The 54937-nt window shown below is 62.1% G+C and carries 62 protein-coding genes (1 of these 62 cut by a window edge); 24 read left to right on the forward strand and 38 right to left on the reverse strand.

Going from position 1 to position 54937, the window contains the following annotated elements; all coding sequences use genetic code 11:
• The first annotated feature begins 497 nt into the window (after positions 1-497).
• From EB235_RS24355 to EB235_RS24365, 3 genes are all read left to right on the forward strand, one after another.
• On the forward strand, positions 498-905 hold the full coding sequence (locus tag EB235_RS24355) for a hypothetical protein (protein ID WP_027028534.1): 408 nt from the start codon (positions 498-500) through the stop codon (positions 903-905).
• Between the two features lie 404 nt (positions 906-1309).
• Positions 1310-1564: a hypothetical protein gene (locus EB235_RS24360; protein WP_051429552.1), complete on the forward strand. Its 255-nt coding sequence runs from the start codon at positions 1310-1312 to the stop codon at positions 1562-1564.
• Between the two features lie 287 nt (positions 1565-1851).
• Positions 1852-2019 (forward strand): hypothetical protein, encoded by a 168-nt coding sequence (locus tag EB235_RS24365; RefSeq protein WP_167334835.1) that lies wholly within the window; start codon positions 1852-1854, stop codon positions 2017-2019.
• A gap of 402 nt (positions 2020-2421) precedes the next feature.
• Here the strand turns inward: EB235_RS24365 and EB235_RS24370 are convergent, their stop codons facing one another.
• The gene (locus tag EB235_RS24370) at positions 2422-2934 is read right to left on the reverse strand and encodes a YbaK/EbsC family protein (RefSeq protein ID WP_051429551.1); all 513 of its coding nucleotides are present in this window, start codon (positions 2932-2934) and stop codon (positions 2422-2424) included.
• A 182-nt stretch (positions 2935-3116) separates the two neighbouring features.
• The gene (locus EB235_RS24375) at positions 3117-3401 is read right to left on the reverse strand and encodes a helix-turn-helix domain-containing protein (RefSeq protein WP_027028533.1); all 285 of its coding nucleotides are present in this window, start codon (positions 3399-3401) and stop codon (positions 3117-3119) included.
• 286 nt (positions 3402-3687) lie between these two features.
• On the opposite strand from EB235_RS24375, the gene EB235_RS24380 reads away from it, so the two are divergent.
• Positions 3688-4302, forward strand: coding sequence for a hypothetical protein (locus EB235_RS24380; protein ID WP_027028532.1), 615 nt, complete (start codon positions 3688-3690; stop codon positions 4300-4302).
• A gap of 124 nt (positions 4303-4426) precedes the next feature.
• Here the strand turns inward: EB235_RS24380 and EB235_RS34615 are convergent, their stop codons facing one another.
• Positions 4427-4765 (reverse strand): hypothetical protein, encoded by a 339-nt coding sequence (locus tag EB235_RS34615; RefSeq protein WP_027028531.1) that lies wholly within the window; start codon positions 4763-4765, stop codon positions 4427-4429.
• A gap of 268 nt (positions 4766-5033) precedes the next feature.
• On the opposite strand from EB235_RS34615, the gene EB235_RS24390 reads away from it, so the two are divergent.
• Positions 5034-5906: an ATP-grasp fold amidoligase family protein gene (locus tag EB235_RS24390; protein WP_167334842.1), complete on the forward strand. Its 873-nt coding sequence runs from the start codon at positions 5034-5036 to the stop codon at positions 5904-5906.
• Positions 5907-6007: 101 nt separating this feature from the next.
• On the forward strand, positions 6008-6991 hold the full coding sequence (locus tag EB235_RS24395) for an ATP-grasp fold amidoligase family protein (RefSeq protein WP_080680691.1): 984 nt from the start codon (positions 6008-6010) through the stop codon (positions 6989-6991).
• Positions 6992-7062: 71 nt separating this feature from the next.
• Here EB235_RS24395 and EB235_RS24400 read toward each other — a convergent pair whose 3' ends face one another.
• The 7 genes from EB235_RS24400 to EB235_RS24430 all read right to left on the reverse strand — a co-directional run bounded on the left by EB235_RS24400 (position 7063) and on the right by EB235_RS24430 (position 11926).
• Complete coding sequence (locus EB235_RS24400; RefSeq protein WP_027028530.1) at positions 7063-7365, reverse strand: hypothetical protein; 303 nt, start codon at positions 7363-7365, stop codon at positions 7063-7065.
• A gap of 121 nt (positions 7366-7486) precedes the next feature.
• A complete protein-coding gene (locus EB235_RS24405; protein ID WP_027028529.1) occupies positions 7487-8026 on the reverse strand; it encodes a MerR family transcriptional regulator in 540 nt (179 codons plus the stop codon).
• Positions 8027-8240: 214 nt separating this feature from the next.
• Positions 8241-8564 carry an integration host factor subunit alpha gene (locus EB235_RS24410; RefSeq protein WP_010915609.1) on the reverse strand — a complete coding sequence of 108 codons (324 nt, stop codon included), beginning with the start codon at positions 8562-8564 and terminating at the stop codon, positions 8241-8243.
• A gap of 102 nt (positions 8565-8666) precedes the next feature.
• Positions 8667-9638: a beta-ketoacyl-ACP synthase III gene (locus EB235_RS24415; RefSeq protein WP_027028528.1), complete on the reverse strand. Its 972-nt coding sequence runs from the start codon at positions 9636-9638 to the stop codon at positions 8667-8669.
• A 9-nt stretch (positions 9639-9647) separates the two neighbouring features.
• Entirely contained in the window at positions 9648-10718 is a 1071-nt protein-coding gene (plsX, locus tag EB235_RS24420; protein WP_027028527.1) for a phosphate acyltransferase PlsX, read from the reverse strand.
• Between the two features lie 113 nt (positions 10719-10831).
• Entirely contained in the window at positions 10832-11380 is a 549-nt protein-coding gene (locus EB235_RS24425; RefSeq protein ID WP_027028526.1) for a YceD family protein, read from the reverse strand.
• A 3-nt stretch (positions 11381-11383) separates the two neighbouring features.
• A complete protein-coding gene (locus EB235_RS24430) occupies positions 11384-11926 on the reverse strand; it encodes a ubiquinol-cytochrome C chaperone family protein (RefSeq protein ID WP_027028525.1) in 543 nt (180 codons plus the stop codon).
• A 114-nt stretch (positions 11927-12040) separates the two neighbouring features.
• Between EB235_RS24430 and EB235_RS24435 the strand changes: the two genes are divergently transcribed.
• From EB235_RS24435 to EB235_RS24445, 3 genes are all read left to right on the forward strand, one after another.
• Positions 12041-12553, forward strand: a complete 513-nt coding sequence (locus tag EB235_RS24435; RefSeq protein WP_027028524.1) for an outer membrane protein assembly factor BamE — start codon at positions 12041-12043, stop codon at positions 12551-12553.
• A gap of 192 nt (positions 12554-12745) precedes the next feature.
• A complete protein-coding gene (locus tag EB235_RS24440) occupies positions 12746-13255 on the forward strand; it encodes a dTDP-4-dehydrorhamnose 3,5-epimerase family protein (protein WP_032925313.1) in 510 nt (169 codons plus the stop codon).
• A gap of 55 nt (positions 13256-13310) precedes the next feature.
• Positions 13311-14255 (forward strand): glycosyltransferase family 2 protein, encoded by a 945-nt coding sequence (locus tag EB235_RS24445; protein ID WP_245268726.1) that lies wholly within the window; start codon positions 13311-13313, stop codon positions 14253-14255.
• An 87-nt stretch (positions 14256-14342) separates the two neighbouring features.
• On the opposite strand, the gene EB235_RS24450 is transcribed toward EB235_RS24445, so the two are convergent.
• A complete protein-coding gene (locus EB235_RS24450) occupies positions 14343-16484 on the reverse strand; it encodes a sodium-translocating pyrophosphatase (RefSeq protein WP_027028521.1) in 2142 nt (713 codons plus the stop codon).
• A 455-nt stretch (positions 16485-16939) separates the two neighbouring features.
• Between EB235_RS24450 and EB235_RS24455 the strand changes: the two genes are divergently transcribed.
• A complete protein-coding gene (locus EB235_RS24455; protein ID WP_051429548.1) occupies positions 16940-18127 on the forward strand; it encodes an AGE family epimerase/isomerase in 1188 nt (395 codons plus the stop codon).
• A gap of 78 nt (positions 18128-18205) precedes the next feature.
• Here the strand turns inward: EB235_RS24455 and EB235_RS24460 are convergent, their stop codons facing one another.
• From EB235_RS24460 to EB235_RS24525, 14 genes are all read right to left on the reverse strand, one after another.
• The gene (locus tag EB235_RS24460; RefSeq protein ID WP_027028520.1) at positions 18206-18955 is read right to left on the reverse strand and encodes an ABC transporter permease; all 750 of its coding nucleotides are present in this window, start codon (positions 18953-18955) and stop codon (positions 18206-18208) included.
• Positions 18952-19890: an ABC transporter ATP-binding protein gene (locus EB235_RS24465; RefSeq protein ID WP_027028519.1), complete on the reverse strand. Its 939-nt coding sequence runs from the start codon at positions 19888-19890 to the stop codon at positions 18952-18954. Before EB235_RS24465 ends, EB235_RS24460 begins: the two co-directional genes overlap by 4 nt.
• Entirely contained in the window at positions 19887-21050 is a 1164-nt protein-coding gene (locus EB235_RS24470; RefSeq protein ID WP_027028518.1) for an ABC transporter permease, read from the reverse strand. The genes EB235_RS24465 and EB235_RS24470 overlap by 4 nt, the downstream gene beginning before the upstream one ends.
• A gap of 55 nt (positions 21051-21105) precedes the next feature.
• Positions 21106-22017, reverse strand: a complete 912-nt coding sequence (gene osmF, locus EB235_RS24475; RefSeq protein WP_027028517.1) for a glycine betaine ABC transporter substrate-binding protein OsmF — start codon at positions 22015-22017, stop codon at positions 21106-21108.
• A gap of 180 nt (positions 22018-22197) precedes the next feature.
• The gene (locus tag EB235_RS24480) at positions 22198-23415 is read right to left on the reverse strand and encodes an MFS transporter (RefSeq protein WP_027028516.1); all 1218 of its coding nucleotides are present in this window, start codon (positions 23413-23415) and stop codon (positions 22198-22200) included.
• Positions 23412-23912: a transcription antitermination factor NusB gene (gene nusB / locus EB235_RS24485; protein ID WP_027028515.1), complete on the reverse strand. Its 501-nt coding sequence runs from the start codon at positions 23910-23912 to the stop codon at positions 23412-23414. The genes EB235_RS24480 and nusB overlap by 4 nt, the downstream gene beginning before the upstream one ends.
• Positions 23909-24403, reverse strand: a complete 495-nt coding sequence (gene ribH, locus EB235_RS24490; protein ID WP_027028514.1) for a 6,7-dimethyl-8-ribityllumazine synthase — start codon at positions 24401-24403, stop codon at positions 23909-23911. The genes nusB and ribH overlap by 4 nt, the downstream gene beginning before the upstream one ends.
• Before the next feature lie 109 nt (positions 24404-24512).
• Positions 24513-25130 (reverse strand): riboflavin synthase, encoded by a 618-nt coding sequence (locus EB235_RS24495; RefSeq protein WP_032925311.1) that lies wholly within the window; start codon positions 25128-25130, stop codon positions 24513-24515.
• On the reverse strand, positions 25130-26260 hold the full coding sequence (gene ribD / locus EB235_RS24500; protein WP_027028513.1) for a bifunctional diaminohydroxyphosphoribosylaminopyrimidine deaminase/5-amino-6-(5-phosphoribosylamino)uracil reductase RibD: 1131 nt from the start codon (positions 26258-26260) through the stop codon (positions 25130-25132). The genes EB235_RS24495 and ribD overlap by 1 nt, the downstream gene beginning before the upstream one ends.
• Before the next feature lie 2 nt (positions 26261-26262).
• Entirely contained in the window at positions 26263-26745 is a 483-nt protein-coding gene (gene nrdR, locus EB235_RS24505) for a transcriptional regulator NrdR (RefSeq protein WP_027028512.1), read from the reverse strand.
• Between the two features lie 95 nt (positions 26746-26840).
• Positions 26841-27170 carry a GlpM family protein gene (locus EB235_RS24510; protein ID WP_027028511.1) on the reverse strand — a complete coding sequence of 110 codons (330 nt, stop codon included), beginning with the start codon at positions 27168-27170 and terminating at the stop codon, positions 26841-26843.
• Between the two features lie 32 nt (positions 27171-27202).
• Positions 27203-27682: a hypothetical protein gene (locus tag EB235_RS24515; RefSeq protein ID WP_245268725.1), complete on the reverse strand. Its 480-nt coding sequence runs from the start codon at positions 27680-27682 to the stop codon at positions 27203-27205.
• Positions 27683-27881: 199 nt separating this feature from the next.
• Complete coding sequence (gene glyA, locus EB235_RS24520) at positions 27882-29195, reverse strand: serine hydroxymethyltransferase (protein ID WP_027028509.1); 1314 nt, start codon at positions 29193-29195, stop codon at positions 27882-27884.
• Positions 29196-29371: 176 nt separating this feature from the next.
• The gene (locus EB235_RS24525; protein WP_027028508.1) at positions 29372-31018 is read right to left on the reverse strand and encodes a Na+/H+ antiporter; all 1647 of its coding nucleotides are present in this window, start codon (positions 31016-31018) and stop codon (positions 29372-29374) included.
• A 406-nt stretch (positions 31019-31424) separates the two neighbouring features.
• Here EB235_RS24525 and EB235_RS35140 point away from each other — a divergent pair, with 406 nt between their 5' ends.
• Positions 31425-32150, forward strand: a complete 726-nt coding sequence (locus EB235_RS35140; protein ID WP_051429547.1) for a helix-turn-helix transcriptional regulator — start codon at positions 31425-31427, stop codon at positions 32148-32150.
• 60 nt (positions 32151-32210) lie between these two features.
• Here EB235_RS35140 and EB235_RS24535 read toward each other — a convergent pair whose 3' ends face one another.
• The 4 genes from EB235_RS24535 to EB235_RS24550 form a co-directional block, all read right to left on the reverse strand.
• Complete coding sequence (locus EB235_RS24535) at positions 32211-33464, reverse strand: L,D-transpeptidase family protein (RefSeq protein ID WP_027028507.1); 1254 nt, start codon at positions 33462-33464, stop codon at positions 32211-32213.
• Between the two features lie 336 nt (positions 33465-33800).
• Complete coding sequence (ldtR, locus tag EB235_RS24540) at positions 33801-34316, reverse strand: transcriptional regulator LdtR (RefSeq protein ID WP_013896002.1); 516 nt, start codon at positions 34314-34316, stop codon at positions 33801-33803.
• A gap of 238 nt (positions 34317-34554) precedes the next feature.
• The gene (locus EB235_RS24545) at positions 34555-34977 is read right to left on the reverse strand and encodes a DUF6163 family protein (RefSeq protein ID WP_027028506.1); all 423 of its coding nucleotides are present in this window, start codon (positions 34975-34977) and stop codon (positions 34555-34557) included.
• Positions 34974-36017 (reverse strand): enoyl-CoA hydratase/isomerase family protein, encoded by a 1044-nt coding sequence (locus EB235_RS24550; RefSeq protein WP_027028505.1) that lies wholly within the window; start codon positions 36015-36017, stop codon positions 34974-34976. Before EB235_RS24550 ends, EB235_RS24545 begins: the two co-directional genes overlap by 4 nt.
• A gap of 187 nt (positions 36018-36204) precedes the next feature.
• Here EB235_RS24550 and EB235_RS24555 point away from each other — a divergent pair, with 187 nt between their 5' ends.
• Both EB235_RS24555 and hemB read left to right on the forward strand, forming a co-directional pair.
• The gene (locus EB235_RS24555; RefSeq protein WP_027028504.1) at positions 36205-37026 is read left to right on the forward strand and encodes a DUF2066 domain-containing protein; all 822 of its coding nucleotides are present in this window, start codon (positions 36205-36207) and stop codon (positions 37024-37026) included.
• 123 nt (positions 37027-37149) lie between these two features.
• Positions 37150-38181 carry a porphobilinogen synthase gene (hemB, locus tag EB235_RS24560; RefSeq protein WP_027028503.1) on the forward strand — a complete coding sequence of 344 codons (1032 nt, stop codon included), beginning with the start codon at positions 37150-37152 and terminating at the stop codon, positions 38179-38181.
• 50 nt (positions 38182-38231) lie between these two features.
• Here hemB and EB235_RS24565 read toward each other — a convergent pair whose 3' ends face one another.
• On the reverse strand, positions 38232-38933 hold the full coding sequence (locus EB235_RS24565) for a glutathione S-transferase family protein (protein ID WP_051429833.1): 702 nt from the start codon (positions 38931-38933) through the stop codon (positions 38232-38234).
• Between the two features lie 124 nt (positions 38934-39057).
• Between EB235_RS24565 and EB235_RS24570 the strand changes: the two genes are divergently transcribed.
• From EB235_RS24570 to EB235_RS24580, 3 genes are all read left to right on the forward strand, one after another.
• Positions 39058-40266, forward strand: coding sequence for a polyhydroxyalkanoate depolymerase (locus EB235_RS24570; protein WP_027028501.1), 1209 nt, complete (start codon positions 39058-39060; stop codon positions 40264-40266).
• A 257-nt stretch (positions 40267-40523) separates the two neighbouring features.
• A complete protein-coding gene (locus EB235_RS24575; protein WP_027028500.1) occupies positions 40524-41066 on the forward strand; it encodes a glyoxalase superfamily protein in 543 nt (180 codons plus the stop codon).
• Between the two features lie 181 nt (positions 41067-41247).
• The gene (locus EB235_RS24580) at positions 41248-41892 is read left to right on the forward strand and encodes a dihydrofolate reductase family protein (protein WP_027028499.1); all 645 of its coding nucleotides are present in this window, start codon (positions 41248-41250) and stop codon (positions 41890-41892) included.
• 46 nt (positions 41893-41938) lie between these two features.
• Here EB235_RS24580 and ppk2 read toward each other — a convergent pair whose 3' ends face one another.
• On the reverse strand, positions 41939-42859 hold the full coding sequence (ppk2, locus tag EB235_RS24585) for a polyphosphate kinase 2 (RefSeq protein ID WP_027028498.1): 921 nt from the start codon (positions 42857-42859) through the stop codon (positions 41939-41941).
• Between the two features lie 281 nt (positions 42860-43140).
• Here ppk2 and EB235_RS24590 point away from each other — a divergent pair, with 281 nt between their 5' ends.
• The gene (locus tag EB235_RS24590) at positions 43141-44184 is read left to right on the forward strand and encodes an aldo/keto reductase (protein WP_027028497.1); all 1044 of its coding nucleotides are present in this window, start codon (positions 43141-43143) and stop codon (positions 44182-44184) included.
• A gap of 26 nt (positions 44185-44210) precedes the next feature.
• Here the strand turns inward: EB235_RS24590 and EB235_RS24595 are convergent, their stop codons facing one another.
• Together EB235_RS24595 and EB235_RS24600 are read right to left on the reverse strand one after the other, a co-directional pair.
• On the reverse strand, positions 44211-45182 hold the full coding sequence (locus EB235_RS24595) for a glycosyl transferase family 90 (protein WP_027028496.1): 972 nt from the start codon (positions 45180-45182) through the stop codon (positions 44211-44213).
• A gap of 181 nt (positions 45183-45363) precedes the next feature.
• Complete coding sequence (locus EB235_RS24600; RefSeq protein WP_027028495.1) at positions 45364-46335, reverse strand: glycosyl transferase family 90; 972 nt, start codon at positions 46333-46335, stop codon at positions 45364-45366.
• A 197-nt stretch (positions 46336-46532) separates the two neighbouring features.
• Between EB235_RS24600 and EB235_RS24605 the strand changes: the two genes are divergently transcribed.
• A complete protein-coding gene (locus tag EB235_RS24605) occupies positions 46533-46685 on the forward strand; it encodes a hypothetical protein (RefSeq protein ID WP_080680689.1) in 153 nt (50 codons plus the stop codon).
• 54 nt (positions 46686-46739) lie between these two features.
• Here EB235_RS24605 and EB235_RS24610 read toward each other — a convergent pair whose 3' ends face one another.
• Positions 46740-47000, reverse strand: a complete 261-nt coding sequence (locus tag EB235_RS24610) for a DUF982 domain-containing protein (RefSeq protein ID WP_027028494.1) — start codon at positions 46998-47000, stop codon at positions 46740-46742.
• A gap of 105 nt (positions 47001-47105) precedes the next feature.
• Entirely contained in the window at positions 47106-47771 is a 666-nt protein-coding gene (locus tag EB235_RS24615) for a GntR family transcriptional regulator (protein WP_027028493.1), read from the reverse strand.
• A gap of 116 nt (positions 47772-47887) precedes the next feature.
• On the opposite strand from EB235_RS24615, the gene EB235_RS24620 reads away from it, so the two are divergent.
• Together EB235_RS24620 and EB235_RS24625 are read left to right on the forward strand one after the other, a co-directional pair.
• The gene (locus tag EB235_RS24620) at positions 47888-49141 is read left to right on the forward strand and encodes a multidrug efflux MFS transporter (protein WP_027028492.1); all 1254 of its coding nucleotides are present in this window, start codon (positions 47888-47890) and stop codon (positions 49139-49141) included.
• A gap of 30 nt (positions 49142-49171) precedes the next feature.
• Positions 49172-49531, forward strand: coding sequence for a DUF423 domain-containing protein (locus EB235_RS24625; protein WP_027028491.1), 360 nt, complete (start codon positions 49172-49174; stop codon positions 49529-49531).
• A gap of 12 nt (positions 49532-49543) precedes the next feature.
• Here EB235_RS24625 and EB235_RS24630 read toward each other — a convergent pair whose 3' ends face one another.
• Both EB235_RS24630 and EB235_RS24635 read right to left on the reverse strand, forming a co-directional pair.
• On the reverse strand, positions 49544-49693 hold the full coding sequence (locus EB235_RS24630; RefSeq protein WP_080680688.1) for a hypothetical protein: 150 nt from the start codon (positions 49691-49693) through the stop codon (positions 49544-49546).
• 56 nt (positions 49694-49749) lie between these two features.
• Entirely contained in the window at positions 49750-49893 is a 144-nt protein-coding gene (locus EB235_RS24635) for a hypothetical protein (protein WP_080680687.1), read from the reverse strand.
• A 163-nt stretch (positions 49894-50056) separates the two neighbouring features.
• On the opposite strand from EB235_RS24635, the gene EB235_RS24640 reads away from it, so the two are divergent.
• The gene (locus EB235_RS24640; protein ID WP_027028490.1) at positions 50057-51127 is read left to right on the forward strand and encodes a LacI family DNA-binding transcriptional regulator; all 1071 of its coding nucleotides are present in this window, start codon (positions 50057-50059) and stop codon (positions 51125-51127) included.
• A gap of 8 nt (positions 51128-51135) precedes the next feature.
• Here the strand turns inward: EB235_RS24640 and EB235_RS24645 are convergent, their stop codons facing one another.
• Positions 51136-52335, reverse strand: coding sequence for an OpgC family protein (locus tag EB235_RS24645; RefSeq protein WP_027028489.1), 1200 nt, complete (start codon positions 52333-52335; stop codon positions 51136-51138).
• A gap of 200 nt (positions 52336-52535) precedes the next feature.
• Here EB235_RS24645 and EB235_RS24650 point away from each other — a divergent pair, with 200 nt between their 5' ends.
• From EB235_RS24650 to EB235_RS24660, 3 genes are all read left to right on the forward strand, one after another.
• Positions 52536-53195 (forward strand): alpha/beta hydrolase, encoded by a 660-nt coding sequence (locus EB235_RS24650; RefSeq protein WP_027028488.1) that lies wholly within the window; start codon positions 52536-52538, stop codon positions 53193-53195.
• 176 nt (positions 53196-53371) lie between these two features.
• Positions 53372-54451, forward strand: a complete 1080-nt coding sequence (locus tag EB235_RS24655) for a toxic anion resistance protein (RefSeq protein ID WP_027028487.1) — start codon at positions 53372-53374, stop codon at positions 54449-54451.
• Positions 54452-54462: 11 nt separating this feature from the next.
• On the forward strand, positions 54463-54937 hold the 5' portion of the coding sequence (locus EB235_RS24660) for a substrate-binding domain-containing protein (RefSeq protein WP_080680686.1). 1097 nt of this gene lie beyond the right edge of the window; 475 of the gene's 1572 nt are visible here — the first part of the coding sequence; it begins with the start codon at positions 54463-54465; its stop codon lies off the right edge, out of view.

The raw sequence follows: 54937 nt of genomic DNA on the forward strand, positions 1-54937 counted from the left end.
ACAAGGACTTACCCCCAAAGTCCGCCTCAATTTCCCAGCCCATTTTCTTCGAGGGTCACGCAAGGGGTAACTGCCCCTCCCAATTCGCTCGCGTTCCTGCGACTACCGACTGGTTCTGCATGTGGGGCGCGTAATCCGTCTCCTGCAAAACGGCGCCTGAACATCATGCTCTTTTGGTCTGACCCGTAGAGACCCGCGCCGAAGCTTTTGGAAGGCGCAGGCCGAGTTTCCAATTCAGATCGAATATGAAGGTTGGTTCGGAGAGAAATATCAAAGGGACCAGCCAAACGTCCTGCAGATCGCCGATTCCGACAGCTTTACAGGCGGTATGTGGGGGCCAGTCAAAACAGCCGGAGGAAATCGTGAAGGTAAATGAGAAAGCCCGCCACTGTGAGGCACACGGTCGGGGCGTTGTGGGTGTTCCTTGATTTCGATTGCATTGTTACTTTAGGAAACCCTAACATCGAGTGTGTTGAATCGGTTTGGGGACTAATGTCATGCCGAAGGTTTCGGATCTCTTTTGTAAGACAGCTGTTGTGTGGCTCATTCTGGGGATCGGGGCCGGCTTACAGATGGCGATCTCGGGCGACCACGGTGCCTTTCCGGCGCATGCCCACATCAATCTTTTAGGTTGGGTCACAAGCGCAATCTTCGGCGGCTACTACGCCCTTAATCCGGCAAAGGCAGCGCGGAAAATGGCGATGATCCACTACGGCCTGTATAACGTCGGGTTGGTGATCATGCTGCCGGCGCTGTATTTGATGCTGCAAGGCAATACGGCGCTTGAGCCGATCGTCGCCGTCGGTTCGCTTATTGTAGCTTCTGCAGTGCTGTTATTCGCCTTCGTAGTGTTCTCAAACGCAAACGTGCGCTTGGCGTCCGACTTATCGCCAGCAACCCGCTGAACATCGACTGAAGTCATTCAACGGGAAAGCTCGCCACCCGGGAGGAGGCGGGCGCTACCCTGCGTGCGGGCGGTTAGGAATTCTTGTCGCCGTTTGGATTTGGTGCCGGTGCCTCTCGCACGTCTCGCGGTGGCGGATCGATATGTTTCGGCTCAGGGGATGCCTCGTCATCATGATGGACATTCGGGCTTGGCACCGGCCGTGGCTCTTTGGCTTTATTTGGCATCAGTTCCTCCGTTACCTGAAAGCAATGGCCGATCTCTTTGTTCCGATGGCGCCAAATTAAAGACCCGCCACCAGCGGCAGCGGTCCTAACACGCCACGGTGGCATGGCGAGCGCGGTGAGGCAGCGGGCTTAATTTTGCCGACCCAGGAACCCAGCGTGGGCCAGCGCGTTCTCCGGAATGGTCAAGAACATCGCCTTTGCTGCCTTCCTCGCTCAAATCGCCCTGGTGTCGGCCCTCATCACTCAAACCGTGCTTTTTGCTTCCTCGGCCAGCCAGGCAGCGAGCTCGCAACCGGCGGTGACGCCAGTTCCCGCTATCGCCACTGATGAGGAATGCGCCAAGGCAACATGGCCGGATATCCCCAAACATTGCCTTTTACGGGTCGAGGCGCGAAAGCACATCACAATGATCGCTCTGACGCCCGCTAAGTAGAACACCTGCCACCAGCGGCAGCGGGCCAAACTCGCCTCGGTGGGCCGTGCCAGACAGGAATGACTGCCCGCCGCTGTGCCCCCATCCGAGCGATGGCTCGTCGTCTGCCGTGTCCTCCAAGTCGCAATCGACATCCGTCAGGTCGAGCGCGGTGATGAGCGACATGGCGCAAGTCCTGCGCGTCAAGCCGCCTCAACCCAAGATGCACCCAGAAAAAGTCAAGATAGGTTCTTGAACGCTTTACTTGAGGGGGCGTACCGTCGATTCAATCTGGGGTTGGTGACGCAATGCTGAAGGACGACGACGGCGAACAGCTTTGGGCTTTTGACCTTGACGCTCTGCGCAAGGCTTTTGACAAATACGTCGAAGAGCACAAAACCACTGCTGCTGAGTGGGGCGAACACGCCAAGCGGTTCCTCGAAAAACAAAGAGTTCGTCAGCGCGAAGTGAGCTGACCTCCCCGGCGGGCGCCGGCATCTCCTCGACCCTCACCTCGTCGCCGATCTCCTTGGCCATGTCGGAGGCTTGTCCTTGGTCAGGACCGTGCGCCAGTGCGGCTTCTCGAAGACGCTCATGACGTAGGGTGTTGCAGGCTTGTCGGCCATTGCCTCGCCTGGAACAAATTGAAAGCCCGCGCTCTCGGCCAGAGGTGCGCGGGCCGATCGGAGGCCCGATCTACGGCAGGCGATGGAGGGCACCACCTGCCGCACGCATCAACCTTTAGGGATGGCTAATGTTCCGTCAAGCACCACTAGGCGACATCAAGTCTGGGTGAAGCCAATGAATTAGCCCGCCGCCCCATTCACGGCAGCGGCGGGCGCCCCTACGATGACGGGACTTGCTGGGGCGTTGGAACCCTAGCCGCCATGGAAACTCTCAGGGCGCCCTGATGTTCCGGCCGAGCTACTTAACCCTTGGCACACATCCACCCATTCAGCGCCGGTCAGCTCAACCATCCGCTGCGGTGCAATCCGCACCGCCGCGTTGGTGGCTCCAGCAGCCGGCACCACCTCGGCGAATTCGCGCAGCGACACGTCGCAGTAGACCCGCAGCGGTGCCGGTAGGCCGAATGGGCAGACGCCGCCGACCGGATGGCTGGTGGCGGCGACAACTTCCTCGGCGTCCAGCATGCGCGGCTTGCCGCCGAACTGGTCCTTGAACTTGCGGTTGTCCAGCCTGGCGATGCCGCTGGTCACCACCAGCATGGTGCGGTCGCCGACGCGCAGGCAGATGGTCTTGGCGATCTGCGCCGGCAGAACGCCATGCGCTTCCGCCGCCAGCGTCACCGTCGCGGAACTTGCTTGCGTGACGATGACCTCGATATCGGGCGCATGAGCGGCGAAGAAGGCACGAACGGAGTCCAGGCTCATATCGGAAAAACCATGGGTCAAACCCTATTCAGGCTAGGCGATTGGCAGGGATTTGGATGCAGCCCGTATAAACACGTGCGATCGGCAAATGGGCAAGCCCGGCCTGCCGGAGAACACTGTCAGATCAACAAGAAACCCGCCAAACGGGCCTTGGCGGGTTCTCTTGCATGACTTGTACTGATCTATGCCTGCGGTCGGCCTTGCGCGGCCGGCGTCGGTGCGGCGGAAGCGATGAGAGCGTCCTGGGGCAGTCCAAGCGCGGACGCGATACGGCGCAGCTTCGAGGGATCGGCCGCCCGGCCGTTCTCGATATCCTCGATCTCGCCGACCGAGAGGCCGCAAGTCAGGGAAAGCTCTTCCACGCTGTATCCGCGGGTTTCCCGCATGGCTCTGAGGGTGGTGTAATCCGGCCCGATCTCACTGGCTAACGGTTCGGAGAGGGCATGGCTTGTTGCATTGTAGGGCATTGGCAACTCCGGTGGCTGAAAGCGTTTGATCAAAATGGAGTGTTGCCTGAGACGGCCGGAACATGCCCGCTCGCCAGCGATTTGCCAAGAGCCAAACAGGCCGTCACGCTATCGTGAACCTCTGGCATGCGACGCGGCGGTTTCACGCATATCGGCGCCATCAAGTTCTTTTGAACACGCCAACACCTTTTTGCCCGGAGGTTTGGACCCACCTGTTCGTTGTTCTGATGCGCTGGGGTGAAAACCATCCGGTTCCAGCCAGCCCGTTCCCAGAAGGATCCCTGCAATGAACCTCAAGATTGTCATGGTCGTGCTCGGCACGATCTCAAGCCTTTCCGTTGCCGCCGTGAGCGGCGCTCAAGCCGCGGACGCGGTGCGCGTGCGTGGTACGGTGGTCAGTTTCGACCCATCGCTGTTGACTGTAAAAACCCGCCAAGGCGAGACTTCCGCGATCAAGCTCAATACCGGCTGGAAGATTTCGGGCGTCGCCAGCGCCTCCGAAAAGGACATCAAACAGGGCGATTTCCTCGGCATTGCTTCCGTTTCGAAGGCGGATGGCGGCAGCGGCGCACTGGAAGTGGTGATTTTCCCGGCCGCCTTGAAAGGCACCGGCGAGGGCGACCGTCCCTGGGACCTGCAGCCGAACAGCCGTATGACCAATGGCACTGTCGCCGACGTCACCGACATCAACGGGCGAGCCGTGACCCTGACCTACGACAACGGGCAGACCAAGAAGATTTCGATCCCCGACAGCACGCCAGTCGTGACCTTTGCCCAGGCCGAAACGACCGATCTCAAGCCGGGCGCGACCGTCTTCGTCAACGCTCAGCGTGAGGCTGACGGCACGCTGAGTTCCAGCCGCGTGGTTGTCGGAACCAATGGCGTGGTTCCGCCGATGTAATTTTCCGCCTGCCGGTGGTGGCGACCAACCTGGATTTCCCAGAAACAGTCCAGAAACAAAATTCTACAATCGGGAAATACTGACGAAAAAAATTGGGTGCGTAATCCCATTCGCGGCGGTCGGGCTATCGACCCGATTTATATATGCCTGCGAAAAAAGGAAACGATCCATGAAGAAGTCCCTCGTCTCGGCCCTCGGGGTTGCAGTTGCAGTTGCTTTCACGGTTCCTATGATCGGTGCAACCAGCGCGGAAGCGGCCCCGATGGCAAAGCATCATCATCATCGTCACCACCATCATCATCGCCACCACCACTGGCACCACCACCATCATCATCACCACCACCACCACCACATGAAGAAGATGGTGAAGAAGGCCTAATACCAGACCGCCAACGAGAAGACCGGCCTTGGCTTCTTGTTCAAGGCTGGTCTTCTCCTGGCTGTGCAATGCCAGGCCCGACATGAATCGGGCCTATCGAATTTCGCCTGATGACATTGCTGGCCCAGGATTTTCGGCGCCGCTCCGATACCGCAACGATCAGCGAAATCTTTCACGCGGAGCCAAATCGCGATACGGCAAGGGATGTTTCTGACCGGTACCTGCACCGATCAGCCTTCGCCAACCAGGTATCCCGATGACGGCCAATGTTTCTCGGACAAACCGCCTTGTCCTGTCGGTCGCGCGATTGTGGCTGATGCTTCGCCACCCTGCCCTTATCGTGCGATTTGTCATGAAGATGGGCTATCTGCCCAATCCGGCGGCGCCCGTGCGCTACCATGAGCTTTTGCTCTGGCGAAAGATTCTCGATCACAATCCGCTGTTCGTGACGCTGACCGACAAGCTCGCAGCCAAGGCTCATATCCATGACGCCTGTCCCGGCATCGCCGTGCCTCGGACGCTCTGGTCCGGACGCAACCCTGCCGACATCCCGCCGGGCTTGCTGGCCGGCGACGTCGTGGTCAAGGCAAACCATGGCTGCGCCATGAATATGTTCGTTGCCAACGGTGAGCCCGATCGCGCTGCCGTCGTTCGCAAGGCGAGGCACTGGCTCAATAAGACTTATGGCCGGCGCGATGGCGAATGGGCCTATTGGCCCATTGTCCCGACCGTTTTCGTGGAAGAGCGGCTGCCGCTTTGCGGCGGGACGATCGCCACCGACATCAAGGTCCATATCTGCAGCGGCGTGATCTCCCATGTCTGGGTCGAGGATAAGCACGCCGAGCGTTCACTGCTGTTCGACCGGGAAGGCAACCCATTGCCCGGCCGCGATCCGGACTATCCCCGCGAAGATCAGGCCTTGCCTGTCAATGCGCGGCTCATCGACTATGTCACCCAGGCGATCTCGATGGCACCCGGCATAGCCGGGGACCTCGACTATGTCCGGATCGACTTCCTGGTCACCGACGAGCGGCTCCATGCCGGCGAAATCGTCATCTATACGGCCGCCGGCTATGGCACATGGACGAACCCGGCGATCGCCGCGGAGATCGAGCGGCTCTGGCGGCTCGATCAATCCGCATTCCTGCGCCGGCGGCACAGAGGAGCGATGCGGCTTTATGCGGACGCCCTTCGCGCCAGATGTCGGAGCGGCGCAAACCGCTGACAGGAGCCTTTTACGAAAGCACAAATCGCGATACGGAATGAATGCATCTGGCCGGCGATCCGCCCGGATCGGAATGAGCCAACAATGGCCGGGTATGCCTGATGACTGCCGAGGCCAGTTCTTCCTGGACAGGAGGCTTTATTCTGTCGGTCGCAGGGTTGTTGCTGACCCTTCGTCACCCCGCGCTCACGGTGCGCTTCCTGATAAAACTCGGCTATCTACCCAATCTGGCCACGCCCGAAACGTACCATGAAATGTTGCTCTGGCGGAAAATCGTCGACCGCAATCCCCTGTTCGTGACGCTGACCGACAAGCTCGCAGCCAAGGCGCATATTCGCAGCGCCTGCCCCGAACTTGCCGTGCCCCGCACACTCTGGTCCGGGCGCGACCCTGCCGACATTCCTCTCGACCTGCTGGCCGGCGATGTCATCGTCAAGACAAACCACGGCTGCGCGATGAACATATTCGTTGCCAATGGAACCCCCAATCGCGGCCTCATGATCACCAAGGCGAGGCACTGGCTGAGAAAAATCTATGGCCGCCGCGATGGCGAATGGGCCTATTGGCCCGTCGTCCCCACCGTTTTCGTGGAAGAGAGGCTGGCGCTCTCCGGCGCGAGGATCGCGACCGACATCAAAGTACATGTCTGCGGCGGTGTGGTAACCCATGCCTGGGTCGAGGATAAGGCCGCAGCGCGTTCGCTGCTTCTTGACCGGGACGCCAATCCATTGCCAGGGCGCGATCCGGACTATCCCCGCGAGGATCAGGCGGTGCCCGTCAACACGCAGCTTCTGAACTATGTCCGTCAGGCGATATCGATCGCCCCGGTCATCGCCGGCAACCTCGACTATATCCGCATCGACTTCCTGGTCACCGACAATTGCCTCTATGGCGGCGAGATCGTCGTCTATCCCGGCGCTGGCTATGGCACCACCACCAATCCGGCGTTCGCCGGCGAAATCGAGCGGCTTTGGCGGCTCGACCAGTCCGCATTTCTGCGGCGGCAGCACAAGGGCGCCGTGCGACTCTATGCCGACGCGCTTCGCGCCAGATGCCGGGAGCGACAGCAGGAATCGCTGACATGAATCGGAATGGCGGCCGCGCCCGAAGGCGGGCCGCCATTTTCTTCCATAAATCACTCGTTCCGGGCTAGTAGTCAGCGCCGGCTGAACAGCAGGCTGGCGGCCAGGCCGAGCACCACGAGCCCAACCGCAGCGGCGGCCGTCGGATGGTCGCGGGCCGATTTCTCGATCACCCTGCCCTGCTTGCGGATTGCCGGCATTGCATCGCGCAGACGTCCGGCAAGATCGGAATAGGTGTCGAGCGCCGCATCACGACCATCTTCGTAATATGCGCCGCCCCGCTTCGAGACTGCCTTGCGCAACGCCGCGAGTTCTTTCGAGAGAACCGCGATCTGCCTTTCCAGGTCGATGTCCGAAAGGGTGGAAAATGATGCCATCATGCGTTTCCTTGTCTTGCTGAACAACGTCTTCTTGCTGGACGACGTCTTGCAGAAGGAAACGTAACGCCCCACCCTAAGGCGGGTTCCAGTTTCAAGGCTTTAAAGCGCTTCGCGGTGGTCAGCGCACCTGGTCAAGCAGACGCTTGCATTCCAGGAGGTCGAACAGCGCCTCCTGCAGCAGCGCGCGATTGTCGCGCGACAGTTTCGACGCGTCCGGCGTAACGGGACCTTCCTCGTCGCTCTTGCCCAGGCCGAAAAAGCGGCGGCTGGGCTTGACCCTTGGCTGGCCAACCAGCTCATCATCGCCGCCACGCGGCTGCGCTGCCGGTGTCAGTGGCACCTGGTCTGCCTGCTTTCGTTGCGAAATCGCCTCGACGGCGGCCATATCGCCATTGCCGATGGCGACCAGGAAATGATTGCCGTTTTCGCGCAGCAGCTTCTGCACGCCTTTGATCGTATAGCCCTGGTCGTAGAGCATGTGACGGATGCCCTTGATCAACTCGACATCCTGCGGCCGGTAATAGCGACGGCCGCCGCCGCGCTTCATCGGCTTGATCTGGTTGAAGCGCGTCTCCCAGAAGCGCAACACATGCTGGGGCAAGTCGAGATCTTCGGCGACCTCGCTGATGGTGCGGAAGGCGTCAGGGCTCTTGTCCATGGGCGAAATCCTCACGCTGGAGCGTGATCCGGAACGGTCTTCAGGCGAGATCAATCTCAACCAAGAGAGAAACGCATTCCGTTTGCGCGGAATGGATCATACGCTGAAAACCAATCCGGCCATGCTGCCGAATCGGGCCTTATTTCAGCGGTTTGTGAAGCAATATTCAAGCCCGGCGTCATGGCGGAGCCGGTTTTCAACCGTACAATGGAAGCTATTTGCCGCCCTTGGCCTTGCTGTTCTGGTGGGAGCGCAGGATCCGGTTCTTCAGCACGTTCGACGATTTGAAGGTCATCACCCGGCGCGGCAGGATCGGCACCTCTTCACCGGTCTTGGGATTGCGCCCGATCCGCTCGTTCTTGGAGCGGACATGGAATGTCGCAAAGGACGACAGTTTTACCGTCTCGCCGCGGACGATGGCTTCGCAGATTTCGTCCAAAACGGCTTCGACGAGTTCCGCGGATTCAGTGCGCGACAGACCGACCTTTCGGTACACGGCCTCGGCAAGGTCGGCGCGCGTAAGTGTCTTTCCCCCCATGCGACCGTCCCATCAGTTCAAAACACAAAATCGGCACAACAACGGCAGAGCCTAAGTAATTGATCCGGCAAGGTCAAGGACCGAAACCGGACTGTTCGGCACTTACCAGCGAACCAGAACCGCACCCCAGGTGAAGCCGCCCCCCATCGCTTCCAGGAGAACGAGGTCGCCCTTCTTGATGCGGCCATCGGCAACGGCGACCGACAGTGCCAGCGGCACGGAAGCAGCCGAGGTGTTACCGTGCAAATCGACCGTAACCACCACCTTTTGTTCAGCAATCCCGAGCTTCTTGGCCGAAGCGTCAATAATTCGTTTATTGGCCTGATGCGGCACGAACCAGTCGAGATCGTCGGCGGTAATACCAGCCTGTGAGAAGGTCGCCTCGATGACGTCGGTGATCATGCCGACCGCATGCTTGAAGACTTCACGGCCCTCCATCCTGAGGTGGCCGACCGTACCCGTCGTCGACGGTCCACCGTCGACGAAAAGCTTGTCCTTGTGCGCGCCGTCGGAGCGCAGGCTGGCCGCCAGGACGCCGTGGTCGGCGATCGTACCGGTCCCCTCACCTGCTTCCAGGACCAGGGCGCCGGCGCCGTCGCCGAAGAGCACGCAGGTCGAACGGTCGCTCCAGTCGAGAATGCGCGAGAATGTCTCCGAGCCGATCACCAGCACGCGTTTGGCAAGGCCGCCGCGAATGTAGAGATCAGCCGTCGTCACCGCATAGACGAAGCCCGAGCACACCGCCTGCATGTCGAAGGCAAAGCCGTGATGCATGCCGAGCCGGTTCTGGATTTCGACCGCGGTCGCCGGGAATGTGTTGTTGGGCGTTGACGTCGCCAGCACGATCAGGTCGATATCACCAGGCGTCAGCCCCGCATTGGCAAGAGCGGCGCGGGCCGCGGCCTCGCCTAGCGAAGCCGTCGTCTCGTCGTCGGCCGCGATATGACGCTGGCGGATGCCGGTGCGCTGGGCGATCCACTCATCCGAGGTTTCGACCATACCTTCGAAATCGGCATTCTTCATGATGCGGCGGGGCAGCGCGGCACCCGTGCCGCGCACGACTGATCTGATCAAAGTTCTTTCCTATTCCTTCACGTCGGTAACGACGTCGGATTTCCGAGATGACAGGGCATGCGGGTTGCGCGCATGAAACAGGTCGAGGTCGGCCTCGATGCGGTCGAGCAGATTGTTGCGCACCATGTCGTAGCCAAGTTCGATCGCAGCGGCGAAACCGTCCGAATCGGCACCGCCGTGGCTTTTGACGACAATGCCGTTCAGCCCCAGGAACACGCCGCCATTGGAGCGGCCGACATCCATCTTTTCGCGCAGACGATCAAAGGCACCCTTGGCGAAGATATAGCCGATCTTGGCCATCAGGGTTCGGCTCATCGCGGCGCGCAGATATCCTGCTATCTGGCGCGCGGTGCCTTCCGCCGTCTTCAGCGCAATATTGCCGGCAAAGCCTTCCGTCACCACCACGTCGACCGTGCCCTTGCCGATATCGTCGCCTTCGACAAAGCCATGATAGTTCATCGAGGCCATGTTGGCCTCGCGCAGCATGCGTCCCGCTTCCTTGACCTCTTCCTGGCCCTTGATCTCCTCCACGCCGACATTGAGCAGGCCAATGGTGGGCCGGGCGATGCCGAATACGGAGCGCGCCATGCCGGTGCCGAGAATGGCGAAATCAATGAGTTGGTGCGCGTCGGCGCCAATGGTGGCGCCAACGTCCAGAACCACGCTTTCGCCGCGCAATGTCGGCCACAATGCGGCGATCGCCGGGCGATCGATAGTGTTCATGGTTCGCAGGCAGAATTTCGACATCGCCATCAGCGCGCCGGTGTTGCCGGCGGAGATGCAGGCGTCCGCGGCGCCCAACTTGACCGCCTCGACCGCCTTCCACATCGACGACTTCCAGCGGCCATGGCGAAGCGCCTGGCTCGGCTTGTCGTCCATCCTGACTGCGATCTCGCAGTGGAAGAATTCGCTCACCTCGGCCAATTTCGGAAACTTGGCCAGTTCAGGACGCACCAGTTCCTCGCGCCCGTAGATGACGAAGCGGATGTCGGGTCGACGGGTCGCGACCGTCATGAGCGCCGGAATGACCACGGCTGGTCCGTGATCGCCGCCCATGGCATCGATGGAAATCCTGATCACGCGGTATTCATCTCACGGTTAGGCGGCAGATCGCTTTAGCGGTCGCGAAGTTTCGGCGAAAATAGCGGTTTTGGCTTTTCACACAACCGACTTTTCCATCGCGGAGGAGGATTTCAGGATTTTCCCAGCAAGGATCGCAGTTTTTGCTGAAATTCATTCTCAGCCGCATCGGTCTTGTCGCCGGCATCCAGCGATGCGCCCGGCTTGCGCGGATAGGGGTCGATCGCCAATCCGAAGAACTGTTCGGCCAGCGCTCCGACATCGATGATGTCGCCGGAGAATGTTTCGGGACTGTCGGGGCCGTCCGCATCGAGCAATATCTCGCCACCGCCTTCAAATCCCTGCCGTCCAAGCTTGGAGTCCTCGGGCAGCAACAGCGCCTCGACCGGCTCGTCGATGTGCGCTTCGACGGGTTCGAGCGTGACGATGCAGGCCTGGGTGATGTCGGCTTCGACACGGCCACTGACCTTCACGCCATTGCGCTTCCAGGAGACCACCAGGAGTTCCGCGCGATAGGCTTCGACCGACAGCAGCCCGTGCGCCTCGGCGAGCACTGCGCGCTGGGCGGTGTCGGCCTCGATCACCACGGGCAACCCTTTGTGCGGCAGCCGGCCGACGTTTGCGAAGAAGGAAACCGGGCTTTGCGTATCAGCATGTTTCATCAATCAACCCTCCCTGGCGAGCGGAAACGTCACCGTGCCGGAGACGATTGATTCGGACGGCTGCGCGGACAGTTGCCGGCAGGCATCGGCAACGTAGCTGGCCAATTGCGGCGCCTGGGGCCAGGTTCCGGCGTCGGGCCGGACATTGCGGGCGAGTGCCGCGGTCAGCCCATCGTGGTCATTTCTTTCCAGCGCGTCATCATAGGCGGCGGTGCGGCCATAATACATCTTCGCCAGCTTCTTCATGCGTTTGGGCACGCCGACGTCGCCAATGCCCAACTCCCGCAGCGAATGATCGACGTCGAGGAAGAACTCGTCGATGAGCACCTGTGCGATCTCCTGCGCCGCACCGCGCTCGCCGCGCAAGCGATGCTGGAACAGGAACATATGCAGCGAAAGCATCTCGAAACGGCCGAGCGGCGTGTCTGGCACATTCCAGTGGGAATAAAATACACTCTGCCGCGCCGCCGCCACGATTTGTGCGTAAAGCGCGTCGGTGATGGCGCGGTTGGCGTGACGTTCGCGACCAAAAAGGCGCTGGAACATGGGGATGGTCTCCGGGGACCGTTTGTTGAATTGGCCTTGTTGCATCGGCAAGCAAGCTGGTTTACCGGTTTTGCGGCCCAGCGCAAGTTGCGGCGATATAATGGAGAATTGTTGTTGCGCGCGCTGAATTTCAAGTCGACCTTCACGTCCAGGCCCGCCGGCGCGATCTCGCTGTTGCTCGTCGTTTCGGCGCTCTCGGCCTGCCACTCCAGCAAGATGTTCGGTGACCTCACCCCGAGCGAGACAATCACCCAAGGCTACGTCATCGACCAGCAGGCAGTCGATTCGGTGCCCGTTGGTTCCAGCCGCGAGCAGGTGCTTCTGGCGCTTGGCACGCCGTCGACCACGGCCACTTTCGACAATGAGGTGTTTTATTACATTTCGCAGACGCGCAAGCGCTATGTCGCCTTCGCCAAGCCGAGGCTGGTCGACCAGAAAGTGCTGGCGGTTTATTTCGGAGCTGACGGCCGCGTCACCCAGATCGCCAATTATGGCTTGAAGGACGGCAAGATCTTCGACTTCATCTCGCGCACCACGCCGACTGGCGGCAAGGATCAGAACTTCCTCAGCCAGATCATCAACGGCGCCAGCAAGCTGGCGCCGAGCCTTCCCGGCGGCACTCCCTGATCATAACACCCTGCTTCCCTTCGCGGAAAGCGGCAACACCTCAGGCGACCAAAAACCCGCGGGAGCGATCCTGCGGGTTTTTGTTTTGTCCAGGCAGAGGCTTGCCAGCAATGGGGCGAGCCCGTATCAAATCCAGCGGGTTTTGGGGTTTTGAAAATGGGTAGTGGCGAGCGCATAGCACCGGATGGCTGGATGGCCACAGGGGCGCCTGACCGGCAAACCGTGACACCTGATTGGCTTGCCATAGAGCCGCCGGCAATCGATGGCGTCAGGGTCAAGGAAATCAGGCCGGTGGCGACGTCCAACGGCTATCTCACCGAGGTGTTCCGAGACGAATGGGATCTCGATCAATTGCCTGTCGGCCAGGTCTTCCAGCGCACGATGTATCCGGGTGCGGTGACAGGCTGGCATGCACACAAGGTGACGCAGGATCGGCTTTTCTGTTGTGTCGGCAGTGTGCGTATATCGCTCTACGACGGCCGAAAGGCCTCCCCCAGCTTCGGCACGGTCTGGCACAAGATCGTCGGCGCCTTGCGCCCAGCGATCGTCATCATCCCGCCTGGCGTATGGCATGGCGTGACGGCGCTGGGACCGGAGATCGCCATGCTCCTCAATCTGGTCGATAAGGCCTATGCGTACGACGCGCCCGACCATTGGCGCCTGCCGCCGGACACGGATCACATCCCCTATAAACTGGTGTAGCGTGGAACGATCCGGCCTCTCCGACGCAGCCGGGCAGAACGCGCCACTCGTCTCGGTGGTCATTGCAACCCACAACCGGCCTGCCGCCTTGCGACAAGCACTGCGCAGCGTGCTGGGCCAGACCTTGCAGGATTTTGAAGTTCTGGTGATTGGCGACGCCTGTCGCCCGGACACGGCAGCGACCATCGCCGAGTTTCGCGACCCACGCATCGTCTATGTCGACCTGCCGGTCAATTTCGGTGAGCAATCCGGACCCAACAATATCGGCTTTGTCAGGTCGCGCGGCCGCTTCGTCGCCTTGCTCAATCAAGACGATCTCTGGTTTCCAGACCATCTCGCCGCGACCACGGGATGGATCGATGCGACCGGCGCCGATGTGGTGATCGCGCGCGGCATCGTTGTTGAACCGCCCTCGGCGAAAGGCACCCATGCCCGGAATTCGGTATTTGGGAACGGCAGGGGCGGCTTCTACGATCCCGCCATCACAACGGGATATGGTTCAGCCCAGATGGTCCGAAGAACATCACTGGACCGGCTGGGTCCCTGGCGTCCCGCCAGCCAATGCTACTGCGAAACATCGCAGGACTGGCTGTTTCGGGCTTGGCAAAAAGGCGCTGTGATTGCGACGATGCCTCATTTGACGGTCCTCAAGCTGCATTCGGGCATGCGCAAGGGCAGCTATGTCGACGATTTGGCGACGGAACAGGAGGAGTTTATCGACGCAATGGCCACACCGGACGCCTTGCGTGTACGGGTTCTCAGCGCGGTCGAGCCTCCACTTCGTTGGAGAAGATACACCTATTTCAGGCGCAGATTGCTGGTGGCCTTTGGTATTCACCCAAGGGCACTGTCCTTTCGTCGCCGACATAAGCCCGGCGCATTCGTCGCCAGGCTGCGCGAGATACGCGGCCTGGCGCCGATGCCGAAACGCGAGCCGAGCGCGGAAGAGTTGCTCACACTCTATCGCAACCGGATAGACACAAACGCCAAGGACGATTGAAAGCACCCTCCCCGGCCGAAACGGCCAGTCTCAACGAAAAACCCGCGAGGATCGCTCCCCGCGGGTTTTGTATTCAATCGTTGTCGCTCAGCCGTGCGCGAGCACGGCCAAAAGCAGGAGCGCGACGATGTTGGTGATCTTGATCGCCGGATTGACCGCCGGACCGGCGGTGTCCTTGTAGGGATCGCCGACCGTATCGCCGGTCACCGAAGCCTTGTGCGCCTCGGAGCCCTTCAGGTGCTTGACGCCATCCTTGTCGACAAAGCCGTCCTCGAAGGACTTCTTGGCGTTGTCCCAGGCGCCGCCGCCCGAGGTCATCGAGATGGCGACGAACAGGCCGTTGACGATGACGCCGAGCAGCGAGGCGCCCAGCGCTGCGAAGGCCGACGCCTTCGAACCCGAGATCAAGAGCACGCCGAAATAGACGACGAGTGGTGCCAGCACCGGCAGCAGCGACGGGATGATCATTTCCCGGATCGCAGCCTTGGTCAGGAGATCGACCGCACGCGCATAGTTCGGCTTCGACGTGCCCGCCATGATGCCCGGATCTTCGCGGAATTGCTTGCGCACCTCCTCGACGATGGCGCCCGCCGCACGGCCGACGGCCGTCATGGCGATGCCGCCGAACAGATAGGGGATGAGGCCGCCGAAGATCAGGCCGGCGACGACATAGGGGTTGGAGAGATCGAAGGAGATTTCGCCCATGCCCTGGAAGTAGGGATATTTGTCGCCATTGGCGGCAAAGAACTTCAGGTCGTTCGAATAGGCAGCGAACAACACCAGCGCACCGAGACCGGCCGAACCGATGGCATAGCCCTTGGTCACGGCTTTCGTGGTGTTGCCAACCGCGTCGAGCGCGTCGGTCGAGTGGCGCACTTCCTTGGGCAGGCCGGCCATTTCGGCAATACCGCCAGCGTTGTCGGTGACCGGGCCGAAGGCGTCGAGCGCAACGATCATGCCGGCAAGGCCGAGCATGGTGGTAACCGCGATCGCCGTACCAAACAGGCCAGCGAGCTGGTAGGTCGAGATGATGCCGCCGACGATGACGATTGCCGGCAGCGCGGTCGATTCCAGAGACACCGCGAGACCCTGGATGACGTTGGTGCCGTGGCCGGTCACCGAAGCCTGGGCGATCGAGTTGACCGGGCGCTTGTTGGTGCCGGTGTAGTACTCGGTGATCACAACGATCAAACCGGTCACCACGAGGCCGACCAGGCCGCAGATGAACAGGTTCTTGCCGGTGATGATCATGCCGGCAACGGTGCCGACTTCACCCCAGCCGACTGTAGCGGACGTGGCGATCCCGAGGCCGACGATCGACAGCAGGCCGGTGACGATCAGGCCCTTATAGAGTGCGCCCATGATCGAGCCGTTCGAACCGAGCTTGACGAAGAAGGTGCCGACGATCGAGGTCAGGATGCAGGCGCCGCAGATGGCGAGCGGGTAGAGCATCGCCGTCTGCAGAACAGCGGTACCGCCAAAGAAGATGGCGCCGAGCACCATGGTGGCGACGACCGTCACCGCGTAAGTCTCGAACAGGTCGGCGGCCATGCCGGCGCAGTCGCCGACATTGTCGCCGACATTGTCGGCGATGGTGGCCGGGTTGCGCGGATCATCTTCCGGGATACCGGCTTCAACCTTGCCGACCAGATCGCCGCCGACGTCGGCACCTTTGGTGAAGATGCCACCGCCGAGACGGGCAAAGATCGAGATCAAAGAGGCGCCGAAACCGAGCGAGACCAGCGAGTCGATAACGATACGGTCATTGGGCTGCAGGCCCATCGGACCGGTCAGGATCAGGAAGTAGATCGACACACCGAGCAGCGCGAGACCCGCAACCAGCATGCCGGTGATGGCGCCCGATTTGAAGGCGATGTCGAGACCGGCAGCGAGGCTGTTGGAGGCAGCCTGCGCGGTGCGCACATTGGCCCGCACCGAAACATGCATGCCGATGAAGCCGGCAGCGCCCGACAGAACGGCACCGATCAGGAAGCCGATCGCGGCAGTGATCGAAAGCAGCCACCAGGCGAGCACGAGCACGACCACGCCAACAATGGCGATGGTGGTGTACTGGCGCGCCAGATAGGCCTGCGCGCCTTCGCGGATGGCGGCGGAGATTTCCTGCATGCGTGTATTGCCCTGATCGGCCGCGAGGACCGAACGTGTCGCCCAGATGGCATAAAGGACAGAAAGCAAGCCGCAGGCGATGACGGCGTAAAGTATGGTCATTGCCGAATTTTCCTCGATTGCTGGCCCAAAAGAACCCCTCCCTGGGCCGTTGAGACAAAGACCGGAATCCGCGCACGGAATCCACCTCTTCGCATCGGTGTATGCGAAACAGGGCTGCGAACGTCAAGATATTGTTCGGTTTTTGCCCGGCTTTCGCCCAAAAGGCTTATGCGCCAGCATGCCTGTCGACCGTCGCCCCTTTTTAGATCGATTGAAATCGATCACGCCCGTCGGAGGAGGCGCTTCGCAAACGCCTGGGATGGGCCTATTGTCGAGATGAAACAGGTGTCGGGTGTCACTCATTCCAGGCGGTCGCTTCGAAGCGAAAGAAATCAACCGACCGGAATGGCTGTGCCGAATTCCATGCGCGAACCGCAACTTCTTGCCATCCTGACGCGCTGGTGATGACGGCCAGCCCTCCGATGTTCCCCTTAGATCGCTCGCCGGCAGAACGAATGCGCCTTCTCGCCGTCAAGGCAGAGAACGAATTGAAGAGACGGCTCTTACCGTTTTGGACCGCGCTGGAAGACCGCGGAAACGGCGGCCATTTTTCACACGTCAGCCCAATCGGCGAAATCGATCGCGATGCGCCGCGCGCGACCGTGTTCGTTGCGCGCCTGCTGTGGACGCTTTCGGCAGTCGACCGCGCGGCCGGAAGCGCCGAGATACGGCGCCAGGCCGAACACACCAGCCAGTTCCTTCTGACGAGATCGGCCGACAAGCGGTTCGGCGGCTTCTTCTGGTCTGTCACTCCGGCAGGGCGCAAACACGAGCCGGACAAGCACCTCTACGCGCAGGCTTTCGCGATCTTCGGCCTTGCCGCTTACGCCAGAGCGAGCGGTGATCCGGCTGCGCTGCGCCAGGCGCTTGCTGCTTTCCGCCTCGCCCACGCGAAGATGCAGGCCGTGGGGGGCGAGTCCTTCAGCCGTTATTGGTGGGCGACGCCAAACCGTCGCCTGGCGGAAGGCCCTGATATAGGTCTGCGCAGCATGAATGCGCATCTGCACTGGCTGGAGGCGCTGACCGAGCTTCTCGTGACATCGCATGCTGAAGACGTACGCGACGCGCTGGAAGCTCTGCTGCGCCTCTTCCTGACAAGCTTCATCGCATCGGAAGGCACCCATAGCTGGTCGATACTCGACACCTCGCTGCGGCCTGTCGGCAAAACAATATCCTACGGGCACGACATCGAGGCGAGTTGGCTGCTCGATGCTGCGGCCGACGCGCTGGGCGATCGGGAGCTTGCCGATGCGACCCGGCTTGCCGCGTCCCGCCTGTGTCGCGGGGCCTTGGGAGGGATCATGGACGACGGATCGCTGGCCAACAGCGGCGAGGCGCAAGGCGTGACCGATCGAAGCCGCATCTGGTGGGTGCAGGCAGAGGCAATGACGGGGTTGCTGAACGAATACGAACGCTCCGGAGACCCGACAATGCTCGACCGTGCCGAAGCCCTGTGGCGATACATCGAGGCGCACATCTTGGACCGGGACGGAGGCGAATGGTTCCGGCGCGTCGCGCCCGACGGCACGCCGGACCGCAGCCTCCCGAGGGTCGACGCATGGAAGGACCCCTATCATCAGGCTCGCGCATGCCTGCATATGATGGAACGCGCCGCCCGCATTGCCGCGGCCAGTTCTGGATGAGGTCAGGTTTGTTTCACCCAGAACCCCGATGGCGGGCTGGCCAAGCGGAAGGCGTCGCTGCTCAAGCAGACTAAGCTGCTATTCAGCCTCGCTGCCCATGCGCCGCGCCGCATAGCGCTCAACCGCCGACAACCCGTCATAAATCAATACGGCAAGGGCCGCCACGATCAGGCCGCCCTGCAGGATGAAGGCAAGATTGTTGGACAACAGGCCGGCGATGATCACCTCGCCCAGCGTCTTGGCGGCCACCGTCGAACCGATGGTGGCGGTGGCAAGACCGATGACCACCGACAGCCTGATGCCGCCCAGGATGATCGGCGTGCTGAGCGGCAGTTCGACCTTGATGAGCCTTTGCCAGCCGGTCATGCCGGCGCCGCGCGCCGCCTCGACGACATTGGCCGGCAACGTCGTCAGCCCGGTCAGCGCGTTCTCGAAGATCGGCAGCAGGCCATAGAGAAACAGGGCGATCAGCGTTGGCCATTCACCGAAGCCGACAGCCGGCACGGCAAGCGCCAGCACAGCCACCGGCGGAAAGGTCTGGCCGATGTTGACCAGGCTGCGCGAAAGCGGCAGGAACTCGGCGCCTGCCGGCCTTGTGACCAGGATGGCAAGCGCAACGGCGACGATGGTCGCGGCGACAGTGGCGAGCAGAACGGTGCGCAGATGCAGCAACGTCAATGTCAGCAGGCTGCCCTGATTGTAGATCACCGGCGCATTGTTTTCTGTCAGCGGCTTCAGCAGCGGTTCGAACCAGCCGGGATTGGTGAGGAAGGCGACGAGCAGCACCACGAGGGCAAGCCGCAGCAGCGCCGGCAGCCAGGCTTTCATGTCGGCCTCGCCGCGCGCTTGACCAGCCCGTCCACCGTGACGCGGCCGAGCGGCTTGCCGTCGGCGCCTTTCACCGGTAGCGCCGGCCGGCCCGACCACAACAGCTCGGCCAATGCATCGCGTTGGCTGGCATCGCCTGATATCGCTTCGCCATCGGCGGCGCCATTCTCCACTGCGTCACGCACCCGTCCAAGCGACAACAGCCGGAACGGCCTTTCGCTGGCGCCGACCAGGGTCTCGACGAAATTGCTGGCCGGGTTTGCCAGGATCTCGGCGGGGCTGGCGTATTGCACAAGCTTGCCGGCATCCATGACGGCGATCTTGTCGCCCATATGCACGGCTTCCTCCATGTCATGGGTGACGAGGATGATGGTGGTGCCGAAGCGCTTCTGGATCGCCAGCAGATCTTCCTGGGCCTTGGTGCGGATAATCGGGTCGAGCGCGCCGAACGGCTCGTCCATCAACAGCACATTGGGCTCGGCGGCGAGCGCACGGGCCACGCCGACGCGCTGCTGCTGGCCGCCCGACAGTTCGTGCGGATAGCGCGGCCCGTAGGCCTGCGGATCGAGCTGGTAGAGCGTCATCAGCTCATCGACGCGGGCCTTGATTCGGTCCCTGTCCCAGCCGAGCAGCACCGGCACGGTAGCTATGTTCTGCGCCACGGTGCGATGCGGAAAAAGGCCGTGGCCCTGGATGGCATAACCGATGCTACGGCGCAGCTCATAACCGGGCACGGAGCGATTGTCGGCGCCGTCGAGCTTGATGATGCCGGCTGTTGGCTCGACCAGCCGGTTGATCATGCGCAGCAACGTTGTCTTGCCGGAACCGGATGTGCCGACAATGACGCAAACCGTGCGTGGCTCGACGACCATCGAGACGTCATCGACCACCGTCGTCGCGTCATAGCGCTTGGTAATGCCTTCGATCTCGATCATGCCGTTTCAACCCTGCGCTTGGTGGAGGTCATTTCGATCACCGCATCGAGGATGATGGCGGCGGCGAAGGCGAGCGCCACGGTCGGCACCGCGCCGAGCAGCACCAGGTCCATCGCAGTCTGGCCGACACCCTGGAAGACGAACACACCAAAGCCGCCGCCGCCGATAAGGGCGGCGATGGTGGCAAGGCCGATGTTCTGCACCAGCACGATGCGAATACCGGTGAGGATCACCGGAAAGGCCAGCGGAAACTCGACACCGAACAGGCGCTGGCGGTCGGTCATGCCCATGCCGCGCGCGGCGTCGTTGGCCGCGCGGGGTACACCAGCAAGCCCGACCACGGTATTGGCCACCACCGGCAGCAGCGAATAGAGGAACAGGGCGACAAAGGCAGGTGCCGTGCCAATGCCGCGAATGCCAAGCGCGGCAGCCCCCGGCACATGGAGGGCGACCCAGCCAAGCGGCGCGATCAGCAGGCCAAACAGCGCGATCGAGGGAATGGTCTGGATGATGTTGAGCACGTTGAGCACGCCGGACCGCAGCCTTTCGACACGATGGCAGAGGATGCCGAGCGGCAGGCCGACGACCACCGCGGCAAACAGCGAGCCGAGCGCCAGCGTCACATGCTTGGAGCCTTCGGCCCAGAAACTGTCGGCGCGGTTGAAATATTCCTTGAGGATGGAAAGGTCGTTCCAGCTCCCCGACACCAGAAGCAGGCCAATGGCCACGGCAGCGGCGAGCAGCACACCAACACGGGCCAAGGGCGACAAATTCAGCCGCGTCAGCACATCCGCCAGCAGAAGCGTGAAGGCGAAGATGAGAATCCAGAAACCGTAAGCTGGAGACACTCTGGCAAAGGTGTTGCCGGCCGGCGTCAAGAATGTGCCGGCGACGCCAACGAGCAGTGCGAGCGCGACAAGTGCCACCACGCTTGCGGCGAGGCGCAGCATGAGCGGCGCCTTGAAGAGCGCGATGAGCGCCGCGGCGACGATGATGACGAGCAGCAACGGCCCGGTCGCTGTCGGCAGCGCTTCGAGAATCGAACGCGCCTGGCCGGGAACAATGCGGTTGGCACGGAACGTCGCGAAGGGGGCAAGGAACGCCGCATAGGCCGCGATCGCGGCGATGACGACGCCCAGCTTGTCGAAACGGATATTCACGCCCTCCCCCAGTCGGTCGTCCGGCGCGCCACTCAAGCGGCACGCCGGAATCGTCCTACTTCAGAAAGCCGTTCTTCTTCAGGAAGTCCTCGGCGACACCCTTGACCGGCTCGCCACCGACCTGCACACGACCGTTCAGTTCCTGCAACGTGACGAGATCAAGCTTGGCAAAGACCGGCTTCAACAGCGTCTCGATTTCGGGATGTTCCTTGAGCACGGATTCGCGGATGATCGGCGCTGGCTGGTAGACTGGCTGCACACCCTTGTCGTCCTCAAGCACGACCAGACCGGACGGCGCGATGCCGCCGTCAGTACCGTAAACCATGGCGGCGTTGGCACCGCTGGTCTGGTTGGCGGCCGCGGCGATGGTCGCCGCCGTGTCGCCGCCCGAGAGCGTGATCAGCTGGTCCGGCTTCAAGGTGAAGCCGTAGGTGGTCTGGAAGGCCGGAAGGGCTGCCGCCGAATTGACGAACTCGGCGGAAGCCGCCAGCACGACCTTGCCGCCGCCCGAGACGTATTTGCCGAACTCCGACAGCGTGACGAGCTTGTTGGTATCCGTCACTTCCTTGCGCAGCGCGATCGCCCAGGTGTTGTTGGCCGGGGCCGGCGACAGCCAGACGATCTTGTTGGCGTCATAGTCGAGTTTCTTGGCAGTCTCATAGGCCTTGGCGGCATCCTTCCATACCGGGTCATCCGCCTTCTCGAAGAAGAAAGCGGCGTTGCCGGTGTATTCGGGATAGATGTCGATCTCGCCGGCGGTGATTGCCTTGCGCACCACCGGCGTGCCGCCGAGCTGAATGCGGTCGGTGGTTTTGATGTTGTTGGCGTTCAGCACCAGCTGGATGATGTTGCCGAGCACGCCGCCCTCGGTGTCGATCTTCGAGGAGACGACCACCTGGGCATTGGCGGAAGCCGCCGTGATGGCCAGCGCCAATGCCGCGCTGGCGAAAACCTTGACTGAAAACATCGTGAAAACCCCTTGCTGTGAACCGGAACGCGGTGGCCGCATATGAGCATGGCTTCAACGGCCAGTCGGGGCACACGGTTTCATAACAATAGGTAGAGGCGCAATAATTTTGTGTCAGATCGGCAAATTCGGCCGAAGCAATCCTGACAACATCTTGTCAGGTCGGTCGTGATTTGGTGATCAGGTGCTGACCTTGGGCGAAGCCGTCATCTTGAGCGCGCCAAGCGCCACGAGGCACAGCACTGTGACCGGAAAGATCATCCAGTTCAGCATCTCCCAGCCCCAGGCGTTGTAGACCATGCCCGACAGCAGCGACGCGCAGGCGACGGAGCCGAACAGGACGAAGTCGTGAAAACCCTGCACCTTGCCCTTTTCCGACGGCCGGTAGCTGGCAGCCACCATGGCGGTGGCACCGATGAAGCCGAAATTCCAACCGAGGCCAAGCAGGATCAGTGACGTCCAGAAGTGCCATAGCGCCAGACCCGACAAAGCGACAATGGCGCAGCCCATGAGCAGGATCAGACCGATGGCGACGATGCGCTCGGCACCGAAGCGATGGATCAGCGAGCCGGTGAAGAAGCTCGGCGCGAACATCGCCATGACGTGCCAGGAGATGCCGAGCGTCGCGTCATTTTCCGACAGGCCGCAGCCGACCATGGCCAGCGGCGCGCCGGTCATGACGAAGCTCATCAGCGCATAGCTGCCGACGGCGCAAAACAGCGCGGCGACGAAGCGCGGCTTGGTGACGATTTCGGCCAGGGACCTGGCATCACCCTCGGTAATATCAACCTTGTTCGCGGCCTTCGCCGGCAGGCGCAGGAACGACAGGATAATGGCGCCGACCGCGGCCAGCGGCAGGATGGAGATGAACGAGCCGGCAAACATCACCGGCGCGAACAATTCACGGGTGAAGATGACGATCTGCGGCCCGAGGATGGCGGTGACGATGCCACCGGCCAGCACGAAGGAGATGGCGCGAGCCTTGAACTGTGGCGGCGCATTGTCGGCGGCGGCGAAGCGGAACTGCTGGACGAAGGCGCCGCCGGCGCCGATCACGAGCAGGCCGAAGGCGAACAGCCAGAAGCTGCTGTGGAACAGTGCCAGGGTGGCGACCAGGCCGCCAAGGGCGGTAATGACGGTTCCGGTCATGAAGCCGCCGCGCTGGCCCAGCCTGCGGATGATGGCCGCGGCCGGCAACGCACCCAGCGCCACACCGATGTTGAAGCCGGTGATCGGCGCCGTCGCCAGCGACTTGTCGGCACCGAGCAGATATTGCCCGGCCAATGCGCCCATGGAGATGGCTATAGGGGCGGCCGAACCGATAATCGCCTGCGAGGCGGCGAGGATCAGCGCGGTGCGCCGCGCCTCCTTGCCGGCCTCGACGGCGATTGACGTCACGATGCGTCCTTGCCGCGCCCTTCGCCACGCACCCGGCGTGAAACGCGGTCGAGCACGGCGTTGACCAGCTTCGGCTCGTCTTCCTCGTAGAAGGCCTTGGCGATGTCGACATATTCCGAAACGATGACCGCCACCGGTACGTCTTCACGCTTCATCAGTTCATAGACGCCGGCACGCAGGATGGCGCGCAGCGTTGAATCGAGCCTCGACAGCGGCCAGTCCTCGGTAAGCGCCTGGCGTATGATTGGATCGATGTTCTTCTGGTCCTCGACGACGCCTGCCAGGATGGCGCGGAACCACTGGGCATCCGCCTCGCGATAGAGTGCGCCGTCGACTTCCTTGCCAAGGCGAAACGCCTCGTATTCGGCGGTGATCTCAAAGACGCCGCTGCCGGAAACATCCATCTGATAGAGCGCCTGCACGGCGGCCAAACGGGCAGCGCCGCGCTTGTTGGCGTGACGCACGGCCGGCTGTCCGGGCGAAGCGGGTTCGCTCACGATCGCGCTCCCAGTCGTTCCTTGAGCGCGATCATGGTCAGCGCCGCACGCGCGGCAAAGCCACCCTTGTCGCCTTCCGAGCGCTTGGCCCGCGTCCATGCCTGTGCGTCGTTCTCGGTGGTCAGGATGCCGTTGCCGATGCAGACCGAGTCCTGCACGGTCAGGTCCATGAGCGCGCGGCTGGATTCATTGGCGACGATATCGAAGTGGTAGGTATCGCCACGGATGATGCTGCCGAGCGCAACGAAACCATCGTAATGCGTGCCGCCTTCCGCCGCGCCGTCCAGCGCGAAGGTAATCACTGCAGGAATTTCGAGCGAACCTGGAACGGTGACGACGTCGTAGCTCGCGCCCGCTTCATCGAGCGCGCTTGTCGCGCCGTCGAGCAGCGCGTCGGCAAGGTCGTCATGGAAGCGCGCTTCGATGATGAGCAGATGCGCCTTCGTCTTCGGACGAATGAAGGCTTTGCCGTGTTGGGATGTGCCAGCCATGAAAGTCTCCGGGGGGTTGCCGGTGACTTAGGCCGAAGCCGGGTTGATCGCAAGCGGAAGATTGGCGGTAAGCGTATGAGGCGCCTTGGAACGGGCGAACCAGCAGACTTCAGAGCCCCTCTTTCGCCGCCTCCGCCAGCCGCGCCGCGTAGCGGGCCATGGTGTCGATCTCGAGATTGACGCGGTCGCCGGCCTTGCGCTCGCCCCAGGTGGTCACGGTCAGCGAGTGGTGGATCAGCAGCACGTCGAAGCGGGTGCCATCGACCTTGTTGACGGTGAGCGAGGTGCCGTCGAGCGCGACGGAGCCTTTTGGGGCGATGAATTTCGCCAGATGGCGGGGCGCCTCCAGCGTGAAGCGCACTGCGTCACCCTCATCCTTGCGCTGGACGATCTCGGCGGTGCCGTCGACATGGCCTGAAACGATGTGGCCGCCAAGTTCGTCGCCGATCTTCAGCGCCCGCTCGAGATTGACCTTGGTGCCGGATTTCCAGCTCGAGGCCGTGGTCAGCCGCAAGGCTTCCTCCCAGGCCTCGACCTCGAACCAGCGGGCGTTCGAGCCGCTGTCGGGCAACGCCGTCACCGTCAGGCAGACGCCGCCGCAGGAGATCGAGGCGCCGATGGCGATGGTCGCGGGGTCATAGGCAGTATCGATGCGCAGGCCGACGCCTTCGCTCAGCGGCTTGACACTAGCTACGGTGCCGATATCGGTGACAATTCCGGTAAACATCAGATATCCCTTATCCACTCGGCATAGCTGTCTTCGCCGAACCGCATCTCGCGCAGCTTGCGAAATCCAGCCGGGATATGGTCAGCGTCAACAGGCGATGCAATGCCGTCCTCGCCGATAGCTTCCGGCCCCTGGAACAGCACAATGCGGTCGACCAGCCCATCGGCCAGGAAAGCGCTCGCCACCTTGGCGCCGCCCTCGACCAACACGCTTGCCATGCCGAGCGCCGCCAGATCCTCGAGTAGTTCCGGCAATGCCACGCCGCCTTCGTGCGTTTCGGTGCCGATGAAGCGCACACCGGCGCGCTCAAGCGCTGCCCGGCGCTGCGGATCGGCCTCCAGGCACGCGGCGATGTAGAGCGGCACGCGATCCACGCCCGAGACCAGTTTCGAGTTCTCCGGCAGTCTGATCTGCCGGTCGAGCACGATGCGCGCCGGCGAACGGTTCTCCAACCCCGGCAGACGGACCGTCAGCGCCGGATTGTCTTCCAGCGCCGTTCCGATGCCAACCAGAATGGCGTCGGCCTCGGCTCGCATCAGGTAGACCTCCCGGCGTGCGATATCGCCTGTTATCGCGACCTGGCCGGCGCCTCCTCTGCCGATCTTGCCGTCGCTGGAAAGCGCAAGCTTCAGAATCACTTCCGGGCGCTTGCTCAGCGACCGAATGAGATAACCGGCCATCTGCTCGGCGGCTTGCGCCGCCAGCACCTTTTCGACCACTTCGATGCCGGCGGCGCGCAAGATGGCATAACCCTTGCCGGAGACGCGCGGATCGGGATCGCTGGCCGCACCCACAACCCGCGCAATGCCGGCATTGACCAGCGCATTGGCGCAAGGCGGCGTACGACCGTGATGAGCGCACGGCTCCAGAGTGACGTAAGCCGTGCCCCCACGCGCGAGCTCGCCCGCCTCCGCCAGCGCCTCGGTCTCGGCATGTGGCCGGCCGCCGATCGCGGTGACACCCGTGCCGACGATCATCGGCCCCGCACCGTCATCGCGCACGATGATGGTGCCTACGGAAGGATTGGTCGAGGTTCGGCCCGCATTCCTGCGTGACAGCCGCAAAGCGGCGGCCATGAAACGGCGATCAAGGGCTGCCTGTTCAGCCTCGCTGCGTTGCGATACCGCCATGCTCAGCCGGCTTCCTCTTCACTGCTCTTGTCTTCGTCGCCCTTCAGTTCGCCCAGCAGCTCATGGAAGTCCTTGGCCTCGCGGAAATTGCGGTAGACCGAGGCGAAGCGCACATAAGCGACATCATCAAGCGACTTCAGCGCTTCCATGACCAGCTTGCCGACCTCGCCCGAGGCCACTTCCGTCTCGCCGGAACTTTCCAGCTGGCGCACGATTCCGGTCACCGCGCGGTCGATGCGCTCGGGGTCGACATTGCGCTTGCGCACCGCGATCTCGACCGAGCGCAGCAGCTTGTCGCGATCGAACGGCACTTTTCGCCCCGATTTCTTGACGACGACCAGATCGCGCAATTGGACGCGCTCGAAGGTGGTGAAACGGCCGCCGCAATCGGGGCAGACACGCCGCCTGCGGATCGCCGCGCCGTCTTCGGCGGGGCGCGAATCCTTCACCTGCGTATCTTCGGACTGGCAATAGGGACAGCGCATGAAAAGCCTTGGGTTCGCGAATCTGGTGAGGCGAAAGGCTTAGAGCCTTTCCTGCCGGGATTGAAGTCGTTCCGTCTCCTGGACAGCCTGCCGCATCAGAGATAGCGAGGCGCGAGGAAGATTGCCAGCGCGGCAACCAGCCAGACCGCGATGCCGCCGGCGACAGCCAGGCGATAATCAACCTTGTCGACGAACAACCAGCAGGCGCCGAGGAAGGCAAGATAGGCGGGAATTGTCTTTACGCCGGCAAGGCAGGCATCGCGGAAGCCGCCCGGATCACCCTTGGCGCCGACGGCGAGCAAGGCAATGACGGCAAAAGTGGGCGCCAGTGGCAATATTCCTGGCAGGACATTGCCTCGCTTCGACGCCCAAGCGATCAGCGCCGTCACCAGCCCGCCGATCACACCCTTCCAGACAATATCCATCCGCGGTCCCTATCTCGATCCGGCCGCCTGCGTCACGGCGCGACGTCTTTGGTTGGGAAGCCGCAGGACGTTCCGAGGTTGCGGTAGGCCTTGGTGAAGCCGTCCATCGGTATGCTGGCGACAGCCACCTTGCCAAAGGTCACATCGAGCGACGTGACCTGGCGCATGGCGCGCAGCAGCGCGAGACGGGTCTTGGCCTGATTGTCGACCGTCCAGCTGGGGCGGCCGATGACACCCTCGTTGGAATAGATCGTGGCCGAAACCTTGACGCCGGGATCGCCGAACGTCGCCGCGATCTTCTTGCCGGTCGGCAGAGTCCTGTTGTCGACGGTGAACATGACGGCCGGATAGGCATTCGGAGGCAGCGCATCGCCGGTCGAGATCGACAGCGTCAGCGTGCCCGAATTGCCACTCGCATCGAAGAAGGCCGTCGAAGCCGCGCAGGTCTTGTGTGCATCCTGGCCGGTGTCGAGCGTATCGACCATGGTTGTCCATCTGCCGAAGGTGCTCATGGCCGGCATGTCCGGAGCCGGCTGCGTCTGCGCCGGAGCTGACCCGCAAAAGGCAAGCCAACCGACAACACCAAGTGGGGCAAGACGAAAACCAAGCATCATCATTTTCTCCAATTCCATGCGCCACCCGATCAGGGGTGGCGCATTGCCGGCGAATAAAGATGACGCTTCGCGCCCGGTCAACCGGAGATAAGGATGGTCAACCGAGATAAGGATAGAGGGGGAAGCGGTCAGTCAGCGCCACGACCTTGGCCTTGACCGCTGCCTCGACAGCGGCGTTGCCTTCGTCGGAATTGGCGACCTTGAGCCCATCCAGCACTTCGGCGATCAGCTTGCCGATCTCGCGGAACTCGGCCTGGCCGAAGCCGCGCGTGGTGCCCGCAGGCGTGCCGAGCCGCACGCCCGAGGTGACGAAGGGCTTTTCCGGGTCGAAGGGGATGCCGTTCTTGTTGCAGGTGATGTTGGCGCGGCCAAGGGCTGCCTCGGCGCGCTTGCCAGTGGCATTCTTGGGCCTGAGATCGACCAGCATCAGATGGTTGTCGGTGCCGCCGGAGACGATGTCGAGGCCCGTCTCCTTGAGGCTCGAAGCCAGCGCCTTGGCGTTGGCGGCGACGCTCTCGGCATAGATCTTGAAGCTCGGCTTCAGCGCTTCGCCGAAGGCGACTGCCTTGGCGGCGATGACATGCATCAGCGGGCCACCCTGCAGGCCGGGGAATACCGCCGAGTTCATCTTCTTGGCGATGTCTTCGTCGTTGCACAGGATCATGCCGCCGCGCGGGCCGCGTAGCGATTTGTGCGTGGTGGTCGTCACCACATGCGCGTGCGGCAGTGGCGACGGATGCACACCGCCGGCGACGAGCCCAGCAATATGCGCCATGTCGACCATCAGATAGGCGCCGACGGCATCGGCGATCTCGCGAAACCGCTTCCAGTCCCAGATGCGCGAATAGGCGGTGCCGCCGGCCAGGATCAGCTTCGGCTTGGTTTCGTGCGCGGTCTTCTCGATCGCGTCCATGTCGAGCAGGTGATCCTCCTTGCGCACGCCATAGGAGACGACCTTGAACCATTTGCCGCTCATGTTGACCGGCGAGCCATGGGTGAGATGGCCGCCGGAATTGAGATCGAGGCCCATGAACGTATCGCCGGGCTGCAACAGCGCCAGGAACACCGCCTGGTTCATCTGGCTGCCGGAATTCGGCTGAACGTTGGCGAAATTGCAGCCAAACAGCTTTTTCGCCCGCTCGATGGCCAGTTCCTCGGCCACGTCGACGAACTGGCAGCCGCCATAGTAGCGCTTGCCCGGATAGCCCTCGGCGTATTTGTTGGTCATGATCGAGCCCTGCGCCTCGAGCACCGCTCGGGAAACAATGTTCTCCGACGCGATCAGCTCGATCTCGTGACGCTGGCGGCCGAGCTCGTTGCGAATGGAGCCGAAAATCTCCGGATCGGCGTCTTCCAGCGTTGTTTCGAAGAAGGATTCGAATTTGTTCGACGCTGCCGCTGCTGTTGCCATGGCCTGAAAATCCTCCGGTTCGGGGGCAATTTGTTTATGCATATCGCCGACCCAAAACCGCTGCACACTTTTGGGCGACCTGCATTGCCGCGCCATTAACACAGTTGTTTTCGACCCGCCACGTTTGCAGCGCGAAATTTGCTGGCCGGTTTGCGGCAAAGGCAGACCAGAACCGGCTATTTCCGCTCCTGCCGCCCCCTGAGCAAGGCTTCGGTGAGCGTGATCTCGGTAAACAACGCCCGCGAGGTATAGTCGTTGATCTGGCCACTGCGGACCATGTCGCGCACGGCCGTGCGCTCGGCCTCGATGCCGGCAAGTCGCATTTCGAGTTCCACCCGCCCGGCCTCGCGCGCCTCGGCTCTGGCTTCATCGGCCGCGTCGGAGGTGGCTATGCGGCGCCGGTATCCGGCGACGATGTTTTCGGCGGCGACAAGTCTGGCGCCGGGCACCTCGCCGTCATCGTCGTCGCTGCTGCTCGCCATGCTCTCGATGTGGGCAATTGCGGCCTTCGCCGCATTGACACGCGCCAAGCGTTCCTCGGCAGCGCCGACGTCTTCGCCTGGCTCGACCAGCCCGCGCGCGATCACCGGCAAGGCAAGGCTCGCGATCACCAGGGAACAGATGATGACGCCGGCAGCGAGGAAGATGACCAGGTCGCGCGCAGGGAATGGCGACCCGTCCTGCAAGGCCAGCGGCAGCGACAATATGCCGGCGAGCGTGATGGCGCCACGCACGCCCGCCACCGAGCCGGCCAGCCGCACGCGCAGGCCGAACGGCTCGACCTCACGCTTGCCGAGCCGTGCGGCGAGCGCCGCCCCGATGTCGCCAACCCAGATCCAGACGAAACGGAGCGCGATCAGGCATAAAGTCAGCGCCACCACAGTCAGCACCGGCTGGAGGATGGGATAGTGGCCAGTGAGCTCCGGCGGCACCTTGCGGATGATTTCGGGAAGCTGCAGGCCGAGCACGATGAACAGCGCGCCGTTGAAGACGAAGGAAAACGTCGTCCACAAGGAGATCGTCTGCATGCGTGCCGAGACGCCGAGAAAGCGGAATATGCCGGTGCTCCCGGTCAAGAGGCCGGCGGTCACAGCCGCCAGGATGCCCGAGGCCTCGAAATGCTCGGCGCCGAGATAGGCGACGAAGGGAAGCAGAATGGTGATCAGCACCTGCGCCTCGGCCGGGACGCCGCCGATGCGGTTCAAGAGTTGCAGCGCCTTGGCGGCAACGAACAACGCCGCTACGCCGGCCAGGATGCCCACCACGACGGCATAGAGAAAACTCAACGAGGCCGCGGCAAAGGAAAAGCTGCCGGTCAATGCCGCCGTGACGGCAAAGCGGAACATGACCAGGCCCGAGGCATCGTTGAGCAGCGACTCGCCCTCCAGAATGTGCATCAGCCGCGCCGGAACGACATTCCTGTCGACGATCGAGGAGACGGCCACCGCATCGGTCGGCGACAGCACTGCCGCGAGAGCGAAAGCAACGACCAGCGGAATGCTCGGCACCAGCCAGTGCAAGGCATAGCCGAAGCCGACGATGGTGAAGAAGACGAGGCCGATGGCCAGGTCGAGGATCGGCCCGCGCAATGCTATCAGCTCACGCTTGGGCGCGCCAAAAGCATCACTGAACAGCAGCGGCGGAATGAACACCAGCAGGAACAGTTCCGGATCGATCTCGACATGAATGCCGCGCACCGGCCATGCGAGTGCGGCGCCTATGGCGATCTGCAGGACCGGCAGCGGCACCCGCACCAACCGCACCAGCGCGCCGGAAACGGCGACGAAGACGAGCACGACGAGAATGAAGATGGCGGTTTGCATGGTCCGATTCCGGCTGGTTGCCGGACCATGCGCAATCATAGACGTCGCGTCCAGACAGCGCCGGCGCAGCGATCGCCGAGAGGACAGCAAACCGAGTGGCCAGCAGGCAGCCGATGTCAGAAAAAGGCCGGCACCTGGCGTCAGCGCAAGGCTGCCTAGGGGCACCAGGTGGCCGGCCGCACGCCGGCCCCCCGGTCGACGTGCGTATGCGGAGCGCCGATTGCTCGAACTTTCGGGCGTGAATTTCGAAAGCCAGCGCCGCTGCTTTTCTGGATACGCGAGCATAGTCCAGCATCAACCTCCCGATAGCGCGGGGTTGACAGACGGCTTTCGCCGGCTGGCAGCCTTGCGGGTCATACTCGGCTGTGCCACGCTGCGTTACGGCTGGCGAGCGGGGGTTCGATCTATGCTGTCACGGATCATAGCACATGCCGAAGCAGCATTGGCGTCGGCAACGGCCGAGGGCGCAAGCACCGCTTATTTCGCGGCGATGGAAGCCTTCGGCGCTTCCTATCTGCAGACCCGCCTCTACCGGAGACCGTCCGCGACGCTGACTTCGGCCAGCCATTGGGCGGCCGGCGGCTTCATCACGCGGCTGGCGCCGGCGAACTGGCCGGGCAGCCCGGCATTCGACTATGTCTGCTTCGAGTGCAACCCGCTGCTGGGCGCGATCCGCGAAAGCCGTACGCGCTACCGTTTCTCCGACTTTGCCCCGCGCGACCGCGCCCAGTTCGGCGTCTATTGGGAGGCGCTCAGCGAGGCCGGGATCAATGACGCGCTGTGCTCCACCTCCTATGGCGCCGACGGCGCCATTGCCTCGCTGCATCTCGGCTTCCACGAACGCGACTTCACGGCAGACGAGAGTTTTGCCATCCAGATGGCCGGTCTCGTGCTGACCGAACGGCTGATGAGCCTGACAATGCCACCGCCCGCCGCCACCGTTCGGCTGACGGTGCGTGAGCGCGACAGCCTGGCGCTGGTCGCCGAGGGCAAGACGGATTGGGAGATCTCGGTCATTCTCGGCATTGCCGAAGCGACGGTGCGCTTCCATGTCGACAATGCCAAGCGCAAGCTCGGCGCCGTCAACCGCGCGCAAGCGGTGGCACGGTTGGTCAACCAGCGGCTGATTTAACCTCTTCCGCAACAAAAAAAGCGGCCATTCGGCCGCCTTTTCCACAAAACTATCAGCCGCTTAGAGCGAAGAGGTGATCTGTAGCTCGCTGGCACCATCCAACGCGTAGACGTCGTCGCGGAACTGGACCACGCCGGGTCCGGTCGACCAGGCCGACAGGTAGAGGAAGTGCACCGGCACCGGATTGGTAACCTGGATCGGCGTGTTCTCGCCGGTCTTGATCGCCGCCTCGAAATGCTGGCGATCCCAGCCGGGCGTGTCGCGCAGGATCCAGGTGACGAGGTCGCGCACGTTCTGCACGCGCACGCAGCCCGAGGAATCGAAGCGCAACATCTTGCCGAACAGGCTCTGCTGCGGCGTGTCGTGCATGTAGACGCCATCGGGGCTCGGGAAATTGATCTTCACCGATGCCATGGCGTTTTCCGAACCGGGATCCTGGCGGAACCGGTACTTGGCGGCGTCGTCGGTCGACCAGTCCACGTTCATCGGATCGACTTCGCTGCCATCCGGCGCGAACAGGCGGATATGGCTGTTCTTGAGATAATTGGGATCCTTCCGCATCAGCGGAATGATGTCCTTGCGCACGATCGAGACCGGCGCGTTCCAGTAGGGATTGACGATGATCTCGTTGATCTTGGAATTGACGATCGGCGTCTGGCGATCGATCTTGCCGACGATCGCGGTGTGGCGAAGCACGACACGGTCGTTCTCGACCGCTTCGACCTGCGCCGCCGGAATGTCGACTAGCACATAGCGGCTACCCAGCGTGCCGGCCTTCTCCTTCAGCCGCTGCAGATTGGTCTGCAACTGGCCAAGCCGGATCTGCGCCGAAACGTTCATCGCGGCGTAAGTGTATTTGCCCATCGAGCCGTCAGCGGGCAGGCCATGGCGCAGCTGGAAGCGCTTGACCGCCGAGTCGACATAAGAATCGAAGGCCGTCGAAATGCCGGCGCTCTGCGACAGGTCGCCTGCAATCATCAGGCGCTTGCGCAGCGGCACCACATCCGGGTCATCGACGCCGAGTTGCAGTTTCTTGGTCGCGGGAACGTCTACCCAGCCGCCCTGCCCGACGATGTTCTGATATTGCGCGACCGCCTGCTCCGTGAACGCAACGGTCTGCGTGCTGAAGATCGGCAGCGTCGAGGCCACCTTGCCGCCTTCGCTGGCGCGGGCGTCGAACTGGTCGTCCCAATTGCCACGGGCCGAGGATTTCAGGATATCCCCGATCACATCCTGCGCATTCGCCCGACCAGCCACCATGGCGGCGGCGATGGCGGAGGCTCCGGACAGGAAAAAACGGCGGCTGGTTTTCATGGACGTTCCAGACATTCTTGTAGCGTTCGATCAAGGGGCGATCTTGCCCGCACTCTAGAATTGGCAATCTTAACAATTAGCCAACCATGTCCGTATCAGACAGGCCCCAAACGCGCGAGGCTCGATACAGGTTCCGGGTGAACGAACGGCTTTTACCGCAGCATCACCGGCGTCCTCGGTTCCATTGGAATATGGCGGCAACGTGGCCTTGGCCCGCAATTTGCTTCGGCCGTCCGCTCGAAAAGAAAAGACCGGTGCTTTTCGGCACCGGTCTGGCTGGAGGTCGATGTTTCGGCCGCGCTTCTGTGGCGCGGGCCAGATCCGATACGGATGATCTTACATCCGGTAGGCGATGGTATCGTTCCAGAAGCGGTCGAGCCGCTGCAAGGCGCGGTTCATCTGCTTGAATTCGTCGGTGTTGATGCCGCCGACCTGCTCGATCGAACCGACATGGCGCTCATAGAGACCGGCGACGACATCAGCCACCTCGTTGCCCTTCGGCGTCAGCGAAACGCGGACCGAACGGCGGTCGATGCGCGAGCGCTGGTGGTTGATGAAGCCGAGATCGACCAGCTTCTTCAGATTGTAGGACACGTTCGAGCCGAGATAGTAGCCACGTGAGCGCAGCTCGCCGGCGGTCAGTTCGGAATTGCCGATGTTGAAGAGCAGCAGCGCCTGGATGGCATTGATGTCGGAACGGCCGTTGCGGTCGAATTCGTCCTTGATCACGTCAAGCAGGCGGCGATGCAGCCGCTCGACGAGCTGCAGCGATTCCATGTACAGGGAACGGATAGCCTCGCGGCGATCGTCGGATACGTTGGCGGTCTTCGCCGCCGGACGCGAATTGATCATTGTCTTTGCCTCTCGTTTGTCGCCCTGGTGATTTTTTGTTTTTCACCTTGATCGCGACACTATCGAATACTCATAAAATTCGACTTAAACGCTAGGGCTAACAAGAGCTTACCAGTAATAGGTTTCGGAAGACGCTTAACGAACGGTCACCCGAGTAAGGATAATTAACCTAAAGGCTTAGGCAGATATCGCAGGGCTGAAATCCGGCGTTTGCCAAGTCGCCAATGCCATCAACAGCTTAGTGCCGTACAGGGCGTTTCTGCAGCCAGATGACGACGCGAAAGACGATGTAGAGCAGCGCCACCGCCGCATGCGAGACGACGATCAGCAGCCGATGGCCGAAAAGCTCGGGAAAACCGGCATACATGACAGTCTCGGTGACCGCGCAGATGAACCAGATAACCGGCCCCCAGGAGGCGAGCATCCACAGCCCGGCCGCGGCAAAGGGGAAAAACACGGCGAGCATCACAGCGGCCACCTGCCAGTGCACAGGCATCAGATCGAAGCGCCAGAGCGAGCCTGGATAAAAGCCGATCAGCTTTATCCAGTACAGGATGCCGAACAACAGGCAGTAGCCCGCGATGACACGCTGGAACCAGGCGAAGATCACCTCGACCGTCGACGGCTGCAGCACGATGCGTCTCGACGTCACCTCGCTCACAGTTCGAGCTCCCGTTCACCGAGCGGAGCGAAATAGGCATCGATATCGGCCGCGCTCACCGCATCCAGGCTCGCCGGCCGCCATTGCGGCGTCGAGCCCTTGTCGATGATGGCGGCGCGGATGCCCTCGTAGAAATCATGGCCGGCGAGCATGCGGTTAAGAATGCGGAACTCCATCTTCATGCAGTCGTCCATTGACAGCGTCTGGCCGGCACAGACCTCGCGCCAGGCAACGTGAAGGCTGGTCGGCGAGCGGCTTCTCATCATCGCCAGTGTCTTCTCGGCAAAGGCATCGCCGCCGGCTGCGTCCTCGAGACTGGCGATGATGCCGGCAAGCGTGCCTTTTGAAAAATGGCGTGCGATCGAATCCAGATCCTGACGTTGCGTCTCGCGTTTGGCCGGAACGAAGAAATCGCGCAACTCGGCGTTCGGGTCGTTGCTGGTTGCCAGTTCATCGAGCAGCCCTGCCTGGTCGGCGGCCTTGATCGTGTGCGTGGCAAGGCCAGACCACAGCGCATCGCCATAACGGATACGCGCTCCAGTGAGCCCGAGATACATGCCGAAACTGCCGCCGAGATCCGGTAGCAGGTAGCTGGCGCCGACATCGGGGAAGAAGCCGATGCCGACCTCGGGCATGGCGAACTGCGCATTCTCGGTCATTATGCGATGCGAGCCATGGAAGGAGATGCCGACGCCGCCGCCCATGACGATGCCGTCGATCAGCGCGACATAGGGCTTCTTGAAACGGGCGATGCGGGCGTTGAGCCTGTATTCATCAGCGAAGAAATCGACCGGCGCCTTGCCGGCACGGCCAGCCTCGTAGACCTGCAGAATATCGCCGCCGGCGGAAAACGCCCTGCCCTCGGCCTTGACGACGACGACGTTGATGCTCGCGTCCTCTTCCCAGGCATCGAGCGCCTTGCCGAGCGCCTTGACCATGTTGTGCGTGATGGCATTGAGCGCCTTCGGCCGCGTCAGCGTGACGACGCCGGCCCGGCCCAGCCGCTCGAAGCGGATCTCGTCGCCGCCGCCAAAATCCATCGCCAGAGAATCCCTCCCCCGCGCCTGCGGGACTGAAGTGCTAAAGGCGGCGCATGGGTGCGTCAATGGCAGCAGTCTGTTCCCGCGGTCTTGGCGCACGGCCGTGGCCGATGCTACGAAGGTCGCTGCCGTTGCAGGCGAAGCGCCGATACCGTGAGCGCAGACGGCTTCGGGGGGACAGTTGGCCATGTCCGGATTTCTTCGTTCCGTACGTTTGACGGTCGGGCTTGTGATTGCTGGCTTTGCACCGTGCGCTGCAGTCGCCATCACGCTGGACGATCTCTACCAGTCGCGGACCATCGTCACCGGCCAGGGCGAAGAGAACCGCCAGCTAGGCTTCAGGGACTGCCTGGACCGGGTTCTGGTCAGGGTTTCGGGCGATCAACGGCTGCTTGCGAAACCCGAGATGGCGGCTCTGCGCGACAAGGCCGGCAGCTTTGTCGATTCTTTCCGCTACCATGATCGGCTGGAAGGCATCCCGATCCATGACGAGCAAGGCACGCATGACCGGCCGCACGATCTCACCTGCCTCTACAAGCCTGATGTGATCGACAAGGTGCTGACGTCGCTCGGCAGCAGGCCCTGGCTTGCCAAGCGGCCGACGCTCGCCGTCTTTCTCTCCACCGAACAGGGCGCTCGGCATTTCGTCCTGAGCGCCGAGGAGACGCGTGGCGAAACGATGCGCGAATCTTTCGCCAATGCCACCGGACCGCTGTTGATGCATGTCGCATTTCCGAAGGCTGCGCAGCTAGCCGACTTGGGCGAAGACGCGCTGCGTACCGCCGACTTGGCAAGGCTGGATCGGCTGGCCAAACAGGCCGGTGGGTCCCAAGCGCTCGTCGGCAGCATCGTATGGAGCGACAAGGAGCTCGGCTGGATCGCCGATTGGCGACTGGCCGATCACGGCAAGACCTATCGCTGGCAGGTGCGTGGCGTCAGCTTCGACGAGGCCTTCCGTGTGGCAATTGACGGCGCGGCGCAGATTCTTTCAGGGAATGGTCAGCCCTGAGCGGACAGGCATGGGTGACAGCGCTCCTGGTGTCCTGTGGCGGCTTCGCCCGCTGGCACAAACGTGTCGCATTGGTCTGCGGCAGGAGCTCGTGGTAAAAGCCGCCGAAAGAGAGTTTTGGCGATGAACAAATTCACACTAACCAAGCCAGCCGGCGCGCGCAGCGTCGACGACATCACCGGCAGCCGCCGCCTGCGCCGCATGCGCAAGGCCGACTGGTCGCGCCGCCTGGTGCAGGAGAACCGCCTTACGGTCGACGATTTGATCTGGCCGATCTTCGTCGTCGAGGGCAAGCAAGTGCGCGAGCCGATCGCCGCCATGCCCGGTGTTTTCCGCCTGTCGCTCGACCTCGCCGTCAAGGAAGCTGAACGCGCGGCAAAGCTTGGCATTCCGGCCATCGCCACCTTCCCCAATGTCGAACTGGCCTTACGTGACCAGATCGGTTCGCACATCCTCGACCCGGAAAACATCATCAACCGTGCGACCCGCGCCATAAAGGACGCGGTGCCCGAGATCGGTATCATCACCGATGCCGCGCTCGACCCGTTCACCAGCCACGGCCATGATGGCATTTTGCGCGACGGCATCATCGTCAACGACGAAACGGTGGAACAGGTCGCGGCAGCGGCCGTCATCCAGGCAGCGGCCGGCGCCGACATCATCGCGCCGTCCGACATGATGGACGGCCGCATCGGCGCCATCCGCGACGCGCTCGACGCCAACGGTTTTCAGGACGTGGCGATCATGTCCTACGCGACCAAGTTCGCCTCGGCCTTCTACGGCCCCTATCGCGAGGCGGTCGGCACCGCCGGCCTGCTCAAGGGCGACAAGAAGACCTACTACATCGATCATGCCAATTCGGACGAGGCGGTGCGCGAGGCCGAGCAGGACATCGCCGAAGGCGCCGACATGCTGATGGTCAAGCCCGGCCTGCCCTATCTCGACATTATCCGCCGGCTGAAGGACGAATTCCAGATGCCGACCTTCGCCTACCAGGTGTCGGGCGAATATTCGATGATCAAGGCCGCCGCCGCGAATGGCTGGATCGACGGCGAAAAGGCGATGCTGGAGAGCTTGCTCGCCTTCAAGCGCGCCGGCTGCGACGGCATCCTGACCTATTTCGCGCCTGAGGTGGCGGAATTGCTGAAGGGTTAGCCGCGTCGCAAACCGGGCATCGTGCAGCGACAACCGGTTCCAGCCTGAACTTAAAACTCCACGTCCAGTTCGATGATGTCCTCGGGCTCGGCCAATGCGTCTTGCGTCCATTCCTGTATCAGCGGCCAGTCGAAGACGGTGTCGCAATAGGCGGCGAGCGGCGCATCGAGCTCGACCGCATAGGTGCGAAAGCGCGTGCATACCGGCGCGTACATCGCATCGGCCACGGTTGGCGATGCTCCAAACAGCCATGGACCGCCATAGGCCCCAAGGCATTCGGACCAGATGGTCTTGATCCGCTCCACGTCCGGGCGCGCGCCGGAAAATATCTTGAAGCTGCGGTGCTTGGCTTTCAGACTCATCGGCAGCGCCGAGCGCAGATTGTGAAAACCCGAATGCATCTCGCCGGACACGGCGCGGCAATGCGCACGTGCGATACGGTCGGCCGGCAAGAGCCCCGCCGCCGGCATCGTCTCAGCCAGATATTCGGCGATCGCCAGCGTGTCCCAAACCGTCACCCCGTCATGGGTCAGCCTCGGCACCAGGACCGAGGGCGACAACAACAGCAACTCCTGCCGCTGTTCGGGATCATCGATGTCGACACGTTTTTCCTCGAACTCCAGCCCGGCCATGCGGCACAGCAGCCAGCCGCGCAGCGACCAGGACGAATAGTTCTTCGACGAGATCGTCAACGTCGCTTTGGCCGCCGGCGCGTTGGCCCGCGAGAGTTTACTCCCTAGCGCCTTGCTCATGTCGTCTTTGTCATCCCGCCGACCCTCCGAGCCCTTTGCCGGCAACAATCCTCTCGCAATGCACAAAATTTTGCACTAATTATTTTGCACTGCCGCATGACTGCCTCGGAACGGGACGCATTCGATGCTGTACCAGGCCTATCAGCTACAGGACGATCTCATCGCGCCAACGCGCTTTTTCGCCGATCTCATGCGTTCGACGATGGGCAGCCTGCTTTCAGGCGACGGCGTGAAACAACGCCTGGTGGCCGGGCTGGAGATGATTGCCCGCTTCAAGCTCACCCATGCGCGACCGGATTTCGATATCGGTACCGTCAAAGTGGGCAATCGCGACGTGCCGGTCGGCGTCGAGACAGCGCTCGACCTGCCATTCGGCAAACTTTTGCGCTTCGCCAAGGATATGGATACGCGCCAGCCACGGGTGATGGTGATCGCCCCGCTGTCGGGCCATTTCTCGACACTGCTGCGCGGCACGGTGGCAACGCTTCTGGCAGATCACGAAGTCTATGTCACCGACTGGGCCAATGCCCGCGACGTGCCGCTTGTCGCCGGACGCTTTGGAGTGGACGATTATGTCGACTACATCATTCGCTTCCTGGAGGCGATCGGTCCGGGTGCGCATATACTTGCCGTCTGCCAACCCTGCGTCCAGGCGCTTGCCGCTGTCGCCATCATGTCCGAGGATGGCCATCCGGCGACTCCACGATCAATGACGTTGATGGCGGGACCGATCGATCCGCGCGAAAGTCCGACCAAGGTCAATGAATTTGCCGTCAGCAAGTCGCTTGCCTGGTTCCAGAATTCGGTCATCTCGCATGTACCCTCGCGCCATGCCGGCGGCGGACGCAGGGTCTATCCCGGCTTTCTCCAACTTGCGGCGTTCATGGCTATGAACATGGATCGCCACAACAAGGCCCACCGCAAACTGCACGATCATCTGGCGGCCGGCGAGACCGCCGAGGCCGAGAAGATCAAGACTTTCTATGACGAGTATCTGGCGGTGCTCGACCTCACCGAGGAATTCTATCTCGAAACCATAGATCGCGTGTTCCAGAAAGCTGAGCTGGCCACCGGGACATACACTTTCCGTGGCAGCCTGGTCGACCCGGGTGCGATCCGCAACACAGCGCTGCTTACCGTCGAAGGCGGTCGCGACGATATCTGCGCACTCGGCCAGACCTCGGCCGCGCATGAATTGTGCCGGTCACTGCGTCCGCATCTCAAACGTCATCACCTGCAGGCCAATGTCGGCCACTACGGCGTCTTCAACGGCAAGCGTTGGGAGCGCGAAATCTATCCAGTCGTGCGCAATCTCATCCTGTCGATGGAATAGCGTTTCGCCCCTTGGCGCGTGGCCCTTGCTACCGAGAGTGTGCGGCATTCGGCAAATCCATCCGATTTTCGCGCTGACAAGATCAGCGTGACCCGGCTATGATTGCGGCACGGCCGGAGGCGGCCGGCAGCCCGCACCTCGGCAGGAGGTATGGCGAACGCCTCCAGAGGATGCTTCCTGACCCGTTTCACCGTCAGGCGAAGGCGTCGGCAATGCGGGCACTGACGAAGACTTCGCCGTGACCCGAGGAAACGGACATGCTTGCCTATCATGATGCAAAGACCATGGCGAAAGCCATGCGGGAGGCGCTTGCCGCCAGCGACCTGACGATCAGCCACAGCGAGGCCCTGGAGATCGTCGCACGCCAGTTCGGACTGGCGACCTGGAACATTCTTTCGGCCAAGATCGAAGCGCCGCCCGCCCGGCAGGAGATGATCGTCTTTGAACGGACAGCACCGATCGTGCGTATCTTCGATGTCGCCAAGGCGCACGAATTCTATCTCGGCTATCTCGGGTTCAGCGTGGACTGGGAGCACCGATACGGCGAGAACTTCCCGCTGTACACGCAGGTCTCACGCGCAAACCTTGTCCTGCACCTGTCCGAACATGCCGGCGACGCGACGCCGGGCGGCAACATGGTTGTGTACACGAAAGGCATTCGCGACTTTCATCGGGAGCTTGCGGCCAAGGACTACCGCTACATGAAGCCTGGCCTCGAGCACGAGGACGGGCGGCTGACGGTCGAGGTCATCGATCCGTTCAGCAACCATATCCGCTTCATGGAACTCACCGGCGAATAGCCTGATATTGCGTCTGCTCCGGCAGCCACCAGGCTACCCCAGCGCATCGCCACGCAACATTGCGGACGTCATTTGGTGACGGTGTCAGGACGTGTCTGCATCGTGAGGACCACCGCTTGCGACCTGCAATCGGTTTGCTACAACAAAACCGATTGCAGACATAATTGGTTAGGAGGCCTTCATGTCCAAGCTGCGTGTCAACGCGTTCACCCTGTCGCTCGACGGTTATGGCGCTGGTCCCGATCAGGATTTGGAGAATCCGCTCGGCGTCGGTGGGAAAGCGTTGCACAAATGGGCCTTCACGACCCGCACCTTCCGCAAGATGTTCGGCGAGGAAGGGGGCGCCTCCGGCGTCGACGAGGATTTCGCGGCGCGCAGCTTCGAAAATGTCGGCGCCTGGATCCTGGGGCGCAACATGTTCGGCCCGATCCGCGGCCCCTGGAAGGACGAAAGCTGGAAGGGTTGGTGGGGCGACAATCCGCCCTATCACGTGCCGGTCTTCGTGCTGACGCACCATGCGCGTGAGCCTATCGTCATGGAAGGCGGCACGACCTTTTACTTCGTGACCGAGGGCATCAGTTCGGCACTTGAGCAAGCGAAGGCTGCGGCTGATGGCAAGGATGTACGGGTTGGTGGCGGCGTCGCGACGATCAGGCAATACCTGCAGGAGAAACTTCTCGACGAGATGCATCTCGCGATCTCGCCTGTGCTGCTTGGCGGCGGCGAAAATCTTCTGGCAGGCCTCGACCTGCCGAAGCTCGGCTACCAATGCAGTGAACAGGTCGCCTCGCCGCACGCGATGCATGTGGTCATCAGTCGGACATAGCCATGACAACGGGGCGCCAGCCTAGAGACGGCGCCCCTTCCAAGGCTCAATACTTCTCCGGCACGTAAAGCTCGCGTGGCAGTGTCTGGCGCTCGTATTCGGGATTGAAGACGCGTTCCGGCAGCGTGATCTCCTCGTGCGGCACCTCTTCATACGGCACCTGCTTGAGCAGATGGTCCATGCAGTTCAGCCGCGCGCGCTTCTTGTCGTTGCCTTCGACGATGAACCAGGGCGCCTCGGGAATGTTGGTGCGGGCGAAGGTTTCTTCCTTAGCCTTGGTGTACTGCTCCCAGCGCACGCGCGACTGCAGATCCATCGGCGACAGCTTCCACTGCTTCATCGGGTCGTGGATGCGCATCAGGAAGCGCATCTGCTGTTCCTCGTCGGTGATCGAGAACCAGTACTTCACGACTGTGATGCCCGAGCGCACCAGCATCCGCTCGAACTCCGGCACATCGTGGAAAAACTCCTCGACCTGGTCGTGGGAAGCAAAACCCATCACCCGTTCGACGCCTGAGCGGTTGTACCAGGAGCGGTCGAACAGCACGATCTCGCCGCCGGCCGGCAGATGCGGGACATAGCGCTGGAAATACCATTGCGACTTCTCGCGCTCGGTCGGCGCCGGCAGCGCCACGACACGGGCGATGCGCGGATTGAGCCGCTGGGTGATGCGCTTGATGACGCCTCCCTTGCCGGCGGAATCGCGGCCTTCGAAAATCACCACCAGTTTCTTCTTGTGATAGGCGACCCAGGATTGGAGCTTGATCAATTCGGACTGCAGGCTGATCAAATCGCGAAAATATTGCATGCGGTCGATCGAAGGCGGATGCGAGTTCTTGTAGATCTTGGCGATCTCCATCGACAGCGCCGGCTCCGACATTTCGAGCTCATAATCTTCGTCGAGCGTGTCGGCGAGTTCGGCCTCAAGCCAATCCTTGGCAGGAGAATTCTGTTTTAGCTCGGTCATATCAGTTGCTCCGCTTGCAAGCCCTGTCGGTTCCCGTACGGCGCCGCAATTGCTGGCCAGCGGCCTGGAATGGAAACACCTTAGCCGAATTCAATATAGGCCGGCAGTGACGGTTTTATTGCAGCCCAGGCGCGATTGCCGCGGCTGCGGATTCCGCAATGCGTGATCGATCCACCATCTTTGCATGGCGACAAATCGGCCGAATTGTCCTACAAATCCCCGGTCGCATTCCGGGCTGCCCTTTCGTGGCGCCCCAATTCAACACAATCGCGAGGACTGACATGGAATACCGCACCCTTGGCCGTTCCGGCCTTAAGGTTTCGACACTGACCCTGGGCACCATGACCTTCGGCGGGGCAGGCCCCTTCGCCGCGGTCGGCAACAGCGATCTTACCGAAGCCAAGCGGATGATCGACATGTGCATCGACGCCGGCATCAACCTCATCGACACCGCCAATGTCTATTCGAACGGCCTGTCGGAGGAGATCATCGGCGAAGCGCTCGGCGGCAAGCGCAAGGGCGACGTGCTGATCGCCTCCAAGGCACGCATGCGGATCGGCAGCGGGCCCAACGACGAAGGCCTGTCGCGCTATCACCTGATCCGCGAATGCGAGAGGAGCCTGAAGCGGCTGAAGACAGATGTCATAGATATCTACTTCCTGCATGAATGGGACGGCGTGACACCCCTGGAGGAAACCATCGCGGCGCTCGACACGCTCGTCGCCCAGGGCAAAGTCCGTTACGTCGGCTGCTCCAACTATTCCGGCTGGCAGGTGATGAAGGCGCTCTCCATCAGCGACAGCCGTCACCAGCCGCGCTTCGTCACCCAGCAGATCCACTACACGCTGGAGGCTCGCGAGGCCGAATATGAACTGCTGCCGATCTCGGTCGACCAGGGGCTGGGCGTGCTGGTCTGGAGCCCGCTCGCCGGCGGATTGCTGTCCGGCAAATACCATCGCGACAGCCCGACCGCGCGGCAGCTCGCCGGCTGGTCGGAGCCGCCGATCCGCGACGAGGAACGCCTCTGGCGGATCGTCGATGTGCTTGTCGAGATCGGCAAGGCTCGCGCCGTATCGGCGGCGCAGGTGGCACTTGCCTGGCTGCTCGGCCGCCCTGCCGTCTCCTCGCTGGTGATCGGCGCTCGCAACGATGCGCAGCTCAAGGACAATCTCGCGGCCGCAAGCCTGGTACTCTCGGGCGAAGAGCGCGAACGCCTGGACGCGGTCAGCAGGCCGCCCCTGCTCTACCCCTACTGGCACCAGCAGCTGACAGTGAAGGATCGTTTTGGCGCCGCCGATCTCGTGATCGACCGGAGCAGCGTGTAGTATGCGGGCCTCGACAGCGTCGGCCGCTATCCCATTATGTAACGCCAGATTGCTGCGTCCGGGATAATCTGGCCGCTGAGGACGAAGTACTTGTAGAGCGCGAGCAGCGAGATCGCCTGCTCGGACCATTCATTGGAGAATTTGCGGCAGTAAGCGTTGGCCGAGGCAACGATGCGTTCGGCCGCGGCCGGGTGCTTTTCGAAATAGCTGACCTTATCAGTGAGATCGGCGAAATCCGGATCGAGCGGCACGTAGTGGACATTGGCTTCGAGTTGGCTCTCCGCAAACCACGTCTCGTAGGTCGGCGGCGGCATAAGGCAGAGCGAGTTCGAATTCATGATCCATTTGAGATTGGTCGCCACGTCATTGCCCTCGAGCGAGACGATGTAGCGGTAGCGCAAGTGTTGGCTGATGCTAAGGAAGGGCTTGCTATACCGCGCCGGTGCATCTGGCTTGTGTGCCCCGGCATCGCAGAACGGCAAGTCGCGCACCGCGTCGAGAAACCGTGTCCTGATCGGATTGTTGAGGTCGCCGCGCCAGACCACCGCCGGAAGCTTGTCGGCGAACGTGACGGCGTCCGCAGGCATGTGGAAGTGCCGGAACTTGTTGAACTTCATGATGAGGGCATTGCCATTGTCGGCGTGGATCGGCCGGTTCTTGACGAATGACGGGACCTTGGGCACCCCGATGACATCGCCAAATTCCAGGTCGAGGCGCAATCCGGGATCGAAGTAGCGGGCAAACTCTTTCAGGTCGTAATAGTACATGCTGCGTGTCGACGGCAGATTGTCGATACGCACGGCGTCCGGGCTGGGTGAGAAGGAATCCTGCAGTTTGTTGTAATAATTCAGCCGCCGGCGCACGGCCTCGTCCGATTGGGCCGCCTTTTCGAGGCGGTCCGCCAATCGTCGTCGAAAGAACGCCTGGGGGGCGATGTCGCGCATGACGTTTCGCGCGTAGTAGAAGAGCTTTGCCGTCGTTCGCTGGATGCTGGCCATAAGTCACTGTGATTGGGACAAACGCCACTAAACAAATGGCAGCCCTAATTGTTCCCGCAAGGCCACTGGGTCACCGCGCATATGATATTAGACATCGCTAAGAAATCATCAAGGCGAAATGCTGGCTACGATGGCTTCGGCGCAGCGCCCGATAGCGCTGGACGAAATCCGGCGGGCGACCTCAGCCCGAAATGTAGCGCCAGACCTCGGCATCCGGCTTGATCTGGCCGCTCAGCACGAAATATTTGTAGAGGACGAGCAGGGAGATCGCCTGTTCGGCCGGTTCGTTGTCGAATGTCCGGCAATAGGCGTTCGCGGCCGCGGTGATGCGCTCGGCCTTCGCCGGGTGCCGCTCGAAATAGGCCACGTGTTCGGCAAGGTCGGAGAAGTCCGCTGCCAGCTGTACATAGTGCACATTCGCCTCGAGCTGCCGCTCCGCGAACCACGTCTCGTAGGTCGGCGGTGGCATCAGGCAGAGCGACTTCGAGTTCATGATCCATTTGAGATTGGTCGCCACGTCATTGCCTTCGAGCGAGACGATGTAGCGATAGCGCTGGTGCTGGCTGATGCTCAGAAAAGGCTTGGCGTATTCGGCCGGCGCGTTCGGCTTGTGCGAGCCAGCATCACAGAACGGCAGGTCGCGGACCGCGTTCAGAAACCGTTTCCTGATCGGATTGTTGAGGTCGCCGCGCCAGACCACGGCCGGGAGCTTGTCGGCGAACGAAATGGGGTCAGCCGGCATCTGGAAGTGACGGAACTTGTCGAGCTTCATGATGACCGCGTTCTTGTCGTCATCACGGATCGGCCGGTCCTTGACGATCGTCGGCACCTTGGGCACATGCCTGACGTCGCCGAACTCCACGTCGATGAGCAGGCCGGCATCGAAGTAGCGGGCAAATTCCTTCAGGTCGTAATAATACATGGTCGGCGTGAAGGGCAGCTTGCTGATGGGCACGGCATTGGCGCTGGGCGCGAAACCGTCCTGCAGCTTGTTGTAGTAGTTCAACCGCTGGCGCGCGGCCTCATCACAAAGCCTGGCCTTTTCGAGGCGAACGGCCAGTCTGCGGCGAAACAGGGATTGCGGAATGATATCGCGCGCGACGTTTCGCGCATAATAGAAAACCCTTGCCGACGTTCGTGCAATTGAGGCCATGGTTCACTTGATCAAAACAAAACGGGCAGCTCTCAATACGCTGGCGCCCCGCGTTTCCTACAACATTATGGCGCCGATCTGGCAAGCCCCTCCGATCTCTAACGTTGCGCACGGGCACTGTCGCTTCAGCTGTTGTGTTTGACGGCTAATGCTCTTAGGCAGGGTCAGAGCCGCAAGGCGATGAAAAGGAGCCGAATATGGCGCGAGCACCAAACTACGATCAGGAACGCAAGGAACGCGACCGGCAGAAGGCAGCGAAGAAGGCCGAAAAGCTGGCGGCCAAGGTTGCCGCGCGCGACCGTTCGAAGCCTGAGGGCGAGATCGAAAGCGAAAACGAAACTGCCGAATGACGGCAAAAGGCCCGCACATGCGGGCCTTGCCTCAGTCCTGACGGTCGCCTTGCGTCAGGCGGGTGCCTTATCGCTGACAAAGACGTCCACTTCACGCGCCGCGGCGATAAAGGCGCGCCTGGCATTCATGGCCGGCTTGTCGCCGGCCAGAGCGTCGTGGCAGGCCTGCAACGCAGCGCGATGCTTGGGACTGCGCTTGCCGGGCCAGCTGTTGAGGAGGTAATCGGAAGCCTCTCGGGCCGTGCGCAAGAGCTGAGTGCTTCCCGCCGTGACGGACTTGACGGTCACGGGTGTTTCAAATCGGTTGTTTTCCATCGCCGCTCTTACGCCATCGGCATCCGCGAAGCGAGGCCGAAAGTGGGGTTAGCGTCAAGACGCCGCCTCTTTCGCCCGGCGAGCGCCCTGCCCGTACAGGCAGCGCTAAGCAGCGACGACGGCAAAGCCCCTGGCGCGAAGACCGCGCCGATCGTTGGCGAGCGACGTCACCAGCCGGTCGCGGCTGCCGACGATGTGGGTTGAGAGCCGGCGCGCCGCTTCATCGGCATCGCCAAGGCGCGTTGCCGCCAGAATGGCGCGATGTTCGGCCCAGGCGCGACCAAGAGCTGCTTCATCCCGCACCTCCAGCCAGCGCGCGCGCGACAGGCGCGTCATGGCATCCCGAACTGCCTTGAACAGGAATTCATTGCCCGACAGGCGCGCCAGCTCGATGTGAAAATCCATGCCGGCGCGATGCCATTCCTCCCGCGCAGTGTTTTCATCGCAGGAATCGAGCATCGCTTCGATGACGTCGATGGCGTTGCCGTCGGCGTGCATGCATGTCAGCCGCAGGGCCGCGACCTCGACCGCTTCGCGATAGACCGCGATCTGCTCCAGCTCTGCAAGGTTGATGGGCGACACCGTCCAACCGCGCCCGTCCCGGCCGACCAACCCCTCGGTCTCCAGGCGCAGCAACGCTGCCCTGACCGGGGTGCGCGAAGCGCCGAAGCGGCCTTCGATCCAACGCTCGGTCAGTTTCTCGCCCGGGCCGATCTCGAGGCCGAGGATCATCTCGCGCAACTGTCGTTCGACATTCTGCATCTGCGACATTGCGTAGCCCTTTTCGAGGCCGCATTGACAGCAGCCGGCTTGAAGTTCATGACGGATACCGGTTTGGTATCCCAAAATGGTATCCGCAACAAGCGCTGATATCGGGCAGGCAGGACATGGCGCAGGAAGACACGCAACAGAGCGACTACAACATCCACTGGCGGCGCAACCTCGCCGTCTGTTTCGCGGGCTCGTTCAGCACGCTCATCGCCATGACCCTGCTGTTGCCCTTCTTGCCGCTTTATGTCGAACAGCTTGGCGCGCAGGGCCATGCGGCTATCGTTCAATGGTCCGGCATCGCCTATGGCGCCACCTTCTTCGCCGCAGCGATGGTCGCGCCGCTGTGGGGACGGCTGGGCGACCGCTACGGCCGCAAGGTGATGCTGGTGCGCGCCAGCTTCGGCATGGCGATCTGCATGTCCTTGACGGGCATGGTCGAGACCGTCTGGCAATTGGTGCTGCTGCGCCTGCTGATCGGCTTTGCCGGTGGCTATTCCTCGGGCTCGACCATATTGGTGGCCATGCAGACGCCGAAGGACCGCTCTGGCTGGGCGCTTGGCGTCCTGTCGGCAGGGATCACCGCCGGTTCGCTGGTCGGCCCCCTGCTCGGCGGCGCGCTGCCGCCGGTGATCGGCATTCGCGCCACCTTCCTGCTGTCCGGCGGCGTCATCTTCCTGGCCTTCCTGGCAACGACCTTCCTGATCAAGGAGAATCCGCGCCCGAAGCCAGCCACAGCCGCGTCGACAGCAAAGCCGAAGAGCGGCTGGTCGCAGATTCCCGACAAGCGTCCGGTCGTCGCCATGCTGATAACCGGCATGCTGCTCGCCTTTGCCAATATGTCGATCGAGCCGATCATCACCGTCTATGTGCAGCAGCTCATCGAGGACCAGAGCCCGGTGACCATGGTCGCCGGCGTCGTGATGTCGGCGGCGGCACTTGGCACCATCCTGTCGGCATCCTGGCTCGGCAAGCTTGCGGATCGCGTCGGCCACTGGAACGTCGTCGTCGGAGCCCTGGCAGTCTCGGCCCTGCTGCTCATTCCGCAAGCCTTCGTCACCAACAGCTGGCAGTTGATCGGGCTGCGCTTTCTGATGGGGCTGGCGCTGGGCGGCTTGCTACCCTGCATCACCAGCGTCATCCGCCACAACATTCCGGACGGGGTCGGCGGCAATGTGCTTGGCCTGGCGATTTCGGCGCAGTATGTCGGGCAAGTTGCGGGACCATTGACCGGCGGCTTCGTTGGCGGTTATTTCGGCATGCCGGCGGTGTTCCTCGGGACATCGGTGCTGATGGCGGGCGGCGCCGTCTACAACTGGATTGTCCAGTCGCGGCGAACACGGCATATGGCGCTGGAAGCAAGTGAGTCCTGAGAGGCTCCGGGCAATAGAGAAATAGCCGATATGAATTCCGCCGAACCCAGCCGTATCCTTGTGTTTGCCGGCGGCCTCGTCGGCGCGGCGGGCGTGGCGCTGTCGGCGGCCGCCGCACACCGCGGCGGTGCCTTCACCGGCACGGCAGCGTCGTTCCTGTTGATGCACGCTCCGGTCTTCCTCGCTGTCGGCCTCATCGGCGCGAATCGCTGCCTGCGGATTGCGAGCGTGGTCCTGCTTGTCGGGCTCGTGCTTTTCGCGGGCGATCTTCTCGCCCGCGATTTCCTGGGATCGAGACTGTTTCCGATGTCGGCGCCGATCGGAGGCACCCTGCTCATCGCCGGCTGGCTGGCGATAGCAATCTCTGCCCTGGTACCCCCGCGCTCCTGAGGCCAAATAGGATCAATCCCGGGGACGTTCGGTGCGAACCCAAAGATCGCGATTGCGCACGGCCGGCTTCGTCAGGCGCCGTACCTTCGGCCGCTCGGCAGCCGGCGCGATGCCCCAGTAGTTGCGATAAATGTCCTCGAACAGATGCTTGACGGGATGCATGGTCTTTTTCCCTTTGAATTGAATCGATCCAATCAGGCAGCAAAAAACTGCGCCGATCAGTTCCGCTCGCGCGTCACCAGCAGACGAAGGTCGCGAATCGATAGGCCGGATCTGCCCCGGCGCTTGGAGCTGCTGGCGCCCAACCCGATGCTCCAGTCGTTGCGATAGATGTCTTCGAAGAGATAACGGACGGGATGCATGACGCACCTCCCCTAGTTTATTGAGCAGAGCAAATGCGCTGCATTGGATCGATTCAAAGATAATTCCTCGACAATCCCAGGTCAAGCGAAATTTGAATCGATCCAACGAAAGTGCTAGATGCAAAGCCGGAACGTGCTAAATGCATGTCAGGAGGCACGCACAATGGCGTCACCAGGCAATCCAAGACCCGTCCGGCTGGCCGACATCGCCAAGGCGGCCGGTGTCTCGCATGGCACAGCATCCAATGTCTTCAGCCGTCCCGAGATCGTGCGCGAGGAGGTCCGCGAACGGGTCAAGGCAGCCGCCGAGGCGATGGGCTATGGCGGGCCGGATCCCAAGGGTCGGCTGTTGCGGGCCGGCAAGGTCAATGCCATTGGTGTCGCCACCGCCGAACCCCTCTCCTACTTCTTCGATGATCCCTTTGCGCGCGTCATGATGGCAGGCATCTCGCAGGCCTGCGACGCAACAGGGGCCGGCATCTCGCTTGTCTCGGCCGCCAACAACGAACAGCTTGCCTGGAACATCCAGAGCGCGCTGGTCGACGGCTTCATCGTCTTCTGCATCGAAGGCGGCTCCCGGCTGGTGCAGCTGGCACGTGAGCGCAAATTGCCCTTCGTGGCGCTCGATCTCGCTTCCGAGGATGGGTCGGTCGCGACAATCGGCATCGATAATGTCGCTGGTGCCGCCATGGCGGCGCGCCATCTCACCGACCTTGGACACCGCCGCTTTGCCGTGCTGGCGTTGGAGTTTGTCGACGGCAGGACGGGCCATGTTTCGCCCGATCAGGCTCAGAACGCGGTTTATGCGGGAACGCGAGACCGCCTCACCGGCTACTTCCAGGAGCTGTCGCGGGTCGGCGTCGACACGACCAGAGTGCCGATCTACGCGACCGCCAACGATGTGGCGAGCACGAAGTCGGCGCTCGAGACCATCTTCAGCGCCGCCGAGCCTCCGACGGCGATCCTGGCGATGTCCGACAGAATGGCGCTGGTAGCGCTTGAATGGCTGAGCGCGCGCAAGTTGAACGTCCCTGATGACGTCTCGATCGTTGGGTTCGATGGCGTTCCGGAAGCTGCGGTATCCGAGCCGCCATTGACCACCGTGGCGCAGCCGATTGCCGAGATGGGCCGTCTCGCTGTCAAGGCGATCCTGGACAATGACGGCACGACAAATCGCCGGCAACTGCCGGTCGAACTGATCGTGCGGGCTTCGTCGGCTCCGCCACGCGGCTGAACTATCCCTCAGCGATTGGCCCCTGCCACCCCGGAGACGCCGAAAGGCGCGCGAACCAGCGTGGCATCCTTTTGCGTCGTACGGACCTTGCCCGAGCCGCCGATGGTCGACAGCCATTCGAGATAAAAGGCGAGCGCGAATTGCAGGGCGATGCCGGCTGACAGTAGCAGGCTGTCATAGGCAAGTCCGCCCGGATTGATCAGCTTCATCACCTGCGCGACCATGGCGATCACCGTACCCGCAATGAAAACCGGCAGCGAGCGCTTGCCCATTATCGCCAGCGGATGGTCCGGGCTGGTGCGGAACAGGTTCGACAGCGCAGGCAAGGCGACAATGAGATAGCTGACCGCCAGGATGTGCACCAGCCGCGGCAGCGACAGGAACGTCTTGTCGAAGCCGCCAATGACCACGGGCAGCTTGAACCAGGTTATCTGTCCCCACAGCGGGCTGTGCACCCAGACCAGCGCCGTCAGCACGTAGGCTGCGGCCGCGCCGACCAGCCAGCGGTTGACCGGAATGACACCGCCGCGCCTGACATGCAGCATGGCGGCCAAACCGATGTTGAACAGGAACTGCCAGGACAAAGGGTTGAGGAACCAGAAGCCGGGCTCGGGATAGTTGGGCGGGGCGATCTGCCAGATGCCGGCGGCGAGCCACAGCGCACCGGACGCGACAAGCGCGGCGACAGGCCTGTAGCTGATCAGCAGGACGAAGGCCGGTGCCATCAAAAGCAGCGCGGCATAGACCGGCAGGATATTGTTGTAGCCAAGCTGATGGCCGAGCGTGACGATGCCGACCAGCACTTCGGGCGTGTTCTTCATCAGCGGCTCGATGTTGATCAGCTTCAGCAATTCCGGCCGCTTGGTGAAGACAGCCACCATGCAGAACAAGGCAATCACCACCATCGTCGTGACGATATGGGCGACATAGAGCATGCCCGCCCGCCGCCACATCTTCAAAGTCGCGAGCAGCCGGCCACCCGGCCGGAACTTGGTGCCATAAGCGAGCGCCACCGAGATGCCGGAAATCAATACAAACGCCTCGGCCGCGTCCGAGAAGCCGAAATTCTTGTAAGTGAGATTTTCAAAGACCGTGCCCGGCACGTGGTCGATGAAAATGATGATGAGCGCGAGCGCACGCAGCACATCGATACGCGTATCGCGATCTGAGATACGAGTGTCGCGCTCCGGCGAAACGGGGGTAGTCATCGACAAAAGGCCTCAAAGCTAGTCATTGATTGGGCAATGCGACCCCCGACGCACCGCTTCGATTCCTCCCGCGAGGGAATATATCGGCGCAGAAACGGGCGGAAAGGCGCCTGGTTCAATCAACTTTCGCGGAGCACGAAAATATTGCGTTTTGAAGCCGGCAAATTGAGCGGAACCTCATATAATCAAGAGGATGCGGGATGAGCGGCGACGGCGTCGAAAACGGTCCACTGCTCACGGATCTGCCCTTTGCCTACCGTCTCATCGGCGTCGGTGGGGAGAGTCGTGAATGCCTGTTCCTGCTGCATGGATCCGGCGTCGACGAGACGACCCTGGTGGCGCTGGCAAGGCAGATCGCGCCCGGCACCGTGCTGGTCGCAGCGCGTGGCCGTGTCTCCCAGGAGGATGGTTTCCGCTGGTTCGAGCGAATCACACCGACGCGCTTCGAGCAAAAGAGCATCCTTTCCGAAACCGCCGCCTTCGCGGCATTCGCAAGCGAGGCCGCCGGGCGCCATGGACTTGATCTCGGTCACGCAACGTTCCTCGGCTATTCGAACGGCGCCAATCTGGTTTCCAGCCTGATGCTGCTTCATCCCGGCATCGTCCGGGGGGCGGCACTGCTGAGGCCAATGCCCGTGCTTGACCACGTGCCGGCGACGGACCTTAAGGGAACACGGACGCTGATCATCGCCGGTGCCGCCGACGAGACCTACGGACCCTTCGCGCCCGCGCTGGTAACGCAACTCAGTCAACGCGGCAGCGCGATTGACGCTCGGATCATTCCATCGGGCCATGACATCGGTGATCCGGACGCCGCCATCGTCAGGCAATGGCTGACGGGATCGGTTGCCATTGCCTAGGCAGAGCCGCTTGTGAGCACCGGGCACGCTGGTTCGTGACAGGAAGCAGGACAATAAGTGCGACAAAAGCAACTATTCACCAACGAAATGGCCTGGGCCTTCCATTGTCCACAGCGGCGACATATGTCTGTTACATCCGGTCTATCGAGATACTGTTCACCGAGGGGGAGGTCTGCATGGCCGACAAGAACAGCGTCACTTTGCTCGACGACACTTCGCAACTGCCTGTTATCACCGCCAGTCCGTCCGACATCGCCAGAATTGAAAGCACGATCGACGTCAAGGATCGCGCCGGCATCTCGGTCTATGGCGATCGTGCCCAGCAGGCCGTCAGCGACTATGCCGACAAGATCCTGGGTCAATTGCGCAATCGCGATCTCGGCGACACCGGCGACCTGCTGACTGACATCATCATGAAGGCCAAGAACCTCGATCCGGCTTCGCTGAAGGATCAAGGGTTTTTGAGCAATCTGTTTTCCTCGTTCAAGGCGCGGCTCGAGCGCTTCAAGGAGAAATACGAGGATGTGGCGGGGCAGATCGACCGTATCGGCCTGGAGCTAGACCGTCACAAGGATACGCTGCGGCGCGACATCGCCGTGCTCGACGACCTGCACGAGCAGACGAAAGATTCTATCCTCAAGCTCGATGCCTATGTGCAGGCCGGCAAGAAATTCGTCGATGACTATCGTGCCAACGAGTTGCCGAAATTGAAGACCGCCGCGGATTCGGCTGGCGGTGATGTCGGCGGCACGCTGGAAGCGCAGACCTATCAGGATGCGGTGCAGGCGCTCGACCGTCTGGAAAAGCGCGTCTTCTATCTGGTGCAAGCGCGCCAGCTCGGCATCCAGCAATTGCCGCAGATCCGCATCGTCCAGTCCGGCGACGAGACGCTGATCGAGAATTTGCAGGCGACGTCGGCGCTCACCGTGCCGGCCTGGAAGCAGAAGATGGTCATCCTGCTTGGCCTGACCAACCAGAAGTCGGCGCTCGAACTGCAAAAGACGGTGACCGACGCCACCAACGAGATGATCCGGCAGACCTCCAAGATGATGAAGGACCAGGCGATCTCGATCGAAGAGCAGGCGCAGCGCGGCATTGTCGATGTCGAGACGCTGGCGCAGGCCAATCGCGACCTCATCGACACGGTGCAAGGCGTGCTGAAGGTCCAACAGGACGGCCGCCAGAAGCGGGCCGACGCTGAAAAGCAGATGGACCAGATGACGCTCGATCTGAAGAGAGCGCTGACCCAAGGCTGATCGGAACCGCCATGCTGAAGACGCTGACGTCCGTTTTGCTGCTGGCCTTCGCCGTGCTGCTGGCCGCCTGCAATTCAAGCCACGTCCAATTCTCGATCGTCTCCGGTTCCGAAAACACTGTGCTGGAACCCATCGTGCAGGAATTCTGCGCCAAGCAAGGCGCCACCTGCACCTTCGCCTATGAAGGCTCGCTCGACATCGGCCTTGGCTTGCAACGGCCGGCCGGGCTCGACCAGGACGCGGTCTGGCCGGCCTCGAGCGTGTGGGTCGATTTGTTCGACACCGGCCGCAAGGTGCGCAATTTGACCTCGATCGCCCAGATGCCGGTCATTCTGGGCGTGCGCAAATCCAAGGCAGCCGAACTCGGCTGGGTCGGCAAACCGGTCTTCATGAAAGATATCCTGGCCGCGGTGAAGGACGGCAAGCTCAAATTCCTGATGACGTCGGCGACGCAGTCCAATTCTGGCGCTAGTGCCTATCTGGCCA

Origin of the sequence: Mesorhizobium loti R88b (assembly GCF_013170845.1) — a bacterium.
GTDB classification, from domain to species: Bacteria; Pseudomonadota; Alphaproteobacteria; order Rhizobiales; family Rhizobiaceae; genus Mesorhizobium; species Mesorhizobium loti_B.

Bases quoted from the DNA above. Each gene is read 5' to 3' on its own strand.
- EB235_RS24355 (WP_027028534.1), top strand. From the start codon at position 498: ATGCCGAAGGTTTCGGATCTCTTTTGTAAGACAGCTGTTGTGTGGCTC.
- EB235_RS24360 (WP_051429552.1), top strand. From the start codon at position 1,310: ATGGTCAAGAACATCGCCTTTGCTGCCTTCCTCGCTCAAATCGCCCTG.
- EB235_RS24365 (WP_167334835.1), top strand. From the start codon at position 1,852: ATGCTGAAGGACGACGACGGCGAACAGCTTTGGGCTTTTGACCTTGAC.
- EB235_RS24370 (WP_051429551.1), bottom strand. From the start codon at position 2,934: ATGAGCCTGGACTCCGTTCGTGCCTTCTTCGCCGCTCATGCGCCCGAT.
- EB235_RS24375 (WP_027028533.1), bottom strand. From the start codon at position 3,401: ATGCCCTACAATGCAACAAGCCATGCCCTCTCCGAACCGTTAGCCAGT.
- EB235_RS24380 (WP_027028532.1), top strand. From the start codon at position 3,688: ATGAACCTCAAGATTGTCATGGTCGTGCTCGGCACGATCTCAAGCCTT.
- EB235_RS34615 (WP_027028531.1), bottom strand. From the start codon at position 4,765: ATGTCGGGCCTGGCATTGCACAGCCAGGAGAAGACCAGCCTTGAACAA.
- EB235_RS24390 (WP_167334842.1), top strand. From the start codon at position 5,034: ATGAAGATGGGCTATCTGCCCAATCCGGCGGCGCCCGTGCGCTACCAT.
- EB235_RS24395 (WP_080680691.1), top strand. From the start codon at position 6,008: ATGACTGCCGAGGCCAGTTCTTCCTGGACAGGAGGCTTTATTCTGTCG.
- EB235_RS24400 (WP_027028530.1), bottom strand. From the start codon at position 7,365: ATGGCATCATTTTCCACCCTTTCGGACATCGACCTGGAAAGGCAGATC.
- EB235_RS24405 (WP_027028529.1), bottom strand. From the start codon at position 8,026: ATGGACAAGAGCCCTGACGCCTTCCGCACCATCAGCGAGGTCGCCGAA.
- EB235_RS24410 (WP_010915609.1), bottom strand. From the start codon at position 8,564: ATGGGGGGAAAGACACTTACGCGCGCCGACCTTGCCGAGGCCGTGTAC.
- EB235_RS24425 (WP_027028526.1), bottom strand. From the start codon at position 11,380: ATGAAACATGCTGATACGCAAAGCCCGGTTTCCTTCTTCGCAAACGTC.
- EB235_RS24430 (WP_027028525.1), bottom strand. From the start codon at position 11,926: ATGTTCCAGCGCCTTTTTGGTCGCGAACGTCACGCCAACCGCGCCATC.
- EB235_RS24440 (WP_032925313.1), top strand. From the start codon at position 12,746: ATGGCCACAGGGGCGCCTGACCGGCAAACCGTGACACCTGATTGGCTT.
- EB235_RS24450 (WP_027028521.1), bottom strand. From the start codon at position 16,484: ATGACCATACTTTACGCCGTCATCGCCTGCGGCTTGCTTTCTGTCCTT.
- EB235_RS24455 (WP_051429548.1), top strand. From the start codon at position 16,940: ATGCGCCTTCTCGCCGTCAAGGCAGAGAACGAATTGAAGAGACGGCTC.
- EB235_RS24460 (WP_027028520.1), bottom strand. From the start codon at position 18,955: ATGAAAGCCTGGCTGCCGGCGCTGCTGCGGCTTGCCCTCGTGGTGCTG.
- EB235_RS24465 (WP_027028519.1), bottom strand. From the start codon at position 19,890: ATGATCGAGATCGAAGGCATTACCAAGCGCTATGACGCGACGACGGTG.
- osmF (WP_027028517.1), bottom strand. From the start codon at position 22,017: ATGTTTTCAGTCAAGGTTTTCGCCAGCGCGGCATTGGCGCTGGCCATC.
- ribH (WP_027028514.1), bottom strand. From the start codon at position 24,403: ATGGCTGGCACATCCCAACACGGCAAAGCCTTCATTCGTCCGAAGACG.
- EB235_RS24495 (WP_032925311.1), bottom strand. From the start codon at position 25,130: ATGTTTACCGGAATTGTCACCGATATCGGCACCGTAGCTAGTGTCAAG.
- ribD (WP_027028513.1), bottom strand. From the start codon at position 26,260: ATGGCGGTATCGCAACGCAGCGAGGCTGAACAGGCAGCCCTTGATCGC.
- nrdR (WP_027028512.1), bottom strand. From the start codon at position 26,745: ATGCGCTGTCCCTATTGCCAGTCCGAAGATACGCAGGTGAAGGATTCG.
- EB235_RS24510 (WP_027028511.1), bottom strand. From the start codon at position 27,170: ATGGATATTGTCTGGAAGGGTGTGATCGGCGGGCTGGTGACGGCGCTG.
- EB235_RS24515 (WP_245268725.1), bottom strand. From the start codon at position 27,682: ATGAGCACCTTCGGCAGATGGACAACCATGGTCGATACGCTCGACACC.
- glyA (WP_027028509.1), bottom strand. From the start codon at position 29,195: ATGGCAACAGCAGCGGCAGCGTCGAACAAATTCGAATCCTTCTTCGAA.
- EB235_RS24525 (WP_027028508.1), bottom strand. From the start codon at position 31,018: ATGCAAACCGCCATCTTCATTCTCGTCGTGCTCGTCTTCGTCGCCGTT.
- EB235_RS35140 (WP_051429547.1), top strand. From the start codon at position 31,425: ATGCTGTCACGGATCATAGCACATGCCGAAGCAGCATTGGCGTCGGCA.
- EB235_RS24535 (WP_027028507.1), bottom strand. From the start codon at position 33,464: ATGAAAACCAGCCGCCGTTTTTTCCTGTCCGGAGCCTCCGCCATCGCC.
- ldtR (WP_013896002.1), bottom strand. From the start codon at position 34,316: ATGATCAATTCGCGTCCGGCGGCGAAGACCGCCAACGTATCCGACGAT.
- EB235_RS24550 (WP_027028505.1), bottom strand. From the start codon at position 36,017: ATGGATTTTGGCGGCGGCGACGAGATCCGCTTCGAGCGGCTGGGCCGG.
- EB235_RS24555 (WP_027028504.1), top strand. From the start codon at position 36,205: ATGTCCGGATTTCTTCGTTCCGTACGTTTGACGGTCGGGCTTGTGATT.
- hemB (WP_027028503.1), top strand. From the start codon at position 37,150: ATGAACAAATTCACACTAACCAAGCCAGCCGGCGCGCGCAGCGTCGAC.
- EB235_RS24565 (WP_051429833.1), bottom strand. From the start codon at position 38,933: ATGAGCAAGGCGCTAGGGAGTAAACTCTCGCGGGCCAACGCGCCGGCG.
- EB235_RS24570 (WP_027028501.1), top strand. From the start codon at position 39,058: ATGCTGTACCAGGCCTATCAGCTACAGGACGATCTCATCGCGCCAACG.
- EB235_RS24575 (WP_027028500.1), top strand. From the start codon at position 40,524: ATGCTTGCCTATCATGATGCAAAGACCATGGCGAAAGCCATGCGGGAG.
- EB235_RS24580 (WP_027028499.1), top strand. From the start codon at position 41,248: ATGTCCAAGCTGCGTGTCAACGCGTTCACCCTGTCGCTCGACGGTTAT.
- ppk2 (WP_027028498.1), bottom strand. From the start codon at position 42,859: ATGACCGAGCTAAAACAGAATTCTCCTGCCAAGGATTGGCTTGAGGCC.
- EB235_RS24590 (WP_027028497.1), top strand. From the start codon at position 43,141: ATGGAATACCGCACCCTTGGCCGTTCCGGCCTTAAGGTTTCGACACTG.
- EB235_RS24595 (WP_027028496.1), bottom strand. From the start codon at position 45,182: ATGGCCAGCATCCAGCGAACGACGGCAAAGCTCTTCTACTACGCGCGA.
- EB235_RS24600 (WP_027028495.1), bottom strand. From the start codon at position 46,335: ATGGCCTCAATTGCACGAACGTCGGCAAGGGTTTTCTATTATGCGCGA.
- EB235_RS24605 (WP_080680689.1), top strand. From the start codon at position 46,533: ATGGCGCGAGCACCAAACTACGATCAGGAACGCAAGGAACGCGACCGG.
- EB235_RS24610 (WP_027028494.1), bottom strand. From the start codon at position 47,000: ATGGAAAACAACCGATTTGAAACACCCGTGACCGTCAAGTCCGTCACG.
- EB235_RS24615 (WP_027028493.1), bottom strand. From the start codon at position 47,771: ATGTCGCAGATGCAGAATGTCGAACGACAGTTGCGCGAGATGATCCTC.
- EB235_RS24620 (WP_027028492.1), top strand. From the start codon at position 47,888: ATGGCGCAGGAAGACACGCAACAGAGCGACTACAACATCCACTGGCGG.
- EB235_RS24625 (WP_027028491.1), top strand. From the start codon at position 49,172: ATGAATTCCGCCGAACCCAGCCGTATCCTTGTGTTTGCCGGCGGCCTC.
- EB235_RS24630 (WP_080680688.1), bottom strand. From the start codon at position 49,693: ATGCATCCCGTCAAGCATCTGTTCGAGGACATTTATCGCAACTACTGG.
- EB235_RS24635 (WP_080680687.1), bottom strand. From the start codon at position 49,893: ATGCATCCCGTCCGTTATCTCTTCGAAGACATCTATCGCAACGACTGG.
- EB235_RS24640 (WP_027028490.1), top strand. From the start codon at position 50,057: ATGGCGTCACCAGGCAATCCAAGACCCGTCCGGCTGGCCGACATCGCC.
- EB235_RS24645 (WP_027028489.1), bottom strand. From the start codon at position 52,335: ATGACTACCCCCGTTTCGCCGGAGCGCGACACTCGTATCTCAGATCGC.
- EB235_RS24650 (WP_027028488.1), top strand. From the start codon at position 52,536: ATGAGCGGCGACGGCGTCGAAAACGGTCCACTGCTCACGGATCTGCCC.
- EB235_RS24655 (WP_027028487.1), top strand. From the start codon at position 53,372: ATGGCCGACAAGAACAGCGTCACTTTGCTCGACGACACTTCGCAACTG.